The organism is Polynucleobacter sp. IMCC 30228 (assembly GCF_021395205.1).
In the GTDB taxonomy this organism is placed as follows: Bacteria; Pseudomonadota; Gammaproteobacteria; order Burkholderiales; family Burkholderiaceae; genus Polynucleobacter.
This window is the reverse complement of record NZ_JAJVCS010000006.1, coordinates 114,525-165,233: the sequence shown is the minus strand read 5'-3', so window position 1 is coordinate 165,233 and position 50,709 is coordinate 114,525. Positions and strand designations below refer to the sequence as shown.

Genomic DNA, 50,709 nt, shown 5'->3' with positions numbered 1-50,709 from the left:
CAACAGAGATTGAAAAAGAGCTTTGCATCTTTACCAAGAAAGCATTTGATCTCTATATGAATGGCTTATATGTTGAGGCACTAGTCATCTATGAGGATTTGGTGCTTAGGTTTAATGACGGCCTAGCCGCAGTGATGGTTGCTAAGTGTCGCAATAAGATTAACTGAGGGCAGTCTAAGCATCTGGTTTCAAGATAGAAAAAATTAATTTATTTTCTAGTTGCCTAACACTTCTCTCAATACACTGCATCGTGATCGCCAACATTGATCAGAACAATTTCATTTTCAGTAATAATCATTTCAATGGTGATGCGGTATTTCAAGTTGATGGAAATACTTTGTAACCCGTCTAGTCTTCCAGTCAAGCCATACAGGCGTAGTGAAGGATGATGTGGGTTGAGTTCTAATAACTCTAATGTTTTGGCGTATTGACTTTCTACATCGGGGCGACGCTTTAAGAACTTAGCCGCCCGCCTGTTGTACTGCTCAGTAAAGATTAACTGCCAAATCATTATGCAGATTTATTGATTTGCTTTAGGCGTTTAATATGCTGAGCCACTGTTTCTTTAACAAAGCGACCTTGTACTAAGTCACTTTTAGATTCAGCTAGTGCAGCTTCAAGCTCGCATTCGCGAAGATATTGATATTGCTGCTGACTCATCACCACATACTTTACTTGTCCACGCACCCAACGAATTAAAAGAATGTTGTTCCACTTAAAACCCTTATTAATTCAATGGGTTATAAGTGTCAAGGTGACTAGTTTAGTCAATCTGTTACTCAGCGGTTATGCCGGTAAGGCGAATAATTTCAGCCCATTTTTTATTTTCGTTAATCATATATAGGGCAAAGCTTTGCGGACTTTGACTTGGTGTGACTAAATTGCCAGCATCTTCATAGGTATTTTTAAGGGCTTTGATATTCAGGACTTTGGTGATTCCTTGAAATAATGTGTCGATCTTATCTCGAGGTGTTTTGACCGGAGCCCACATTCCAAACCATGATTCTTGAATTGTCAGTTCATTTTTCATAATCTCATTGAGGGTTGGAACTTCCGGTAATTGAACTAGTCGATTTTTACTCGTCACAGCTAGTGCACGGACTTTTCCACCCTTTACCAACGGAACAGCTGTTCCCGCTATAGGAAATGCAAACTGTGTATCACCTCGAATTAGAGATGTAGCAATTTCTACTGATCCTTTTAATGGGATATGTGTTACCTTTAAATTGTTCAGTGTGACGAAGGTGGCGCCTGCAATATGCGCTGAAGTTCCAATACCGCCTGATCCATAGTTCATGGAACCTGGGTTAGCTTTGGCAGCAGCGATCACATCCTCAGCTCGCTTGTAAGGCGAATCTGCAGCAACCATCATCACTGTTGGGAAAGAGTACATATTACTAATGGGTGCAAAATCCGCCAATGGATTAATTGAAATTTCTGGCTTAATGATTTTTTGAATTAATTGTATGTTTGATCCAAGCATAAGTGTATAGCCATCAGGCGCTGACTGGGCCGCATATTGAGTCGCAAGCACTCCGCCAGCCCCAACTTTATTCTCAACAATGATTGTTTGTTTGAAAGCTTCTCCTAGATAAGGCGCTGCTTGTCTCAACTGAATATCAGGACCACCACCTGCTGCGTAGGGGCAAACTATTTTGATCGAATTACTTGGAAAACCTGCTTCAGCATAAGATGTTAAAGGGTAAAGACCAATGCTGGGGATAGTAATGAGAAATTCTCGACGCTTCATATTGGCTCCTAGCTTTCTTTTTTCTAATTTGCAAATTTTATTTAGTCATATCAATTACTATTCTGCCCTTTGATTTTCCTGCCAAGGTGAGATCTAGGTGATGCGCTAACTTTTCTATGCCAATTATGCTGGCGATTTCTTTTAAATGGGTAGGGCGATATTCGTTGGCAATCTTCTTCCAGATTTTTTCTCTTATATTCATGGGAGAATTAGCATTAATGCCTATTAAACGTATTCCTCTAAGAATAAAGGGTACAACAGTAGTATCTAGTTCTGCTCCACCAGCATTTCCAAAGGCAGCAATTATTCCGCTTGTTTGCATGACACGAGTAAGCCAAGATAGGGTATATCCACCGACAGAATCGATCGCCCCAGCCCATTGGGCTTTTTCAAGGGGTTTAAATGAGCTCTCTGGCGAAATGCGGCCAATGACTTCTGAGGCACCAAGGTTTTTAAGATATGCCGTCTCGTTCGGCTTTCCACTCATGGCGGTAACTTGGTAACCTCTTTGAGACAACATATCGATGGCAATAGTAGCGACACCTCCTGTTGCGCCGGTTACTAGGATTGGACCGCCTTGGGTATTTAGACCATTTAGTTCCATTAAGTCTAAAGATAGCCCTGCCGTGTATCCAGCAACACCAATAGTGGCAGCATCAAGTAGAGTGAGGCCTGACGGCAACTTCATAACCCAATCTGCGTTCACTCGCGCGTATTCTGCATGACCACCATCATGATCAACCCCAATTCCGCAGCCATTTACTAATACTTCATCTCCTGGGCTAAAGCGTAAATCATGTGACTCGACAACGATTCCAGTTAGGTCAATGCCGCTAATTCTTGGCCATTCACGTACGATATTGTTAAGACCTTTTGAAGCGAGTGCATCCTTGTAGTTAATACTAGAAAATGCCACCTTGATAATCACATTGCCAGGACTCAAAGAATCCAATTGGATGGACTCAATTTTTCTAGTGACCACACCGTCAATGGAGTGAAGGCGAAAAGCTTTAAAAATGCCTTGCATATTATTGAGCTTTAATATTGGCTTGCTTGGTAACCTGTGACCACTTAATAGTCTCTGCTTTAATGTGGTCAGCAAATTCAGTTGGGGTGCTACCGATAATCTCGACCCCCTGTTTTTGGAGGTTATCACGTACTTCAGGATCCTTTAGAGCAGTTTGTATAGCATTATTTAGCCGCTCAATAATGGGATTTGGGGTTCCGGCAGGCGCCAAAATTCCCCACCAAGCATATGCTTCCATTGGATAACCAAATTCTTTCAAAGTGGGTACATTGGGCGTAAAACTAGACCTTGCCGGCATAGCAATTGCTATTGGCATTGCATTTCCAGCCTTGACTTGAGCCATTACTGGGCCGTAATTATCAAAGCTTAGCTGAACTTGACCCCCAATGAGGGCCGTCGTTGCCTCTGAACTTCCTTTGTAGGGGATATGCTGAAGATTGCTTTTTGAGTCGCTTTTAAAAAGCTCACCCGCCAAATGTGCGCTACTGCCATTTCCTGGTGATGAATAAGATAAGCCATTAGGAGTTAATTTCGATTGAGCGATTAAATCAGGAACATTTTTAATACTAGAATTACCAGGTACGAAGATATAAACAGGTACCTTAGTTATGAGGTTAACCGGTATTAAATCCTTTTGAGCATCGTATGGCAATTTATCAAACAAGGCCACATTCGTTGCTAAGTTGGCTGTTCCCATCAATAGGGTATAGCCATCTGCAGGAGCTTTGACGACTGAAAGGGTACCAGTTTGCGTAGAAGCTCCAGGTTTATTTTCAACAATGATAGGTTGGCCAAGTAATTGCCCTAATTTTTGGCTAATTGCTCTTGCTGCAGAATCAGTGCCACCACCAGCAGCATAAGGAACAATGATTTTAATAGGGCGATTGGGGTAGTTAGCTGTTTGTCCCCAAGTTGTAATGGGACTAACTAAGCCGAGTAAAAAGACGATAGTTGAATAAAATTTGATTTTCATAATTTTTCCAAAATAAGAGTATTAGTTCAGGGAAAGTCCAGCATGTTTAAACGTATTTCTGGCGATATTCAGTTGATGTATTTGGCTTGTTCCTTCGTAAAGGCGGAATAGACGAACATCTCGGTAAAATCTTTCAATCGGATTATCAGCAATATAGCCATAACCCCCCAACATCTGCACACATCGATCGGCAACTCTTCCACACATCTCAGAGGCAAAATATTTGCAAATGGAGGCCTCCATCGTGACATCTTCTCCTGCATCTCGTTTGCGAGCGGTTTCTAAAACAAGTGCTTTAGCGGCATAAATTTCGGTTTGACAATCTGCAATCATGGCTTGCACCAACTGAAAGGCGCCGATGGACTTACCAAATTGTGTTCTAAGGGATGTATATTTCACAATTTCATCTAACATTCGAATAGCAGGACCAATACAAAGTGCTGCCAAATGGATGCGTTGCTTATTCAATACTTTCATTGCGGTTTTAAAGCCTGCGCCTTCTACCCCAATAAGGTTGCTAGCAGGAATGCGGCAGTTTTCAAAATATACTTCTGAAACTGGGGATCCTGCTTGCCCCATTTTTTTGTATGGACTGCCAACAGTAAGGCCCGGTGTATTTTTTTCTACTAAAAAGGCAGAGACGCCATCAGCTTTAGGCTTATTTTGATCTGTTCTTGCCATGACCGTAAAAAGATCGGAAATAGGTGCATTAGTAATAAAGCATTTAATACCATTTAGGATGAAATCACCCCCATCTTTACGTGCCGAAGTTTTTAAAGAGGCTGCATCTGAACCCGCGTCAGGCTCGGTAATAGCGAAGCAGCCAGTAATTTCTCCGCTAGCTAATCTAGGCAAATATAATGCTTTTTGTGATTCTGATCCATCAGCAACTAATGCTTCCGACCCAATTCCTGTATTGGTCCCCACCCGCGCACGAAAGGCAACAGAGCATTGAGATAGTTCTATTGCAGCTAAGACTAGTTCTTCTGTAGTCATGCCAAATCCACCATAGGCCTCTGGGATTGAAAATCCAAATAGTCCAAACTCAGCCATATCGCTCACGATATCAGTGGGTACTTCATCGCGTAAGGCAACCTCTGCTTCTCGAGGAATAAGCTTATTTTTGCAATATTTTTTTAGTGAATCTAAAAAAGAAGAGAATTCGTTTGGGTTGCGAATCATAGTGCCTCCTTAATCAAAATAGTGAAATGCACTACGAAGCTTCATTACTAAATTCTCCATACCGTCGACTTACCCATTCTGCGATTAAACAAGGCCGCTCTTTACCTTCTTGTTCCATAGAAACATTCCAAATAATTTGTACGCCCCCTTTAAATGCCTCTAAAGACATTAAGGTGAAATGAGCGCGAACCCTTGCATTAACTAAAACTGGATCCGTAAATCTGACTTTGTTAGTTCCATAATTAATAGATAGGGTAACGCCATCGATGAGAACAGTATCTGTAAAAAAACGACTTAATAATGAGAGGGTTAAAAAACCATGAGCAATAGTGACTCCATAGGGAGAATCTTTTGCTGCTCTTACTGGGTCTACGTGTATCCATTGATCGTCTCCGCCAGCCTCAGCAAATAAATTAATACGCTCTTGAGTAATCGTCTGCCAATCGGAAGGAGGAAGTTGTTTACCAACCCAATTTTTTAATTCATTAAGAGAGTTAAGTTTAATTTTATGCATGCAATATTCCTTTTAGATAACCTTGTCAGCTTTTAGTTGGGAAATTTCTTCGTTGCTCAAACCAAGTTCAGAATAAAAAGAAATATTGTGCGCACCAGTTTTTGAGCCGCTATGGGGAATATATTCGGCAACCCCAGAAAAGCGCGGCACTATGCAAGGCGCTGGAATACTGCCCAGATCTTCATCGGGAAGTCGGATGATGGCTTTACGTTCTTTAAAGTGGGGATCATTTAATACATCATCAATCCCATAAACTTTGGTAAAGGGCACCTCATTCTTGTTAAGAACTACTGCTAAGTGTTCAAAAGTCTGAGAAGAACACCAGTTAGAAATAATTTGGTCTAATTCATCCAAGTTTTTTAGGCGCGACTGATTATTAGAAAATTTAGAATTGTTTGCTAATTCATCCACTCCCATTGCAGAGCAGAACCGCTTAAATATTGGTTCGGATGAGCCAACGACGCTAATCCAAACATCATCTGATGTTTTGTAAATATTAGAAGGCGCCGTATATGTCGCCCGTGATCCAGTGCGCGCTCGAATGTAATTTAATTGTTCATATTCAGCTGCGAGAGGGTCAAGTAGGCGCATCATTGCTTCGGTTGCTGACAGGTCGATTTCTCGACCGACTCTATTTTTCGACTGAGAGCTTTCAACTAAAGCGGCCGCAATAGAAAAGGCTCCAAATAGGCCAGAAACTACATCTCCTAATGGGTAATTCATGTGCTGAGGGGGGCCTTCTGCCATTCCCGTTAGGTTTGTAAAGCCGCTCATCGCCTCAAATATTCGAGCAAAACCTGGCCGTCTGGCATAGGGTCCAGTTTGGCCAAACCCAGTGAGACGAAGAATAATAAGTTGCGGATTAGCTTGATGTAAGGTTTTGATATCAAGCCCCCACTGATCGAGGGTGCCAGTTCTAAAATTTTCTACTAGAACATCAAAAAGGGGAAGCATCCTTAGAAAAATTTCTCGTCCCTTAGGTTTGCGCACATCCAAAGTAATGCCTTGTTTACCTCTATTAGTGACTTTCCAATATAAAGAATGATGATCCTTCATCGGGGCAAAAGTTCTTAAGGGATCATTGCTCGCAGGCAACTCTAATTTAGTGACTTCAGCGCCTAGGTCGGCACACAGCGTCGCTGCAAATGGGCCGGCAATAACGGTGGCCATATCCAGAATGCGAATACCAGATAAAGGGCCTTTATTACTACTATGTATTTGTGGCGTGTGCATATTGATTTAAGTGCATTTTAGTAAGCAATTCTATTGAATCAGAGAAAATTAGGGCTATCCGTGTGTTTCGCCTAGCGAAACAGTTGTTAGAATATATTGTGATCCCCAATGACCATAAAGAGGATCTAAGTTCTTGAAGAGGGGTAAAGAAATGATCGATCGTCAGTTTGCAATTAACCTTAGTAGGGGCCTAGAGGTGTTAAGGGCATTTAATCCGGCTGATCAATTATTAGGGAATCGAGAGTTATGTGAAAAAACTTCGCTCCCCAAGGCAACTGTTTCACGCTTAACTTATACGCTTGAAAAATTAGGATACTTACTGAAAGTAGATCGCTTGCAAAAGTATCGGCTTGGTCCGGGGGTTTTGATGCTGGGCTATCCCATGTTAGCTGGAATGGAAATTCGTCATTTGGCGCGCCCTCATATGGAGAAATTAGCATCTAAAACTAAGTGGACGGTTAATTTAGGGATGCTTGGGCGTCTTGAGGTTGTGTATATAGATGCAATGCGTCTTGATCGACGGAATTTTTTAAAGCCTGACATTGGTAGTAGTAGACCCCTTTTAACAACTTCGATAGGACGTGCGCTATTGCTCTCATCTTCTGAAAAAGATCAACTCGCTATTCTGAATAGATTAAAAATTACTTACCCAATACAGTACCGTAAAGATTTACATCACTTTCATCGAGATAAAATATTTTATGCAAATAATTCCTATTGCCTTAGTCTTGGGGACTGGGAGTCAAAAGTTTATGCTGTAGCTGTGCCGCTGAGGGTTGGAAGTAGCGATGATCCGGCTGTCGCTTTAAATTGCACATTAAGTGGCTCAAAGTTGACCGAACTAAAGATACATCAAACTATCATTCCTCACTTGTTAGAAGCAAAACATAATATTGAGAAAGATAGCGGAAGAATTTTTATCAGTAGGAAATATTAAGTTGATTACTAAATATTTATCTAAATAAGGACATAGCTATGAATGATGAATGTATCGATTTTAAAATGAAGGATGGTGTGGCGCTTATTTTTCTGAACCGACCAAATAAGCATAATGCATTGAATGACCAGATTAGGCATGAGCTTCTTATTGCCCTTGAGGCAATAACAATCGATGAAAAAATTCATGCCGTTATTTTGAGTGGTAATGGGACTAGTTTTTGTGCGGGCGGTGATATTGAGGTGATGGCTAAAAGACTAGAGTTACCGCCCGGGGAAATAGCCATGAAAGGCTGGAAGCGGCATCAAGAAATTCAGAGATTAATTACCCTAATTCACAATATGCCAAAGCCAATGATTGCAGCAGTAAATGGGCCAGCTTTTGGATTGGGGGCCGATTTAGCATTGGCATGCGATTTCATCATCGCTAGTGAAAATGCAGTATTTTGCTGGTCTTATATTGAGAGAGCTGTTATTCCAGATGGAGGTGGAATGTATTTTTTGCCTCGACGGGTAGGAATGAGTTTGGCTAAAGATCTAATTTTTTCAGGGAGAAGAATCAAATCTGAAGAGGCAATGAAAATCGGTATCGTAGATCGTTACTCAGCATCTAGTGATTTACTATTGAATGCTGAAAAATGGGCGAATTCATTCAAAGACACTGCTAAGCCCGCCTTTGTACTGGGTAAGCGTATCGTAAATCAAAGTTTTGAGTCGACACTTGATGAAATATTTTCCCTAAGTAACATGGCTCTAGGCATCTGTTTTTCTTCTGTCGAGCACCGTAAATCTGTAGAAAATTTTCTAAAAAAATAAGCAAAAATCACCAAGTGTGCAACAGATTTTGGGGTTACTTGGCGACGGGTTTGGTGTCCAACGTCAGCAACTATGAGACAAATAGGGGTTCATCTTTTAACCCAAGAAGAGCAGATGTACAACAAATTCAAATTCGGGCTTATCTAGGAAATTGGTATCGCTTCAAGTAGGTGTCATAATGGAGCTCTAATTAGGGGAAGCCATGGCCATCAAAGATCCGGCGTTAAGAATTGCAACAGTGGGGTTAGTTGTTAGCTCATTATTTTTAGTTAGTGAACCAGTATCAGCCCAATGGATTTTTGCTGCTAAGCATATAGAAGGTCGGATCAACCAACTAACTCAAGATGATCAAAATGGAAAGCCTACAGCTCAAATGGCTACGGTTGTTTTAAATGCCCCAGCAAGTAAAGTTTATGCAACAGCAATTAATCTAGCTAAGCAAAACCAAGCAATCACCATCGTTTCTCAAGATGCTTCAACTTTAAAACTGAAAGTGTCAGAAAATAATAAAAGCATTACCTTAAAAGTTGTTCCATTAAGTGACCAATCTGCTGAAATCATGATTTCAGCGAGTGCCCCCGCTGATGGAGATGCATCAAGCACCTCAACCGCAGCCGCATCGATACTAAAAATTTGTGCCCAAATGAATAAAAAATGTTCCTTAGGGGCAAATTAGCGTTTCAATTAGCTGGGCGCGCCATCTTAATCACTTCACCTTCAGCATTAGGGTTGCCAGGGGGGAATTAAAAACCCAAGGCGAACTAGTTTATGCATTATGCGTGACGCCAATTTATTTTTTCTACTTTAGATTACTTAAAATAATCTGCAATACTTGCAAAATTAATAATAAGACGAGAGGTGATAAATCAAGTGAACCTAGATTGGGTATTACTCGTCGAATAGGCCTAAGAAGTGGTTCAACTAAAAGAGATATAAGGTATTGGATTGGAGAGCCAGCACTGATCCAAGAGAGAATGACGCTTGCAAAAACTAGCCAAATGAGACCTGAAATGGTTAAGTCTAAAAGCTCAATCAAGGTAATAATCAGCGAAGATGCAGTCAAAGGTATTAGCCCAGATATCCAAGATAGGATAATTGTTTTGCCTAAAACTAGAACATAGGCAGCAAGAAAACTAGCAGTGTCGAATCGGCCTAGGCTAGGGATAATTCGGCGAATTGGCAGAATGATCCAATTGGTGAGAGGGAACAAGTAAGACCCAATGGATTTAATTTGACCAGCCCCAAGATTAGATCCAAGCCATTGGATATAGCATCGCAAAAGACAGGCTCCGGCGACAATGCTTACAAATACTTGAAGTAGTAGGTTTATGATTTGTATCAACATCTCCTCATTGTAGGGGGTGTTAGCCCTAGAGATCCCATTTAGTCCCAAGTTCAAGACCTAGTGCCCCATCAGCAAAGCAAACCCTCACTAGAATTGGTGGGGTTTGTCTTTTAAAGCGCTTCTAAAGTAATGGTTTATCCTCTCAAGGATGCCGTAATGTTGGTTTGCAATCAAAATTGATCCATCATTTGCAGCAAATTATGATTCACCCTCATGAGGAGATTTTTTTCACAAGCCGCCCACATTAAAAAGATGGTGAGCTGAAATTCGCTGCAATGTAGCGTGCAATTTAACACTATGATTTCTTTATGAAAAAAGTCGATCACACCCATATTCTTTTTAGCTTTGTTCTTATGGCCAGTGCCTTGTATTTCCTCCTTGGCTCTTCTCCTAGCCAAAGCGCGCCTATTTCTTTGATCCCTACAGTACAAATTGGTAATTTGATTTGGGATCAGACCGAGATGACTATTGGGGATGTCAAAGGTTTTGCATCTAGCTTTAATTTTGTCAGTGCTGCCGAGAAAAATGGAGGTGGCCTTTCTTATGAAGGGGGATTTGTAAAAAAACCTGGCTGGATCTGGAAAACGCCTTATGGGGTACCGGCAAAAGAAACTGAGCCCGCAGTACATCTCAATCAAAAGGAGGCTGACTCTATTTGCCGTTTCTATGGCAAGCGCTTGCCAACAGATGCAGAGTGGACTTCAGCGGCATTTTTAGAGCAGCGAGCTAACCCGCCAACTGGATATATCAAAGGGCAGCGCTATTCATATCCAGGAGGGGTGAATCCGACTACTTCTCATTGCTTAAGTGGCTGCGGTGATTATAGGGGCTTAGCTCCAGCGGGCGCACTCAATCGTGGCACAGGTCATGTTCAGGTTGGTACAACTAAACCCGGTGTTAATGGTTTATATGACATGGGCGGTAACGTCTGGGAGTGGACCGCTACTGAGCGTAATGGTGGATATATTACCCGCGGTGCCTCTTGGTGGTACGGGCCTGAGCGGCAACAAGAATCTGATGTCGAATCAAAGCCAAGTGATATAGCAGTGGTTTATATTGGCTTTCGGTGTGTTGCTGACGCCGTCCTAAAAAAATAGCGCATAGGATTTACTCGTCTTCAACGATTGCCCAAGTACTATCGCCTAATTTTTTTACAGCCATTGAATAAATCCACTTATTAGGGATTCCACAGCTCCAATCTTTAGGCCCACTCTGAATTAATAGATTCACAGAATTACGTTCATCATAATAAAGATGATAAGTTTTTCCATGAATTGGGTTAAAGCTAAACTTTGCACAATGCACCATTTCAGTTGCATCTAGTCTTGCCTGTAAAGCTCTGGCCTGCTTCATCAAAACTTCAGCCTGCTCCATAATGCGGTCATACTCTAACTTTGCATTTTGTCGTGCAACATTAACCGCTTTATCTTTCTCTTCAACCACTTTAATCGGTGCAAAAACTGGGGCACCAACTTCCATTGGGTATTCAATACCAGCATGTCTGGCTGGATCGGTATCTTCTATTCTCACCATAACTCCTATAAATTAATAACTAAGGACATTAATTAGTAAGTGTAAAACTTATTTAATAAATTGGCTGGTAGCTAGATTAAAGCCCATCCAACTGAGTTAATAATTCTTGGGCATGCTTTTTTATAGCCTTTTGATCGGGATCGCTAATCTTTTTTAAATTCGCCGTCATTAATCTAGTCCGAGGGTTTGCATCAAACTGTGCGCGATGCTTGATCAGAAAATTCCAATAGAGCGTTGTTATTGGACAAGCAGTTTCACCAAAACGAACCTCTGGTTTATATTTGCATGAACCACAATAATTACTCATTCGCTTAATGTATGCACCGCTCGCAATATAGGGCTTACTTGTAAATCTTCCCCCATTAGCAAATAAAGCCATGCCAACTGTATTAGGAAGCTCAACCCACTCAATGGCATCAACATAAATAGCTAAATACCAATTACTAACTTCACTTGGGAGTATTTCGGCTAGCAAAGCAAAGTTACCAGTAACCATTAAACGCTGAATATGGTGTGCATAGCCATACTCAAGTGTTTGTTTAATCGTATCTTTCATGCAGGCCATACTAGTTTTACCCGACCAATACCACTTCGGTAAAGGACGCTGATGGTTGTAATAATTAGCTTGGCTCATTTGTGGCATGTCAAGGTAATATATGCCTCGTACAAATTCTCTCCAACCCAAAATCTGTCTTATAAAACCTTCAACAGTAGATAAATCTAAGCCATATTTTTTCCAAGCAATTAATACGGTCGCAATAACCTCGTGCGGATTCAGTAACTTAAGATTCAGTGCGCTAGACAGCAGTGAATGCCAACCAAACGGGGTGTCAGTCCACATGGCATCTTGAAAAGTTCCAAAATTCTGCAAGCGATATTTAACAAAATAATTTAAGGCCTTTAGGGCCTGATCTCTTGTTACGGGCCAATAAAATTGATCTAAATTTCCAGGATGATCTTTATATTTCTTATTTACATAAGCCAAGACCTTCCGAGTGAGCGGATCTGGCTCAAATGTAGGTGGAGGATCAATTATTCCAGGGCCCTTTTTAGGATAGGGTTTACGATTATCTTGGTCAAAATTCCATTGCCCGCCCTCGGGATTGCCGTCAGCATCGACCAAGATGCCGTGAGTTTTACGCATCAAACGGTAGAAGTATTCGAGCCTTAATTCTTTTTTACCAGCAGTCCAGTTGACGAAATCTTGGCGTGAACAAAAGAAATGTTCATCCTCCCGCATCTCAAGTTCTAAGCTTAAGTCCTGTGCTAGCTCTGTTATAGCAACCTTTAAGCGCCACTCCCCTGGCAGAACGCAAACTAGGCGTGAAATTTTTTTATGAATAAGCTGCTGCCGCAAGACCTCCACAATGGGTAGCGTAGATTCCTTTATGTAGGTAAGGGGATATTGCCGCTCTTCTAGGGCCTGCGCAAAATGCCGCATGGCAGATAAAAATAATGCAATTTTAGCCTTATGTGACCAAACATACTGGGCCTCGTTTATCGATTCAATCATGATGATTTCATCATTTTTTGCGTTGAAGTCTTTGAGCGCCGACCCCTGAAGATCTAATTGATCGCCCAGAATTAAGATCAGCCTATTTAAATTTTTCATTTTTTCCAGAAATACATCAATTAACGCAAAATTTTGGCATCGTGCAAGTTTAAGACTTATTTACTAAACTAGTACGATATAGAAAAATGGCCTAAAACCCCCATAAACTGCTAAACCCTTCAATTCCTAATTAAAAAAATTCTAAATGATCGGGAAAATTCGTCAGAAAATGATTTTGCATTCATCACCCATTAATAAGCAGATATACGAATTAATTTGTCCAATTTGTGAGCGTCCTATTCCCGATTCACAAAAAGATGCCCATCATTTGGTTCCAAAATCTAAAGGTGGCAAAACGACTGAATACCTGCACCGTATTTGCCACCAACAAATTCATGCTCACTTTACAGAAACTGAATTAGCAAAAGAATTAAATAACGCCTCAAGCCTTAGGAACCAAGCTGAAATTAAAAAATTTATTAGTTGGGTCAAATCTAAACCTAATTACTTTTATGAAAAAACCCGTAAAAGCGCTCGTCTCAAAATAAACTAACTACTTTGTATTAGTTGTCGCTATTTTGCTTTAAATCTAAGAGTATTACTTGTTTTTTATATCGCCCAGATAAAGCTTTCTTAATAATTTTATAAATATCAAGATCAAATTCGGCATCCCCAAAAGCGGCTAATTCGTATAGCTCATCTTGATTAATAGCGACACCTAGGTAGCACCATTTATCAATTACGATCATTTCATTGCCCTCTTGAATTGCTATCGCTCCAGAATAAGGCCAGATTTGAACCTTATATAAATCCATAGCTGTTTTTAACTGTAGGTTATGTATTTCGATTGGTACGACACCTACACAAGCTCCGCTACATTGTTTTACTTGATATCCAAAACAAGACTTGCCTTCAATCTGCTTCTCTAGGCAAAGTAATGCCTCGCAAAGTCGATACTTTTTCGAAATTGCCTTTAAATAAGTATTTGCATCCCTCTTGCTATAAAACAAACCATATAAGTTTTCTTGCAGTCCTGGAGATAAATTATGGTGAGTTATTAGTGATGGCCTGAGTACTCCAATTGCATCCCTCTCTAAACTCCAAGCGCATAGGTCCTTAGAGCGACGTAACTTTATATTCATGCTAGGCATACGTTCTTTGATTAATCTTGACTCTAAAATTAGAGCGCTTAATTCTCCGCTAGTTTCAATCCAATCTATGTCTCTAACTTGGAGTGAAAGCTGCATTTCCTTACGTTGTGTTAAGGCGCTTTGAAAATGTCCCATTACCCTACTTCGCATAGCAATGCTTTTCCCAATATAAAGTGGATTCTTATTTTCGCCATAAAAAATATAGCAGCCTGGGCCATCTGGAATTGAGTCAATTAAAACTTGATCTATATTTGGTGGCAAACTAGCGTTACCTACTAATTGATTTAAGGCCTCAAGAAGGCGCTCTTTTCCAACTGCTTGCTCACATACTCGCCAAAACTGTAAAAGTAAATCCGCATCTCCCAATGCACGATGTCTAGCGCTCACGCTCAATTGATGTACGTTGATGATGGTATCCAAATTATGGCGCGGCTGATCAGGAAATAGTAGCCTTGAAAGCTTTACAGTGCATAAAACTTTAGGCTTAAATTCAATACCTATTCGCTTGAAAGAGGCTTTGATAAATCCATAGTCAAAACGGGCGTTATGTGCCACAAAGACTTTACCCTGTAACCCCTCTTTTATTTTTGTAGCAAGTTCCTCAAAAATAGGTTGATCTGCCACCATTAATGGTGATATACCGGTAAGACGTTGAATATGCTGAGGAATAAAAATTTGTGGGTTGACTAATGCCTCCCACGTGCTGATTTCTTCGTTAGCTAAGGTTTTGATCCCTATTTCTGTAATCCGATCACGCTCAAAATGAGATCCCGTAGTTTCAATATCAACAAAAGCAAGTTCAGGATAGTGACATTCCTTTTTTAACATACATAATCGTAATTTATTTGAATATAGGGTGCAGTTATTTAAGACTTGGACGTCAATTTCTTGGGATCTGATTCTTGTGTTTGATTGCTGATCGTATCTATGCCTAAACTAGGGGCGACCATCTTCTCTCCATTCCATACCTGGCCGCACCAGCACTCGCCCAGATCATTAATAATGCAAACACCCGATCCACAGCAGCGCTTATCAGGTGCTTTCATTGGAATGCGCTTTCACGTAGCTTTAACCATACTTTTGCTCGGCTAAAAATAGGTGAAGTAATTAAGCAGCTATCTAGATAATGATTCATGAATAAACTCTAAAAAAAAGAAATTAACGCTATTCTATGGTTTTTATTAAATCGGTGCCCATCGATGTGTTAATTTGCATCCATAGCTGAGCCAGCATTTGTATTTAACTTTAATCCATCTAAATGATCAGGTTATCTGTGAGTGGCAGCCTATATTGAGCGGATACTGGGCTGAAATTGGTAGCAAATTAGGGCGCTAATTGGATTAGTTTGCGTGCAATTCAACACCCTATATAAATCATTGTTCTACACGACAAAAAATGAGTGTGCGATTGTAAATTGGTGCAAAGTTCAAAGTCTTGGTGATTGCTGGATCAACCTCATTAAAATAATGTGTAATATATTACACAATTTATGCTATAGTACATTTATGAACTTACGCGAAATCGGTCTCAAAGTCGGGCAGCGTCGTACTGATCTGGGTTTATCCCAAGACCGGTTGGCAAAGCTTTGCGGTCTTTCAAGATCGACTATCCATCATCTGGAGAAGGGTAGTTTGAATGATTTGGGCGCAGCTAAGTTGCTATCTTTGCTATCGTTGCTGGGTTTGGATGTGATTACTCAAGAGCACAGTAAAAAACATCGTGGCTTAGATATGGCCAGTAAGACGGCTAGTGTTAGTTATAAGACTAAGTTGCAAAGCAGGAACTTATCTCATTCGTTGGCATGTGGAGAGTTACCCGAGAGCATCTACCCCCATGTAGCAACTTTATTGGATGAAGCGCCATTAGAAATTATTGTGGCTGCAGTTGAAGAGGCGGCAGCGATGAATCATGTGGCGCCTAAGTTCATCTGGAAAAATATTAATCGGTGGGCGCATGAGATGCATTCACCAAGATCGGCTTGGGCTTAATCTATGAGTAATTTTATAGAGAGCGAGCTTCCTGAAGGTGTGTGGAAAGATTTATTACCCCATGCGCTTTCGATTATTGAAGATATCAAGAATCACGGAACTCCTGATCCATTCTGGACTTTTGGCGGAGGCACAGTGTTGATGATTCGCTATCAGCATCGCCTTAGCAAAGATATTGATATCTTTATGCCAGACCCTCAGTATCTAGGGTTTGTTACTCCGCGCTTAAGCGATGTCGCTGCAGCGGTAAGTACGGACTATGTTGAAGATCAAAGCACTTTCGTTAAGTTAATTCGTCCAGAAGGGGAGATCGACTTTGTGGTATCCCCAAACTTAACTGAAGCGCCATTTGAAATATGGAATATTAGTGGGCAGCCTATTCGAGTAGAAACTGCTACAGAGATTGTGGCAAAGAAATTATGGCATCGAGGTGACAGGACTACTGCCCGTGATTTATTTGATCTGTCTTTAGTTATTGAGCGCGAGCCTGAAGCCTTAGTAAAATCGGCTAAGTTCTTGCGAAAGAATGCTGAGCAATTTATTAACCAAATTGCTAGCAGGGCGGCAGTGCTAAAAGCCCAGTTTTCTGAAATTGATGTACTGAATTACAGGCCAAGTTACGACGAGGCAGCACAGAGGGCAACGTCATTCTTGAGGTTACTTAAGTAATGGTTAAAGAGAATCTGCATTATTTCGAATTACTTCTGCACCAAGGTAGTAGTAAGTGTCATCCGCGTCGTAACGTGACATAACGTTGTTTAGTTTCTTCCAGATCGGCATGTCTATTTTTTAATGGATTTGGGGTTGATTTCCTAGCCAAAAAATAGCTCTAAAACAGGCTTTAAAGAGCTATTTGGAGGGATGATGTAAGCAATAAAAGCCCTGCAGAAGTGAGGCTTCGGTAATGCTGGTGGGTCGGGCGGGATTGGCTTTCACATAATTTTGCTACACAAAGTTAGTGTCCACCGCTTTTCGCTTTGCTCAAAGTCGATCCCACGACCAACGGATTAAAAGGAAATTGTTCCATATAAATCCATAATAAATTCAATGGGTTACAAGCGTCAAAATAGGGTGTGCAATGAAGTGTGTAATGGATTTATTGGCCGCATTGGTGACTAGTTAGGGATTCGAACTTTAAGAAAAATACGGGTTATTTAAGTTAGGGAACATACTAGTTGACCGTTCGTCTAGTAGAGACTAGATTTAGTCCTTCTGTTGGTATTTCAATTGGTAAAAGAAGGTCACCTTTATCTTGTCAGTAAACCTTGGTAGCGCTTTATCTTCGGCATGTCTCAAATACGGTAATCGAATAGCTTTAAGCGCTAATAAAGAAACTTTTAGCTACTCAAAGCTAAATGAGGCAGCGGAAGAATATGCTGCGCGATTAATTGAGCTGAGAATCAGGCCAAATGAACCGGTTCTCGTCATGGTCTCAAATCAGATGATGGATGTGGCAGCTATGTTAAGTGTATGGCTCGCGGGTGGAGTCATTATTCCAGTACATAGAAGCTCTCCTGATGAAGTATTAAAAAAATTACAAATTAAAACCAAGGCCCGTTTTCAAATTAATAAAAGTATTTTAGTTTTGGCAAAGGAGATCCCGCCAGAAAGAGAAATTCTCATAAATGCTGCCTTCGTCATATTTACTTCGGGATCAACGGGTGAGCCTAAGGGCGTAGTTATCTCTCACCAAGCCTTCTATAAAAAAATTCATGAAATAAATCAGCTATTAAATTTTAAGGCTGATGAGCGCACCTTACTTGTATTAAACATCAACTTTAGCTTTGGATTATGGGTTTGCCTCCTGGCTCTTTTTACAGGCGGAAGTCTGGTGATGCTAGAAAAATTTGATCCAATAATATTTTTAAATTCTTTATTAGAAGAAAAAATAACTCGAGTTGGGATGGTGCCAACAATGATGCGAAGTATATTTTCTCGACTTGACGTGCTAAATAAAATTAAGGTTATTAATAAAAATAAAGTCTTGAAGCAAATATTAATTGGTGGTGAGTCACTTGGAAAGTCATTAGCCATCTCCATTAGAGAAAATTTCTCTAATACTGATTTAATTGATATTTATGGATCTACTGAAACCGCTACCTGCGACTTTTTTCTTTTTCCAAACGATTTTATTCAATACCCAGGTTGTATTGGCCGTCCATCTGGAGAAGTCCATTTTCAAATAGTGAATCATAAAAATGAGTTAGTTAATTTTGGTGAGATAGGCGAGTTACAAATATCTAGCCCTTTTTTAATGAACGGCTACTTAGATGAACAGGATCTTACGAAAAAAGCATTTTTTGATAAGTGGTTCAAAACTGGTGATCTAGCGCGCGAAGTTGATAGATCAGTAGTGGAATTAATGGGGCGAAGTAAAGAAATTATTAGCCGCGGAGGAAATAAGATTACGCCTGGCGAGATCGAACAAATAATTTGTGCTCATCCAATGGTTGCAGCAGCAATGGCAGTAGGCGTTACAGATTCAATATTAGGCGAGCGTATTCATGCTTTATTAGTTCTTAAGGTGGGTGCAATACCAGAAGATTTGCACATGAATAATTTTTTGCAGCAAAAATTAGAAAAATATAAACATCCTGATGCTATATATGTTTTGTCCGAATTACCTTTGGGAAGAACGGGGAAAGCAGATAGGGGTGAGTTTAAGAATAAGATTTTGTCTGGGGCAATAGAGCCTATAGCGGTTTCTTAACCAATAATTTATAAAATGAAAAAATTTAATTCAATCTTGTATGAAACTACTGAACATATTGCGGAAATTACTTTAAACCGCCCAGATAGGCTGAATGCCTTAGATAAGGCCACGTTAATAGAGATTAATGATGCTATGGATTTGGCTGAAGCCGATAGTAAAGTCCGAGTAATTATTTTATGCGGAGCAGGGCGAGCATTTTCATCAGGTTTTGATCTTAAGGCCCAGATGGACGCTAAACCAGCAGGAGAAAAAGTTTGGCGAGAAATACTAGATCTGGACTTTAATACAACAATGCGGTTTTGGAATAGCCCAAAACCAACCGTAGCGGCCATCCATGGAGCATGTATGGCAGGCGCTTTTGAATTTGCCTTGTCTTGTGACATAGCTATTGCGTCTGAGAATGCTATTTTTGGAGAGCCAGAACTTAAATTTGGTGCTGGCATAGTAACTCTTCTATTACCTTGGGTGATTGGTCCCAAAAAAGCAAAAGACATTATTTTTACTGGTCAAGACAGAATAGATGCCTCGAGCGCACTACAAATGGGAATTATTAGTAGGGTAGTTAAAGACGGTATGCATCTTGAGGTCGCTAGACAAATTGCTAGATCAATTGCTTTGGTTGATCCTAATGTAGTAATGGGCACTAAAAAAGCAATCAATAGTACGTATGAAATTCAGGGAATTCAGAAGGCGCTAAAGGTAGCTTTAGATATTGATCATCAAATTGAATCAGTAGGATCCCCAGATAAAAAAGCATTTATGGATATCGCTAGAGAAAGAGGAATGCGTGAGGCAATAGCCTGGAGAGATGCGCGGTTTGCAGGTACGACTACTAATGAGTAAACCAATTTTAGTAATTATTATTGCAGAGCTCTTTGGCACCTCCCTGTGGTTTAGTGCAAATAGCGCTTCTGATAATTTAACTAAATTATGGATGTTAAGTACTGGCGATATTGGTTTACTGACAAATGCTGTGCAACTAGGTTTTATTGTTGGCACCTTATTTTTTTCTTTGAGTGGATGGGCTGATAAATTCCCCGCTAGTAAAATTTTTGCTTTCTGTAGTATTTTTGGAGCAATATTAAATGGCTGTTTTGCATTACTCAGCGAAGGTCTAATTTCAGCAATTATGTTTCGATTTTTTGTAGGTGTTTCTCTGGCGGGCATTTATCCACTGGGAATGAAATTAATTGTTAGTTGGGATCTCAATACGGCAGGTAAAAACTTAGGATTATTGGTAGGGATGCTAACGCTGGGCACAGCATTGCCTCATGGTATTAGAGCTGTAGGCGCTGACTTGTCTTGGCAGGCCGTGATATTAAGCTCATCGGTTTTAGCCCTTATTGCAGCGATTGCTATCGGAATATTGGGCGATGGCCCTTATTTAAAGAATGCCCCCAATAAACAGCGCATTCCCTTTTCAAATGTTATTCAGGCATTTCGTGTACCTGAATTTAGATCATCTGCTTTTGGTTATTTTGGCCATATGTGGGAGCTCTATTCATTTTGGACAATTATTCCATTACTGTTACTTACATTGCTTTCTACTGATGGCGCTGTAGCGCATGAAAATGTATCGTTTTTGGCATTTATAGTGATAGGTATTGGAGCTCTTGGTTGCATTATTGGCGGATGGCTGAGCCAATCTATCGGGAGCGGGCGCGTTGCTTGGATTGCCTTATTTACCTCGGGAGTAATTTGCTTGATTTATCCCTTTCTCAATGCAATTTCTCCCAATTGGAAAATTTTTATTTTATTAGTTTGGGGTTTTGCAGTTGTGGCGGATTCTCCTCAATTTTCAGCTATTTCTGCTAAGGCATGCCCGCAGGAGTTAGTTGGCACAGCCCTAACAATTCAAAATAGTATTGGATTTTTTATCACCATCATTTCTATATTCATAGTCACTTTCGCCTTTCCTTATTTAGGTGACAGGGTGGCATGGCTTTTATTGCCCGGACCCATATTTGGTTTATTTTTTATGAGGGGATTGGTTAAGGAAAAACAGAACCTTCAATTTTCTCAAGTCAAAGGAAATTAGCTGTGAATAAAATTATGCAAATTAAGCAGACAGCGGCAAAGCCAAATGATAAAAAATTATTATTAATTAATATTGGTACAGCAATATTTACTCAAAAAGGTTTCAGCATTACAAGTCTTGATGAGATTGTTGAAATTGCAGAGATACCAAAGGGTTCTTTTTATTATTATTTTAAAAGTAAAGATGAATTTGCAATTGAAGTAATTAAAAATTATGGAATTTATTTTTCAAAGAAATTACAGCGCATCTTAAGTAACGATAAAAAATCTCCATTAGAACGTCTCAAAGAATTTACCAAGGAGGCAGAGGCTGGTGTAAGGCGCTATGAATTTAAGCGTGGCTGCCTTATCGGCAATCTTGGGCAGGAAATGGCAACCTTAGAGGAGCGTTTTCGAATTGAGCTTTTAAATGTCATTGCAGACTGGCGTGATCAAGTTCGACAATGCATCGATTTAGCTAAAGAGCGACGAGAAATAAAAACAACAGTTGATGCTTCTGAATTGGCTAATTTTTTCTGGTGCGCCTGGGAGGGAGCAGTTTTATGCTCCAAATTAGAGTTATCAACCCAGCCTTTAAATATTGTGAGCAGATTATTTATTACCGAATTACTTCAACCAGTTTAAATTTATAAGGAAAAATATGTTTCGTGCAATTTATTTGACTAAGTCAGAAGACGGAAAAACAGAGGCTAATTTAAAAAACTTAGAGGTCTCTGATTTGCCAAATTTTGATCAGTCGAGCGTAACAGTCGCCATTAAATACTCAACTATTAACTATAAAGATGGCTTAGCGATTACCGGTAAGTCCCCGGTTGTAAGAAAGTTCCCGATAGTTCCTGGGATTGATTTTTGTGGCGCCGTAAGTGCTAGCGATGATCCAAATTGGAAAATTGGTGATGAGGTTATATTGAATGGCTGGGGTGTAGGTGAGTCCCACTGGGGCGGTCTCTCGCAAATGGCACGAGTATCAGGGGATTGGTTAATTAGAAAGCCAGCATCCCTCACCGCTAAAGACTGTATGTCTATTGGTACGGCTGGATATACGGCAATGCTTTGTATCATGGCCCTTGAAAAAAATGGCGTAAACCCTCAATCAGGCGAAATTTTAGTCACTGGTGCTAGTGGCGGAGTAGGATCTTTCGCTATTTCTTTGTTATCTAATTTGGGATATCAAGTAATTGCCTCGACAGGAAAAGAGGGTGAGCATGATTATCTTAAGCGCCTAGGTGCAAAGGACGTTATTCCGCGCACTTCTTTATCTGAACCTGGCAAACCTTTGCAAAAGGAACGGTGGGCTGGTGTGATTGATTCTGTTGGCTCATTCACATTAGCTAATGCATGCGCTAGTTCTATCTATGGCGGCGTAGTAGCCTCCTGTGGCTTAGCCCAAGGCATGGATTTACCTTTATCGGTGGCCCCCTTCATTTTGAGATCTGTCAGTCTAATTGGAGTGGACAGTGTTATGGCCAAACGCTCGATTAGAGATGCCGCATGGAAGCGCTTAGCTAGTGATACGCCACGGGCAGCTTTAAATTCCATTGCTCAATTAGTAAATTTAGAAAGCGCTATTGATGCAGGCAAAAAGATTTTAACTGGCGAAGTACGTGGGCGAATTGTAGTAGATGTGAATGTTTAATAATAATTTAACAAGGGAGATGAAGATGAAAAAATCAAAAATATTGGTAACAACAGCAATTGCAGCTGCAGTAATGGGTATGTCAACCGTTAGTAAAGCCCAAATTTCTGGCGATACGGTAAAGATTGGATTCATAACAGATATTTCCGGGCTATACGGTGATATTGACGGGCAGGGCGGTATCGAAGCTATCAAAATGGCTATAGCTGATTTTGGAGGCAGTGTTAATGGAAAGAAAATTGAATTATTAACAGCTGATCATCAAAATAAACCAGATATTGCTGCTAGTAAGGCGCGCGAGTGGGTTGACCAGCAGGGGGTAGATTTATTAATTGCTGGAACTAACTCAGCAGTAGCTTTAGCAATGAATAAAATTGCCTTAGAGAAAAAGAAGCCAATTATCGTCGTTTCCGCAGGTACATCACGTGTTACTAATGAAGACTGCACCCCCTATACCGTGCATTATTCCTATGACACAATCGCCCTATCAAAGGTAGCTGGTTCAGCTATTGTTAAGCAAGGCGGCGATACTTGGTTTTTCCTAACTGCAGATTATGCTTTTGGTGCCGCATTGCAAAATGATGCCTCAACCGTCATTAAAGCATCGGGCGGTAAAGTGCTTGGGGATGTTAAAGCTCCACTCAATACTCAAGATTTTTCTTCTTACTTATTGCAGGCACAGAATTCAAAAGCAAAAATTCTTGGCCTAGCTAATTCTGGCGGCGACACTATTAATTCAATTAAATCCGCCAATGAATTCGGGATTACCAAAACAATGCAATTGGCTGGTTTGCTCATGTTCATTACCGATATTCATGCTTTGGGACTTAATTTAACGCAAAATATGTATCTAGCTGATGCTTGGTATTGGGATTCAAATCCAGATTCTAGGGCTTGGGCTAAGCGATATTTTGAAATTATGAAAAAGGAGCCATCCTCCACTCAGGCCGCAGACTATTCAGCAACTACAACTTATCTTAAAGCCGTTAAAGCAATTGGTACAGATAATCCTGAAAAGGTGATGACCCAATTAAAAACAGCCAAAATTAATGATATGTTTGCAAAGGGTGGTTATATTCGTCCAGATGGCCGCATGGTACACGATATGTTTTTAATGCAAGTCAAGAAACCCTCTGAATCCAAATATCCTTGGGATTATTACAAGTTAGTAGCTACAGTTCCTGGTGATCAGGCCTTTGCAACTAAAGCCGAATCAAAATGTTCGCTGTGGAAATAATTAAATATTAATAAATTTTAGGACCTATTTGGACGTTTAACAAAAAAATACCAACTCTAGTGAACTGACTCCCAAAAGTTGGACAGTTTAATTAGCTTAGCACGAGGGATTGAGTTCTGTAATTAACAGGACTTAATCCCTTTAGTTTTTGCTTGATTCGATCATGGTTGTAGTAGTGGATATATTCGCATAACTCCTTTTTAAATGATGAGACGCTTTCAAACTTCTTGCGGTGGAAGAACTCCGTTTTCATAATCCCAAACCAGTTCTCCATGACGGCGTTATCTAGGCAATTGCCTTTGCTACACAAAGTTAGTGTCCACCGCTTTTCGCTTTGCTCAAAGTCGAACTCGCGGCCAACGGTACTTAGACACCAGGCTGGCGCTTTTTAATGAGCTCAGAAGCTGGGATCCGAACTATCTTGCCATCAACCATGGTTACGATTGCGGTGTTCGTTTGAATGGCTAGGTCAATCGCTGCTTGACCGGCGCGTTGCATAGCATAGTAGGATCCAGCGATATCGGGATCTGGTGAATTACGAATGTCGTTATTTGGAATAGTCATAGTTAACCTTGGTCAATTTGCTCCGGTGGAGTTTTGTCGCCATTTAACAATACCCATGATTTTACAACTTTTTGATATTTTGAGAGATTTTCTAATCCCGCCTTATATCGCCTTCGAATAACATCTTCAGGAATAATGTGACCTCCCTGTGCCACCCGCTCAGCTACGCGAGAGATGGCTAATTCAGGGGAGCTTAGTGCAATAAACCAGAGTTTGACGTCATAGCCCAAATCTCTCCATTCCTGAATACGTTGAGTGGTAATGAGCTCCAATAAAGTGGTCTCAAAAGCAAAGCTTTCTCCAGCTTTAGTATGTTCATCTAATTCGTTTAACATCAACCGAGCTGCTTTGAATAAAATGGATTCAGGGTCAAAGGGCGCTAGGCCAGCGGCAATGAGATCGGCATTGATAAAGCGTAATGTTAAGGCTTTGACTGATGGCGTTTATGAAATGCGCGAAAAGTTTGGACCAGGTTGGCGAATGTATTACGTGGTGAGGGGGAAAACGATTATTGTGATGCTGGGTGGCGGGGATAAGTCCAGTCAATCGAATGATATTAAAGTGGTAAAAAAATTAGCCAAGCTATTGGAGGATTAAATGAAAACCGTAAAAACAGAAAAGAAAATAAAAGTCAGTGGTTTAGCTGAATTTGACATGACTCGCCATCTGAAAAGTAAGCGTGCGATGACTGAGTATTTAAATCAAGTCATTAGTGATGGTGATGATGCCGAATTGGCAACTGCCTTGGGGCATATCGCTAGGGCAAAAGGCATGGCGGAGATTTCTAAATCTAGTGGCATTACTAGAGAGGCTCTGTATAAAGCACTCAAGCCGAATACAAAACCCCGTTTTGATACTGTATCCAAGGTTCTTGGCGCCTTAGGCATGAGAATCACAATCCATGCCTAATAGTTTGGAAAATAAAAAAACCCCGCAGAGCGAGGCTTAATATGTACGACTCGACACATTGTTAACACTTTATACCGGACACATACTTTACAGTTTTAGGCATAGGAGGGACCACTCTATGCCGTGGAATGAAAGTACTGGGCATATGTAACCATGTGATCGGTACCGGATGTAAAGCATGTGTCCGGTACGGACCATTTTTATTTGGTGGGTCGGGCGGGATTGGCTTCCACATAACTTTGCTACACAAAGTTAGTGTCCACCGCTTTTCGCTTTGCTCAAAGTCGAACCAAGGTTCTCATCCAACACAACATATCAAATAAAAATAGCCCCAGAAAGGGCCATTTTTATTTGGTGGGTCGGGCGGGATTCGAACCCACGACCAACGGATTAAAAGTCCGCTGCTCTACCGACTGAGCTACCGACCCAGAAAGAAAGAAATTATAGCAATTTGTTGCTGGACTTCTTGAAGATCGCTACCCACCCCAATGAATCAGGAGTTAACACGTCTTGCTACTGGTGGATTTTTGGCAAAGTAGTCTTTAATTCCCTTCAAAATGGCTTCCGCAATGCGATCCTGGTAGGCCTCATCATTCAGTCGGGCCTCTTCTTCTGGGTTACTGATGAAGGCAGTTTCTACCAAAATAGAGGGAATATCGGGCGCTTTTAAGACTGCAAAGCCGGCTTGCTCTACTTTGCCTTTATGCAGGGGGGCAAACCCACCGATTTGTTGCAGTATGGCCTGCGCTGCTTGCATAGAGTCTTTAATTTGTGCGGTTGTTGACATATCTAAGAGCAAATTGGCTACTTGAGCATCTTTAGTTTTGATATTGATGCCGCCCACTAAATCTGAGGCATTTTCTTTATTAGCCATCCAGCGGGCAGCAGTGCTTGAGGCTCCTTGTTGCGAGAGGGCAAATACCGAAGCGCCTTTTGCATGTGGTTGGATAAAGGCATCAGCATGAATTGAGACAAATAAATCGGCCTGTACTTGGCGTGCTTTCTGAACTCGTACGCCTAGTGGCACGAAATAATCGCCATCCCGAGTCAGGTAGGGGCGCATATAGGAAACATTTTCGATTTTATCTTTTAGGCGCTTAGCAATTGCGAGCACTACTTGTTTTTCTTTTGAGCCCCGCGCACCAATGGCGCCGGGATCTTCGCCGCCATGACCAGGATCAATAGCAATAGTAATTAAGCGTTTATAGCGGTTATTGGCCACTTCTTTATTTGTTAAAGCCGAACTTTTATTAGGCGGTAATTCTTTATTGGCAAATTCAGCAATTAAATCGGGCTGGGCATTTAATTGTTCGAGGGCTTTTTCTTTGCGGGCACTGTTTTTTACTAACTCCATTAATGGGTCGGGTGGGGTGGCCGAATAGAGATCAAACACCATGCGGTATTGGTATTCGGCAACTGGGTCAAGGGTAAAAATTTGTGGTTTGACAGGTTCTTTTAAGTCAAACACCAAGCGCACTACATTGGGTTGAAATTGGCCCACCCGAATTTGTGACACATAAGGGTCATTAGGCTTCACCTTGGCCACCAAATCCTTTAAGGTTGGATTCAGCTCTAGCCCTTGTACATCAACTACTAGGCGATCGGGATTCGTGAGCATCTGTTGGGTAATAGGCAACGGTGTATCAGACTCTAAGGTAATGCGAGTGTAATCTTCAGAGGGCCAAATTCGCACACCCATTATCTTGGCGCCGTAAGCGATTTCATTGACGCCCAGCAGAATTAAAAATCCTGCCTTTTGTAGCCCCCCTAAACCCAAAACTGCTTTAGCAGACCGTCTTAAGGTGCGACGCTTAATCTGATTAACTGCAGAAGTTTTAGTCATCGCGTTTAACTTAGGCTTTCAAGCTTTAAAAAGATGATTTGCCCTGTGGGTGAGTGAGCGGCGATATGAATCTCGCGTTCACATTCAATCGGCAACGCTGTAATGCTAATAGAGAGATCAAAGACCGGTAAGGTATCTTCGGCTTTTTCTGGCCATTCAACTAAACAAAGGCCTGGTGTGGCAAATAAATCAGCAAAGCCAGCCTCTTGCCACTCTAAGGGGGAGCGCATGCGAAATAAATCAAAATGATGCACAGCAATCGAGTGTTGCGCTACCGCGATCGAGTAGGGTTCGCACAAGGCATAACTAGGGCTTTTCACTTTTCCCAGATGCCCCATGGATTGAATGAGGCTGCGGGCAAAGCTGGTTTTGCCAGCGCCTAGCTCGCCGCTGAGAGCCAAATTGACCTGCCCATCTGGTGACTCCTTGAAATATTGAGCCAGCGCTTGCCCTAGGGACCTAGCTAGATCACCCGTTTCGCTTTCCTGCCTACAATGTTTACTTAATTGATTCAATGTGTACTTTGATATGAATATTGCTTGGTTGCGTGAACAGGCTACTCTTTTCGGCTTTGACCGTTTGCGCATTACCGACACCTATCTTGGCGAGGCTAGCGAACGCTTGCGTCAGTGGCTGGCCGAGGGTCGCCACGGACACATGGATTATATGAGCCGTCACGCACTTTTGCGAGCCGACCCAAAATTACTCTTACCGGGTACAGTGCGCGTCATTTGCGTCAGTTTGAACTATCTACCCGACGATCATGACATAGACCAAGAATGGCGGCAATTAGCCAATCCACGTGCTGGAGTCATTTCAATGTATGCCCGCGGTCGCGATTATCACAAAGTTTTACGTGGCCGTTTAAATGATTTTGCCAAAGCAATTGAAGGTCAAATCGGTCCCTTTGGGTATCGGGTCTTTACCGATTCAGCGCCTTTAATGGAAGTAGAACTGGCGCGTAAAGCGGGCTTGGGTTGGCGTGGAAAACATACCGTACTTTTAAATCGCGAATCGGGGTCCTTCTTTTTTCTCGGTGAAATCTTGGTTGATCTTGCTCTACCCGTTGACCCTGAGGAAGTGCAGCACTGTGGCACGTGCACGGCTTGCATTGATGTTTGCCCTACACAAGCAATTACAGCGCCTTATCAGCTTGATGCGCGTAAATGTATTTCCTATTTAACCATTGAAAATCCTGCAGCTATTCCGCTTGAATTTCGGCGACCGATGGGTAACCGTATCTACGGGTGTGATGATTGTCAATTAATTTGCCCATGGAATAAATTTGCTAAACGCTCCAGCGTGCCTGATTTTGTAGAGCGCCATGGCTTAGGCGAGCAAAGTTTATTGGCATTATGGGCTTGGACTGAAGCCGAGTTTGAGCAGCGGCATGAAGGCAGTGCAATTCGGCGCATTGGTTATAGTCGCTGGCGGCGTAATTTAGCTGTTGCCATGGGGAATGCGTTAGCTAATTCGGCATTAAATGAGATTGAACACGCTGAAATAAAAAGCGCACTAACGGTTGCCATGCCTATGGCCGATGATCTTGTGCGCGAGCATATTCAATGGGCATTACAGCCAGAATCTACAATCTAGCCATGACTGCTGCTGCGCCACCCCCACTTCCCCCCAAAGCCTTCCTGGCGCCGAATTCTGCAGAGCTAGATGGGAAAGGTCCTCAGCGTTACACCAGTCGCAAACATGCGTTCTGGAGCGGCTTTCGGCATGCTGCTGGTGCTCCGGCAATGGTACTGTTCGCCGGCATGGTGGGCTTTGGGGCAATGGCTAAAACCAATAATATTGATATGTGGTTCACGTCTTTAAGTAGCTTGTTGATGTTTGCCTTACCAGGGCAAGTGGTGTTGTTGGATATGGTACTTTCTGGTTCATCAGTAGTGGCAATTATCCTAGCTGTAACGTTGACATCTACTCGTTTCGTTACGATGACAGTTACTTTGTTTCCACAACTACATCCGCGTGATCGCAATCGCAAACTCTATGCTTCAGTGCATTTATTAGCAATGACCGCTTGGGCGGTATCGATGCGTGAGTTTCAGGCAATTGAGTCACACCATCGTCTCCACTATTATTTGGGCCTTGGCATTTTATGTTGGGCGATTAGTTTTCCGGCAACCATTTTGGGTTATTTGTTGGCTGGTTTAGTACCCAAGTGGATTGCCTTGGGACTTGTTTTTATTAACCCCTTATTTTTTCTATTAACGTTTACTGAGGTTAAAGCCACGATCAATCGCGTAGCAATTATTTTGGGGGGCGTCTTAGGACCCTGTTTTTATTTACTAGATCGCGACTCGAGCTTGCTCGTATCTGGAGTGGTTGCAGGTACGGTAGCCTACCTTATTGATCGCCAGTTTTTGCGTCGTCGTTTTAAAGATCAATCATCATGAACACTGCCCTACAGGGTTGGGGTATTTGGCTAGCGCTTTTCGGTGCTTGTATTGGCACTTATTTATGTCGCGCCATAGGCGTTTTACTCTCAGGGAAGATTAATCAAGATAGCCCGATTTTCGAGTGGCTTTCCGCGGTTACTTACGCAATGGTGGCAGCGCTTACAGTGCGGATGATTATTCTACCTTTTGGCTTATTGGCAACTGTTCCAATGTATCTGCGCATTGGTTTATGCGGTCTATGTTTAGCAATAATGCTATCAAATCCTCATAAGCAGTTAGTGCCAGCCTTATTAACTGGAACCTTGCTGATGATGACTTACGGATTAATTTTTTGAAAACTATTTATCAAAATATCCATCTGCCAAGTCATTTTTTTCAATGTAATATAAGGAACCTACTGGTTTTCATTTTGTAACGCCCTGGAGATTGGAAATGACTTTAAATAGAAGGTTAGTACTTAAATCGCTAGTTGCCATTTCAGGCACACTTTTTTCTTTACGTAATTGGGCTCAATCATGGCCAGATAAGGCGATCAAACTTGTACTTGGCTATACCACTGGCGGAGCCTCAGATGCGACTGCACGCATTATTGTTAGGCCTTTAGAGCAAAATTTAAAACAAACTGTTGTGATTGACCATAAGCCAGGTGCCGGCGCATCGATAGGCGCTGAATTTGTGGCCAGAAGTACGCCTGATGGTTACACTATTGGCCTCACCGATACTGGGCCCTTGTGTATCATGCCGCATTTGCGCAAAGTGGCATATGACCCCCTAACAGACTTCACCCCCTTATCTTATGTATGCTCTACTGGGCTGGTCTTAATTGTAAATCCAGCATTGGATGTTAAAAACGTACAAGAATTAATCACTTTAGCGAAGGCTAACCCAGGTAAGTTTAGTTATGCAAGTTCTGGCGTGGGATCTGTACATCATTTAGCTGGCGAACTTTTTAAAGCTAGAGCCGGGGTTTTTATTGTGCACATTCCCTATCGCGGTGCTGGCCCAGCGTTAACTGACTTGATTGGGGGGCAAATTCCTATTATGTTTGCCACAATCGGGCCTGCATTACCCATGATTGCTTCTGGGAAAGCTAGGGCATTGGGGGTGACATCTATTGTTCGGTCTAGCTCTTTGCCGACTGTTCCAACCATTGCTGAGCAAGGGCTAAAGGACTATGAAGCAGTTTTACGATTTTATATGGTTGGCCCAATCAAAATGCCGGCGCCTGTTACCACCTTGTATCAAACTAATTTTAAGCAGATCATGCTTGAGCCTAATGTGATTAACGAACTTAAAAAATTGGGAAATGATGACATTGTTCCTAAAACCCCAGCCGAAATTCAGTCGATGATTCAGTCAGACTATCGAAAATGGGGGGCAGTGATTAAAGAGGCGAAAATTACACTTGACAGTTAATGGTGTCGTGAAGAAAAAGTTCCCATGAAAAAATGGAATACGCTTGAGCTTAATTTAGCTCAACGCCTCGAGCGGGCGCGCACAATTACAAATAATAAGTACGTTTCACAAGAGGATATAGTTCGCCTGCTTGAGCTGGTCATTGAACCTGGCGATAAAATTTGCATTGAAGGTAACAATCAAAAACATGCAGATTTTTTGTCGCAATCTTTGGCGGCGGTAAACACTCAAATAATCCACGATTTGCATGTCGTGCAATCAAACATTGCCCTTCCTGCGCATTTAGATATTTTCGAAAAAAAAATTGCAAAAAAACTAGACTTTTGTTATTCAGGTGAGCAAGGTGTTCGCTTAGGAAAGTTAATTAAAGAGGGGCTAATTGAGGTTGGTGCGATTCATACCTATTTAGAACTGTATAGCCGTTACTTTGTTGATTTGACTCCTCGCGTATCTTTTATTGCCGCTCAAAGCGCAGATTCTCAGGGCAATCTATATACCGGACCAAATACTGAGGATACGCCGCCAATTGTTGAGGCCACAGCATTTAAAAATGGCATAGTAATCGCCCAAGTAAATGAGATAGTTGAAAATTTACCGCGTATTGACTTACCTAGCGATTGGGTTACTTTTATTGTCAAGGCGCCTAAGAATCACTATATCGAGCCAATCTTTACGAGAGATCCCGCATTAATTACTGAGGTGCAGATCTTGATGGCCATGATGGTGATTAAGGGAATTTATATTCCTTATGAGATTAATCGACTAAATCATGGTATTGGATTTGATACTGCAGCCATTGAGCTAATTTTGCCGACCTATGGCGAGTCGCTTGGATTAAAGGGTAAGGTCTGTGAATACATGAGTGTTAATCCGTGCCCCACCCTAATACCCGCAATAGAGTCGGGTTTTATTAAAAATATTCATTGTGCGGGGTCTGAGCTGGGGATGGAGGATTATGTTGCGGCTCGCCCTGATATTTTTTTTACTGGCCCAGATGGATCGCTTCGCTCGAATAGGGCTTTTTGCCAACTTGCTGGCCACTATGCCGATTTATTTATTGGTTCAACTTTACAAATTGACACTGAGGGAAATTCATCTACAGCAACTTTAAATCGAATTGCTGGATTTGGTGGTGCACCTAATTTTGGATCAGACTCCAGGGGTAGACGCCATGCTAGCAAAGCGTGGTTAAAAGCTGGTGAGGAAAGTATGCATCCAGGAAAATCAGTAATACCACGTGGGAGGAAGTTGGTAGTACAAATGGTAGAAACCTTTAAAGACAAGATGCAAGCTACTTTTGTAGATAAATTAGATGCTTGGCAATTAATGGAAGATTTTCAGTTAAGCATTCCGCCGATCATGATTTATGGGGACGATGTTACTCACTTAGTTACCGAGGAAGGTATTGCACACCTTCATCGATGTCGTAATTTGGCTGAAAGAGAACAGGCAATTAGAGGTGTGGCAGGATATACCCCTGTAGGACTAGCTAGAAATAAAAAAGTCGTAGAGGAATTGATTAGCAAAAAGATTATTCAGCGACCTATTGATTTAGGAGTTGATCCGCGCATGGCAACGCGCAATTTATTGGCAGCAAGGTCGATTAAGGATTTAGTTTTTTGGTCTGATGGTTTATATAAACCACCTAAACGCTTTAGGAATTGGTAACTATGGAAGCTTTTGAATTTAAGTTTGGCCCTTGGTCAAACCCTTCTCAATTAAGCAATAAAAAACCGACTATTGTCGGTGTAGTTGGGTCGGGTAATTTAGAGGTTTTGGTGGAGGAGGTTGATTTAAATGGGTGCACTCAATTTTCTTTAGAGACTTCGATTGATGGTTTTAAGAAAACATGGCAAGCAGTACTTTCAGACTTTGCCGAACAAGAGCAATTTGCAAATACCATCATTACAATTAATGATGGTGGAGCAACGCCAGCAGTAGTGCAGCTACGTCTTGCTCAGGCGGCACAGCAATGGAAAGAAACCACATGAGATTAGAAAATATTTCCGGTCTTTATGAATCTTCAGCACGTGAACGTATTTCATTAATATTAGATAGAGCTAGTTTTAAGGAGATTCTGCCTCCATCTAAGCGGATCTCTAGCCCACACTTAAAAACGCTGGGTATGCCTATTGCATTTGATGATGGCATCGTCATAGGGGTTGGTTTGTTGGAGGGGAAGAAGGTATTTTGCGCAGCTCAGGAGCCCGGTTTTATGGGCGGCTCAGTTGGAGAAGTGCATGGTGCAAAATTAACCGGTTTACTTGAGCGAGCTGCGATAGAAAAGCCGGCTGCCGTTATTTTAATTTTAGATACTGGCGGCGTCCGTCTACACGAAGCCAATGCCGGACTCATTGCCATATCTGAAATACAAAGAGCATTATTTAAGGCGCGCTCAATGGGCGTAGTTGTAATTGCAATTTCTGCTGGTTCAAATGGAATATATGGCGGCATTGGAATTGTGGCGCGATGCTGTGATTACGTTTTAATTACTGAACAGGGCCGCTTATCTGTTTCGGGCCCTGAGGTAATTGAGTCGCAAAAAGGGGTTGAAGAATTCGACGCCCGTGATAAGGCCTTAGTGTGGCGCACCATGGGGGGTAAACATAGATACTTGCAAAATGAAGCGCAAGCCTATACAAAAGATTTAATTGAAAATATACGCGCGACCATCGCAGCCTATTTCAGTAAGTCAGTTCCGCTTAGCCTTGAAGAATTATTAAGGCAGCATAAAAGCCTGGGCCTGAGATTAGAAAAATTTAGTGACTGTGCTGATGCCCTTGATATCTGGGCCAAAATGGGCATTCAGAATCCCGATCAAATTCCTAGTCTTGATGATGAATCTTTTATTGCCATTGCTAATCGAGTAAGAGATCATGACTAATGCTAATTCTGCTTGTGAGCAATTATTCCCTTTGGGCTTTAATTTAGCGACTGCAGGGGAAATGATTTATGGTGAAGCAAAAACAAGTAGGGGCGTCGTTGCTTTACTTGGCACAATTAATAGCGCACCAATTGGGGTCGATTTGGCTTTTGGATTAGCTGGGAAAGTGCTTGAAATTATTCAAAATCATCCCCAAAGACCAATCATTATTTTGGTTGATACACAAGGGCAAAATTTGTCACGGCGTGATGAGTTGCTTGGCAATGCAGGCTACTTAGCCCATCTTTCAATGTGCTTCGAGCTTGCGCGAATACGTGGTCACAAGCTAATTAGTATTGTTTATAAGGAAGCTGTAAGCGGTGGTTATCTTGCATTAGGAATGATTGCCGACAGATCTTTTGCCTTGGAGAACGCCCAAATTCGCGTGATGGCACTTTCTGCAATGTCACGCATTATGCAAATTCCATTAGAAAGACTAGAGGAGCTATGTACTAGCTCACCTATATTTGGACCTGGAGCTAACAACTACGTTGCACTTGGGGCATTAGATGCGGTTTTGGTAAATGATTTATCGTCACCAATTGAGGGGGCCTTAGGTCAAAATGAGCAGCTTGATCAGCGCGCAAAACTCGGCCTTGAAAGAGGTGGCAGAACATTAGCCTTTGAAGTAATAAATTCAGTTATTAATACCCATGTATGAAATTGCCTCCCTAGCGCCGTGGCGACATCGGCAGATTTGGATTCGACCAGAAGATGCTGGCGAAGTTTTTTTTGAGCGCGACGAATCTAGGGAAAAAGTTAACTATTTAGTATCTTGGATCAAGCAAAATAAGCCTTTAGTAGGTAGAGCTTTTGGGCAAGCTAATCTAGCCTCAACGGGCTTGAGACCAATTGGTTTGCTGCAACTTGGATCACCCAAGAGCAAGCAACGCCTTTATCTATTAGTTAAAAACACAGTTATCGATAAGGTTGAGCAACCCCTTTTATTAGCCTCAGTTCTAGCGTATTTGCCTCTCCAGCATTGTTTATGTGCCACCCATTTATTGGCTTTACTTCAAGGAGTTGAGGTTGAAATTAGGGTATATGGATCTGCATTCTGGAGTCATGCACAAAAATCGACATGCATGACAGAGGAGTCAGATTTAGATTTAATCATCCAAACACATGGTCGCAATAATATTGAAAAGACTTTTGCTGCGCTCAATAAATGCAGTAATTTATATGCCATTAGACTCGATGGCGAATTAGAGTTGCCCGATGGTAATACTGTTGCTTGGCGTGAACTATCGATCATGCCAGACAAAATATTAGTGAAGTCAGATCACGGACCTTCACTGCAAAACTGTAGTGAAATTTGGGCGCAATTAGCATGAGGCCATTAAGTCTCAAACAGGCCCTGCATGAATCTATTGGCCCACTAGTAAACGCGCAAACAACTATTAGAGATGCTTGTTTATGGGCTCTTTGGCATGAGTTAATTACCTTTCCTAAACCTGGTTTAGTTAGCCTTGAAGACCCTGGCAGCCATTCTGATATGTCGGCTAGCCACTTTTCAAGCAGCATTGTTGCCTTGCGCTTTTATTTTTATCAAATTGCCGAAGCGGGTTCTAGGGGGCTTAAATTTGAAGTATTACGTGAATTGGGAATCTCGGGCGAGCAAAGAATGCTGGCCGCCACCAGTGGCCGCAATACCCATAGGGGAGCTATTTTTAATTTAGGCTTATTGGCTGCCGCAGCTGGCTATCAATTAAAGAATAATATTCAATTGAAATCCCTTGGTGAAATTGTGACTGAGCTTTGGGGTGAGGAATTAATCAAACATCAGCGGAGCAGTGATAGCAATGGCTTCAAAATCTTTAAAAAACATGGTACGGGCGGAGCATTAAGTGAGGCGCAGAGTGGTTTTAGAACTGTCTATCAAATTGGTTTACCAGCCTACCAGAAGCTTTTATTTCAGACCCAAGATCCTGAATTAGCCCGCATCCACACTTTTTTTAAACTACTTTCAGTTACTGAAGACACGAATTTATTGCATCGGGGGGGATTAGATGGACTTTTATTTGCCCGGAATGAAGCCCTTTCTTTCTTAAGCGAAGGTGGCGTTTTAAATCCCGGGTGGCATCAACATGCTGTAGCTATTCATCACAAATTCATAGCACGAAAACTAAGTCCTGGAGGCTGCGCTGATTTATTAGGAGCCTGTCTTTTGATTAATTATCTTGATCTGACCCTTGATGTCTAATTTTGCGCCTAACTTTGCAATTGTCTGTTCAGGCCAAGGAAATTTAAGTGCAGACACCTTAGCATTTTCAAAGATACAGCACGACGGCGCAGAGGTAATAGAAATTTTTTCCTCAATTTTTAGTTCCAATCTTTATGCTGAAATTGGTAAGCTATCACAGCAAGGCTTTAATCCGCTATCGCAGCCACTCGCGGTGGCCTCGGCGATTGCTAATTGGCGTATTCTTAAAGAAGCTCTGCCAATTCCCAAGATGTTTGCTGGATATAGTGTCGGTGAGGTTTCTGCATGGGGATGCGCAACATCATTACCAATTGAGCAGATTGCCCAGATTGCCTACAACAGATCATCCTTGATGGATCAATATGCTCCGCCTAATTCTGGCATGCTCGCAGTTCGGGGAATAGATTTAGTAAAGCTTAATCAGCATTTAAATGGTGGTTTAATTTATGTGGCAATTATTAATGAAGATACCCATTTTGTGGTTGGTGGCAATAAAGATGAGTTAAAGAAGCTTGCTGAGGTGCTAACAGCTTCGGGCGTTTGGTCAAAATTATTGGATGTCTCTGTTCCTTCTCATACCCCCTTGATGGTAAAAGCCAGTAGTGAAATGAATATCTATTTACGAAACTCCTTTTCAACAACTGTCGTACCCTGCAATTCTCCAGTTTTACTGGGCATTAATGGCGCGCGTTGTACAGATTTTGTAGTGGGGATGCAATCTTTAGCCAGAGCAATTGCTGAACCCATTTATTGGCAACATGCTATGCAAACCTTATCCGATAGTGGCATCAAAGTAGTTTTAGAACTTGGCCCAGGCGGATCATTGGCGAAAATGATTACTGAAGTTCACCCGCATATTGCGGCAAGATCTATAGCTGATTTTAGGACCCCCAAAGGCGTTGTAGATTGGGTCTTACGGCAATTGGATGAAGGCTAAGAATTTATTTTCAGTGCCTTATCGCCTATTTAATTGAGGGCTTTACTAGCTATTTTTTAGTTGATAATCATTCTCATTTAAACTAAGCACTGGCGTTTTGCGGTGCAACCTTTGGGGAGGGGGCACCGCTTTTTTATCTGCACTCAATTACCCAGCTAAATCAAAGGTGGGCCGCCAGAATGCGTGCAATATGCACCGCCTCTCGTTGTACACCATCTTGAATTTGATGGCGACAACTCGTACCATCGGCAACGATCCATGCATTCGGTACTTGCCGAATCGCAGGTAACAAAGTAAGTTCTGCCATTTTTTTTGAAACGGTAATGTGTTCAACTTCATAACCAAAACTTCCAGCCATGCCGCAGCAAGAAGATTCAATCAGTTGGGGGTTGGCATTGGGAATTTGTTTTAATAGTTCTAATGTTGGCGTCAATTCAGCAAATGCCTTTTGATGACAATGTCCATGTACTAAGACGGGCTTTATGGCTGTCTGTAAATTAAAGTGACAACGACCTGCTTTTAATTCTGCAACTAAAAATGTTTCGAGTAACTGTGCTTGTTGACTTACGGTAATCGCTTGCTCGCCAAAACCCATGACTAAAGCCTCATCTTTAAGGGTGAATAGGCAGGAAGGCTCTAGGCCAACAATTGCAATGCCGCGCTCGGCATAGGGATGTAAATGCGTTAACAGGGCGCTTAGTTGTTCTTTTGCTTCATCCACCATGCCTGCAGCTAAATAAGTTCGTCCACAGCAAAATTGCTTGCCGCAACCTGCTTGCTTGGCCCGAGCTGCTTTAGTGGGTTGCGGAATATGAATGCGATAACCCGCGGTTTCAAGTAAACGAATTGCCGCTTGGAGATTTTCATTTTCAAAATACGCATTAAAGGTATCGGCAAATAAGACCACGCCTTTACCATCACCTTGAAGCAAGGCATCAGGTGAATGCGTATATTTCTTTTGCAGAATGGCTTGGTTTTTCCATAATGTTTTAGCGCTCCAGACTGGCAAGCTGCGGGCTGCAGAAATTCCTGTGAGCCATTGTTGCAGTTTGGCGATAAAAGGAATTTGATTACGTAAATTGAGTAGGGCTGGCAAGCCTGGTATTGCGCTGATGACGGGGGCATAGCGTGGTAAATAAGCAACCAGTAAATCGCGTACGGAATGACCGACCCGTTTTTTATAGCGCTGCAAAAATTCAATTTTCATTTTCGCCATATCAACCCCGGTGGGGCATTCGCGGCGGCAGGCTTTGCAACTCACGCATAAATCCATGACTTCTTTAACTGCATCACTGGCTAATGGGTCGCTTAAACTAATCTCATCTTGCTCCAATTGACCCGACATCGCTAAGCGCAAGGTGTTGGCGCGCCCGCGGGTCAAATGTTTTTCATCCCTAGTAACCCGATAACTTGGGCACATCACCTCGGCGTCAAACTTACGGCAATGACCATTGTTATTACACATTTCAATGGCTTTTGCTAAACCTAGAGCTGGATCGCCACCCGTGCCTGGAGCAGAGATTGCCTCGGTAACGGGATTATTTTGCACATTCCAGGCCGACCAATCGAGCGCAGGTTTTAGGGGAATGATGGCGTAGTTAGGTGGATATCGAAATAGAATCTGCTCATCCATTTTGGGCGGATCAATGATCTTGCCGGGATTAAATAAATGATGTGGATCAAAAGCAGTTTTGATGGCGCCTAAAGCGGCTGTTATTTTGGGACCAAATTGCCAAGAAATCCATTCTCCACGACACAAGCCATCGCCATGCTCACCGCTATACGCGCCTTTATAGCGCCGCACTAATTCTGCAGCCTCTTCGGCTACTGCGCGCATTTTTTGCGCTCCGTCACGGCGCATATCTAAAATTGGCCGCACGTGTAATGTGCCAACGGAGGCATGTGCATACCAAGTACCGCGTGAGCCATGTTTAGTAAAGACTTCAGTTAGGGCTTGGGTGTAATCCGCTAAGTGTTCTAGGGGTACTGCGCAATCCTCAATAAAGCTGACGGGTTTGCCATCACCCTTTAAGCTCATCATGATATTGAGACCGGCTTTACGCACTTCCCATAAATTCTTTTGCAAACCAAGATCGATCATTGGCACAACGGTATTGGCTAAACCGAGGTCACCCATTAAATCTTGCAGGCTTTTTAATTGCGCTAGCAAAGGCGCCTGACTTTCCCCTGAAAATTCAACCAACAAAATTGCTTCTGGGGTCTCGGCTTGGGAGTCGACTAAGGCAGTTTCGATTACTTGCTTGAAGCTAGGATTGCTGCGGGCTAAATCGATCATAGTGCGATCGACTAATTCCACTGCGCTGGGGCCTAACTTTACTAGGTGCTGCGCACTTTCCATCGCGCGATAAAAGCTCGTGAAGTTGATTACTCCCAGCACTTTATGTTGCGGCAAAGGGGCTAGCTTTAAGCGCAGGGACTTGAAATAGGCGAGGGTACCTTCGCTACCCACCAGCAAATGCGCTAAATTGACACTACCGTCATTGGTATAGGGCAATTCACTTTGGGGATGAAAAACATCGAGGTTGTAGCCTGCTACGCGGCGTAATACCTTGGGCCAATTGGCTTCTATTTCAGGCTGAAGTTGCTCAGCCAGACCTTTGACAAAGATGCCCAATTCTTTAGCGACACCTGAGCTTTGGGCATAAGGTCCAAATTGGCCAAGCTTGCCATTAGCCAACCAAGCTTCGATACCAATTACGTTATGCACCATATTGCCGTAGGCAATTGAGCGACTGCCGCAGGAATTATTTCCAGCCATGCCGCCAATCGTGGCTTGGGCACCGGTTGACACATCCACTGGAAACCACAAGCCACTCGTTTTGAGTTTGGCGTTGAGGTGGTCTAGCACCAAGCCCGGCTCGACCTCCACCTCTGCTCGCTTTAGATCTATTTCAAGGATATGGCGAAAGGCGTGGCTATTGTCGATTACCAGCGCAGCCCCTGTGGTTTGGCCGCATTGACTCGTTCCACCACCACGGGGCAAAACAGGAATAGCAAATTCTGCGGCTACTGCCAAGGCAGTTTTAAGGTCTTCAGCGTCTTCTGGAATAAAGACAGCCAGAGGAAATTGCTGGTAAATCGACGCATCGGTAGCGTATCGACCCCGATTGGCCATATCGGTCAATAAGGCGCCCTTGACGTTTTTACGTAGGCGGGCGGCAATTTCAGGGGGAAATGCAGGTTTTATCAGCATATGGCAAGATATGGGAGAATGCTGCAAAATACGGTATTTAGCAATTTATCAATAGTATTAATAATAATTTTATTTCGGAGACTTCATGTTGAAACTTGATTCACACCCTTCGGGCCACCATTTTCTCAATATTCCTGGGCCGAGCCCAGTACCACCCCGTATTTTGCGCGCAATTAGCTTTCAAGTCATTGACCATCGCGGCCCAGAATTTCAAGCTTTAGCTTTAAAGGTCTTAGAAGACGTTAAAAAAATCTTTAAAACTAAGCAACCCGTCATTATTTACGCTGCCTCTGGTACTGGCTCTTGGGAAAGTGCTTTAGTGAATATCTTAAATCCTGGCGACAAAATCTTAGGCTACGAAACGGGTCAGTTTGCGCATCTTTGGATGGTGTTAGCAAAAAAACTCGGCTTAAATGCCGAAATCATTTCTAAACCTGGCGATGCTGCTTGGCGTTGGGGAGTTGATGCCAACTTAATTGAAGAGCGTTTAAAGCAAGATACTAAACACGAAATTAAAGCAGTGTGCGTGGTTCATAACGAAACTGCCACTGGTATTACTTCCAACATTCCTGCAGTGCGCAAGGCCATTGATAACGCCAAGCATCCGGCCTTACTATTAGTCGATACCGTTTCGGGTTTAGGTTCTGCTGATTACCGTCACGACGAGTGGGGCGTTGATGTCACCATTGCGGGTTCACAAAAAGGCTTAATGCTGCCGCCAGGTTTAGGCTTTAATGCAATTTCGCAGAAAGCCATTGAAGCTAGCAAGAAAGCGACCATTCCTCGGGCCTATTGGGATTGGGCCGATATTATGGAATTTAATAAACAAGGCTTTTGGCCCACCACGCCTAATACCAATTTGCTTTATGGTTTGCATGAGGCCTTAGATATGATGATGACCGAGGGCTTGGATAATATTTTTGCGCGTCATCAACGCTTAGGTGAAGCTTGTCGGCGTGCTGTGGCAGCCTGGGGTCTTGAAAATCAATGCTTAGATGCAAGCGCTTATTCACCAGTAAACACTGCTATTTTGGCCCCGGAGGGTATGGATTCCGATGCCTTGCGCAAACATATTTTAGAGCGCTTTAATATGGCCTTAGGTACTGGTTTAGGTCGCGTTAAGGGTCGTGTATTTCGCATTGGTCACTTGGGCGATTGCAACGACTTAACTCTCATGGCAGCCTTAAGTGGCGTCGAAATGGGCCTACAAACAATGGGTTACAAACCCAAAGCCAGTGGCGTAGTGGCTGCGCAAGATTTCTTAAAATCCGCTGTTTAATCAGATCAAAAGCGCAGCTATTAACCCTATTTTTATTTGAAAACAAATTACCATGCTTGCTAAAAAGCCCTATCTCACTCAAGCTGATGTGCAGAAAATTTTGAATGCTGCAGATGCTTTTGCAGCGGCTGGTAATTTTGCGGTGACGATTGCCGTATGTGACGATGGGGGTCATCTCTTAGGCTTAATTCGTCGTGATGAATGCGCCCCTGTTTCAACCTATATAGCCGAAGAGAAAGCTCGTGCTGCCGCAATGGGCAAACGTGAAAGTCGCGTCTATGAAGAAATTATTAATAATGGACGCATTTCCTTCTTATCAGCGCCGCATATTGGCGGTATGTTAGAGGGTGGGATCAATATCGTCGTCGATGGGTTTACTATAGGGGCTGTAGGCGTATCTGGCGTTAAATCTGCTGAGGATGCTAGCATCGCCCAAGCCGGCATTGCCGCTCTTTCGTAAGCCGCTAATTTAAAAGGGCTTTTTTGTATTTTATAAGGTATTTTGATTAATTCTGCTCCTGAAGTAAATTCCCCTGCCAATTCCCCGCCCAATGGCGGATCTGAAGACTCTCCCAATGCCCCAGTGGCAGCCTTTACTGATTTTGCTTTAGATCCCCTCATACTGAAGGCGATTGCTGAGCAGGGCTATACAACCCCCACCCCAATTCAGGCAAAAGCTATACCAATTGTGTTGACTGGGCAAGATGTGATGGGCGCAGCACAAACAGGTACAGGTAAGACTGCTGCTTTTATTTTGCCGATCATTCAAAAATTATTACCCCTATCAAGTAGTAGTGCTTCCCCAGCACGTCACCCAATTCGGGCTTTGGTATTGACCCCCACGCGCGAACTCAGTGATCAGGTTGCAGAGAATGCCGCCAATTATTCACGCCATACCGATTTACGTACTGCGGTCGTTTTTGGGGGGGTTGATATGCAACCGCAGGTAGCAGCTTTACGTGCTGGTGTCGAAATTTTAATTGCCACCCCAGGGCGCTTACTCGATCACCTGGGTTCAAAGACCGCAAATTTATCGCAAGTAGAAATCCTCGTCTTAGATGAGGCCGACCGGATGTTGGATATGGGTTTCTTGCCGGACTTGCAGCGCATTATTAATTTGATTCCGGCTAAACGGCAAACTCTGCTATTCTCAGCAACCTTTTCACCAGAAATTAAAAAACTCGCCCAAAGTTATTTGCGCAATCCCGTGACAGTTGAAGTAGCGCGCCAAAACGCTGCCGCTGATACGGTGAAGCAGGTGGCTCACTTAGTGGCATCTGAAAATAAGCAAGCAGCTATTGTGAGCATTATTCATGAGCGCACTCAAGCGGGCTTTCCGCGGCAATATTTAATTTTTACTAATAGTCGTTTAGGTTGCGCAAGATTGGCTCGCGCCTTAGAGCGCGATGGCATTAAAACCGGTGCTTTGCACGGTGACAAAAGTCAAGGTGAACGCACCTTAACTTTAGATGCTTTTAAATCTGGTGTCATTGAAGCTTTAGTCGCGACCGATGTGGCAGCTCGAGGCTTAGATATTCCGGATATGCCTTGTGTTATTAATCATGAGTTACCCTTCAGTGCCGAAGACTTTATTCATCGCATAGGTCGCACCGGACGAGCTGGCAGCAAAGGCGATGCGATTGCCTTAGTCGACTCTAGTGAGAAGCGTTTGCTTGATGATATTGAGAAGCTATTAAAACGGAAGTTGGATATCGCGCCCTTACCAGTGTCTGACTTTGCTCCAGCTAAGGCCCTGACTAGAGGGCGAAGCACCAAGTCGGTACCGCCGCCAAAGCAACCCGTCGACCCTTTCTTCTATCAGCCCTATCAAGCCTCGCCTAAAGCGAGTAGTGAGGCTGCTGCTGAACCGATGAATGAGGCTGGAATTACCCCTGCTAAGCCGCTCGTTGGCGCACTCTTGGGTGGCAGTAGAAAAAAATCTCACTAATCTAAACAAGCAATTCAGCGCTTTAGATTTTCTGCTCCCGCCAAGCGTGGGTGGCAGCGTGTAACCATTCGGCAATTGTGAGATGGTGGTGATTGGATAAATTAGCAAGGCCTAAATGATTTGCTGCTGCTTGCAGTGCTTGCAAAGTGAGTTGCGGATTTTCTGTGGCGATGGCAGTAGCCAGGGTTTGCTTGCTGAGCTTTTCCCCCCGCTGATCGAGCACTAAGGGTAAGTGCAGATAGTGTGGGGTAGGATATCCTAAAACGCCTTGTAAATAGACTTGTCGAGCCGTATTGCTGGCTAAATCGGCACCCCGCACGATATGCGTGATATTTTGGGCAGCATCATCTACCACTACGGCCATTTGGTAGTTAAAAAAGCCATCTGCACGCCGTAAAACAAAATCCCCTACGCTTTGCTTGAGCTCCTCTGCTTGAAGCGCAAGACGCCAAGCTACTGGGCTGGCCAAATTAAAGAATTCCGAGTTGGCTAGCGAGTGGGGAATCTGGATTGGGCGACAAATACGTGGATAAATGAGCTCTTCATGCCGTTCAGAATGGCTACCCTGGGCTGCTAAGGCACTCATAATCTGCTGTCGCGAGCAGGTGCAGGTATAGGCCAAACCCGCTTGAAAGAGCTGCAGCAAAGCAGTTTCATAGTATGAAGTGCGTTGAGATTGGTAGATGAGCTCTTCGTCCCATTGCAGGCCACAGGCACTGAGTTGATGCAGAATAGTTGTCGTTGCCCTTGGTAATGATCGTGGCCCATCGACATCTTCAATTCTGAGCAACCATTTTCCTTGGTGGGCGCGAGCGTCAAGCCAGCTTCCTAGAGCCGTAGCAAGGGAGCCTAAATGCAAAGGCCCAGTGGGTGAAGGCGCAAAGCGCCCCCGATAGCTAGAGCCAAAAAATGTGGCAGGTTGAAGTGTAGACACAGCTAAAATCATCTCATGACCGCGCCCCAATTTGTTCATTTACGCCTTCACTCCGAATTTTCAATTACGGATGGCGTGGTGCGGATTGAAGAGGTAGTAGCTGCAGCCCAAAAAGATCAAATGGGCGCAATTGCCTTAACCGACCTGAGTAATTTATTTGGCTTAGTCAAATTTTATAGTAAAGCCCGCGCCGAAGGAATTAAGCCGATTGCCGGTAGTGATGTGTGGATTAGTAATGCCCAGGAACCCGAACAAGCCTATCGGCTTTTATTGTTGGTGCAGAATCATGCGGGTTATCTCAATTTATGCCAACTCCTAACGCGTGCTTCCTTAGATAATCAAGCGCGTGGGCGGGCTGAAATTCAGCCGGAATGGTTTTTAGAACCTGCTGCAAAAGCGTCTGATCGAGCGGCAGGTAAAACCCTAGCTAGTGGTTTAATTGCCCTGTCAGGCGCACACCTTGGGGATGTGGGTCAAGCGCTTTTAAATGGCCAAGAAGCCATAGCTCAAGCAGCTGCTAAACGTTGGCAAGCTATTTTTCCTGATGCTTATTACATTGAAGTTCAGCGCGCCGGTCATGCCCAAGATGAGCAGCATCTGCAACTTGCTTGCCAGCTTGCTAGTGCAATGGCTTTGCCGGTCGCGGCAACGCATCCCGTGCAATATATGAAAAAAGACGATTTCACGGCACACGAAGCGCGCGTTTGTATTGCGGAAGGTGAGTTACTAGGTAACCCGCGGCGCCAGAAAAAATTTACTACCGAGCAGTATTTTTTAACCCAAGCTGAAATGGCTACTCGTTTTGCCGATTTACCTAGCGCTTTAGCGAATACGGTAGAAATTGCTAAGCGCTGTAATCTGTCATTGGTATTGGGGCAACCGCGCTTACCTGAGTTTCCTACCCCGCCAGGAATTACCTTGGGTGATTATTTATTGCAACAAGCTGAAGTGGGTTTGGTACGCCATCTCGAGCGCAATTTTCCTCTGCCTGAAGAGCGTGCAGCGCATGAGCAGCGCTATCGTGAACGCTTAATTTTCGAAGTCAAAACCATTGAGCAAATGGGTTTTCCAGGCTATTTTTTAATTGTGGCTGATTTCATTAATTGGGCGAAAAATAATGGTGTGCCAGTTGGTCCAGGGCGTGGCTCAGGCGCCGGATCTTTGGTAGCTTATTCATTAGGTATTACTGATCTTGACCCCTTGCGATACAACTTACTTTTTGAACGGTTCTTAAATCCAGAACGGGTTTCCATGCCCGACTTTGATATTGATTTTTGTCAACATGGGCGTGACCGAGTCATTCAATATGTAAAAGATAAGTATGGTGCCGATGCCGTTAGCCAAATTGTGACCTTTGGCACGATGGCTGCGCGGGCAGCAATTCGTGATGTTGGGCGCGTGCTCGAGCAAGGCTATACCTTTGTCGACGGCATTGCGAAGTTAGTACCCAATAAACCAGGCCAGGTTGTCACGATTGAAATGGCTAAAAAAGAAGAAAAGCAATTAGCCGAGCGCGAAAAAAATGAAGATGAAGTTAAACAATTATTGGCTTTAGCTCAGCAATTAGAGGGCATCACCCGCAATGTGGGGATGCATGCTGGCGGCGTTTTAATTGCGCCAGGTAAGTTAACTGATTTTTGTCCGTTATATACACAAGACTCTAAAGACCAAGATAGCAATTCGGTCATTAGTCAGTTTGATAAAGACGATGTCGAGGCAATTGGCTTAGTGAAGTTTGACTTTTTAGGCTTAACTACCCTCACCATTCTGGCTGCTGCTGAACGCTGGATTCGTGCACTGCATGCTGACCGCAAGCACTGGAGTATTGGTGAAATAGTACTTGACGATCCTGCACCCTTTGATATTTTGAAAAAAGCCAATACCGTTGCAGTCTTCCAATTGGAAAGTCGCGGCATGCAAAGTATGCTGCGCGAAGCTAAGCCCGATCGCTTTGAGGATATTATCGCCCTCGTTGCTTTATATCGTCCAGGGCCAATGGACCTGATTCCCGATTACATTAGTCGTAAGCATGGTAAACAAAAAGTCGAATATCCCGACCCTCGGATTGAGCCAGTATTACGCGAAACTTACGGCATTATGGTTTACCAAGAGCAGGTGATGCAAATGGCGCAAACCATTGGCGGATATTCTTTGGGTGGCGCCGACTTACTGCGTCGGGCGATGGGTAAGAAAAAGCCTGAGGAAATGGCACAGCACCGTAAAATTTTTAGCGATGGTGCAAAGCAGGGCGGCATTAGTGAGAGTAAAGCGCACGAAATTTATGATTTGATGGAGCGTTTTGCTGGCTACGGATTTAATAAATCCCATGCGGCAGCCTATGCCTTATTAGCTTATCAAACTGCTTGGCTTAAAGCGTATTATCCCGCTGAATTTATGGCTGCCAACTTATCGTTAGCGATGGACGATACAGACAAAGTCAAAATTTTGTATGACGATTGCTTGCAGAATCGAATTACTGTTTTGCCACCGAACATCAATACCGGAACGTATGAATTTACCCCTCTGCGCTTGGCTGAAGACGCTATTGACTTACCACTGCATCAAATTCGCTATGGCCTAGGGGCTGTGCGGGGTACGGGCGAAGCAGCTATTGCAGCTTTAGTGAAGGTGCGGGAAAACGGTGGCCCCTTTAAAGACCTGTTTGATTTTTGTGCTCGCATTGATCGGCGCCAAGTAAATCGGCGCGCGATTGAAGCTTTATTGCGCGCGGGCGCTTTTGATGTTTTATATCCTGTAGAGCAAAACTCGGGAGCAAAACGGTACGATATTCGGGCCACCCTTTTAGCATCATTAGCACGGGCAATTGAGGCGGCTGAACAGGCTGAGGCATCGATTCATCAGGTGAGCCTATTCGATTCGGTAGATGATGGTGATCGCCATTTACCAGAGTTAGTGCGTGAGCCAGTATGGCCTGAAAAGAAACGCCTCCAAGAAGAAAAAACTGCCTTGGGCTTATGTCTCACTGGTCATCTTTTTGATGCCTATCGGCTCGAGGTTGAGCACTTTGTGCGGCAACCTTTGCGTAAAATTACCGAAGGTAAGGATCAATTGGTGGCTGGCATTATTACTTCGGCGCGAATGCTAACTGGGCAACGTGGCCGCATGATGATTGCGACGATTGATGATGGGACCGCAGCGCTTGAGGTCACTTTATACAGCGAAGTGTATGAACCCAATCGACCTTGGCTCAAGGAGGATGAGTTACTTATTGCCAAAGTCAATGTGATGCCAGATAAATTTTCTGGCGGAATGCGGATTGTCGCGGAGCAAGTAATGGATATTGCTGGCGCCCGTTTACGCTTTGCCCGTAATGTTCATGTTTGCATTGATGCGGGCCTCGACTTAAAAATGTTACGCAGCCAAATGGACCCCTACTTAATTGCTAATCGGGTGAAACCCAGCAATGATATGGTGCGTGGCTTACCCTTGACTGCAGCAGTTACTGCACAAGGGGGTGCATGCTTAATGCAATTTCCTGATGAATTGCGTTTATATCCCGATGATGCATGTTTGCATAGCTTGCATCAGTTATTTGCTGCTAAGCAAGCCAATGCAGTAGTTGTACAGTATCAGTAACTTGCTTCGATTGCACTAATGACTTCACTTGGCTCCAAGAGGTCGAGACATTCGCTGCGGCTATCGGCGCGATCATCGCAACCTGCTTTACGGCAGGGCACACACTCTCCAGGCCCTTGCAAAATAGTCACGTTTGCCACAGTTTGACTGCGGGCCCGTAGCGCATAGGGCGTCGTACCGATAAAACCATTCGGCCATGGACCAAAATTACTCGGTGGGGTAGGCCCAAAAAGAGCAATCGTAGTGGTACCGCAGGCTGCGGCTAAATGGGTAATTGACGTATCAATACCAACATACAGTTTTGCTTGCCGCAATAAACTACCCATTTGGGGAATCGATAAAGCACCTTTGGTATCGACTACATGAGCTCGTATGCTGGGATCTAACAGAGATATTAAAGCCTCATTTAATTCTAAATCTTGGGGTGCAGATGATGCGCTTAATACGACTTGCCAACCTTGCTTTACTAAATAGACCACTAAAATTTGCCAATACGTTAGAGGCCAACGTTTGTAGGCCATTAGTGGACCGGTATGCAGTATCGCTAATTTATTAGTGCGCAGTCCTTCAGTAATTTGCGCTACAAATGCTGGGTTGAGATCTGCTGGTGAGGGTGGAATAACTGCAATAGGATTGGCAAACAAAGTGGCATTACTTACAAAGGGCTCTAGTAAGCGCATTTTTTCAATGACGACATGCTGATGAAAATAATCAACCTCAATGTTTTGCAGACTAATCCATTTTTTCCACGCATTTTTTAAACCGGTTGATTTTTGGGTGATCTCGCCTTGCGGATGGTTGGCTACGACACCGACGCGTCGTGGAGCTGCTATCAGACTATAGAAATAAGCGCGATCGCTGGGCTGGGTCACTAAGGCTAAATCATAGCGTTGAAAGAGACGCTTAAAGAGGCTGAGATATTCCCTAAAATTAGGCCGATCAGCGGCTTCAATCCATTCTTGAATGTCTGCATTTCCTTTGAGCATATCCAATTTGCCGCGATATCCAAGAAAGTGAAATTCTGCTTTTGGCCATAATTCGCGTGCTTGTCGAATGAGGGGGGTGGTGACCAAAACATCTCCAATTTGGCGGGTAGCGATGAACAGCACGCGTTTGGGTGGTTTCAAATCAACGACCGCTTTCGCCATAATTTGCGCGCGCACATGCGCGGCATTTTCGGCAGCATTGGCTTGATCATGAATCCGATGAAATAAATGCAGCACCTCAGTTGACCATGAGCCAGATTTACGGATCACCCCATTTTTTTGTAAACGAAAGACAAAATCAGCATCCTCGTGACCCCAACCCGTCATGCTTTCATCAAAACCCTGAATGGCTAACGCATCGCTCCGCCAGCAGGCCATATTGCAACCCTTGATGCGGCGCCAGACAAATTGGCGGTAATGTCGCCAAGTGCCATCGGCGAATTTCAGATGCAAAGGTAAATACTTGTTAATTCCGTGGCATAAGCGGTAGACAAAGCTATGCGCTAAAAATTGGGAAAAATCCCATTGCGGCCACTGCAAAATGCGTTGGGTTAATTGATCGTTAACCAAGATGCGACTACCAGTCACTAAATATCCTGCTTGAGCAAGCTGACGATGGCGAGCGACAAAATCGGGTTGCACAATGCAATCGCCGTCGAGAAAAATAAAATAGTCGCCACTGGCAGCCTGAATTGCTTGATTTAGTATTTGGGTTTTGCGAAAGCCAATATCAGCTTGCCACAGATGCGTAATGGCCACTGGAAATTGTTTTTTTGCCGCATCAATAATTGCTCGTGTGCTGCCTTCCGAACCATCATCAGCAATAATAATTTCAAAATCAAGATCGGTTTGCGTGCGCAAAGAATCGAGGCAAAGCGCCAAGGCTTTAGGCCAGTTATAGGTTGCCAATAAAATGGAGATCATGCCTGCGGTGTTTCCTTGGCAACTGCTTGTTGTTGATTGAGGCGCCATAATTTGATATAGCGGTAGTAGGTGCCTTGCATATTCGAAATGGCTAGACTAAAGCCTTGCGAGCCATCGAGAAAACCAGCTTGCAAAATATAAGTACGGATGAAAGTCCATGCGCCATGTGTGATTGCTTTAAGTGGAGAACTTTTTTTACCTCGGGCAAAAGCCTGTTCAGCTGCAGCGGTGGCATAGCGCTGCATTTTTTGTTGCACCTGTGCTGCATTCATAAAGCTGTAGTGCAGCATCGGCTGCTTCAATTTGCCAATAGGTTTGCCATGGGTTGCGCTGCTCATTAACTGCTCATGGACTAGGTCATTTGAAAAGCGCGCAGTACCGCGTAAAAATAAGCGATTGACATAGTCTGGAGTCCAGCCCGAATGACGCATAAAGCGACCACAATACCAAGACGAGCGCGGAATGGCGAAACAGGTTTGGCCAAGGGGGTGCTCGATAGCCTGCTGAATTTCAGCTCGCAGTTCTGGGGTGAGGCGCTCATCGGCATCAAGGGATAAAACCCACTCGCTATTCGCAAGGTCAAGAGCCCGGTTTTTTTGGGGGCCAAAGCCTGGCCAATCGGCGGGTTGGGCGATGGTTGCACCAAACTCTGTGGCAATTTTTAGGGTCTGATCTACGCTATTTGTATCGACTACCACGATCTGCGTGGCTAAATCTCCAAGGGAGTTTAGGCAGTCGGCCAAATTGGCTTCTTCATTGCGAGTTATGAGTATGACTGATAAGGTGGGCATAATTCATTATATGAATGCTGAAGACCGTGTAGCCCTGACCCGTTTAGTTCAATATTTACGGCCCCATGCAGCCCTTATTGTAGGGGCGATTCTCTCTATGGCCTTGGTTGCAGGGTCAGAAACTGCCATTCCAGCTCTGATGAAGCCCTTATTGGACCGGGGCTTTACAGGACAGTTGAACGACAAATTATGGCAAGTTCCGGCCTTTTT

The 50,709-nt window shown here is 43.2% G+C and carries 51 protein-coding genes, 1 tRNA gene and 1 pseudogene (1 of these 53 cut by a window edge); 31 read left to right on the top strand and 22 right to left on the bottom strand.

From position 1 onward, the window contains the following. Positions 1–235: 235 nt before the first annotated feature. The 8 genes from LZT21_RS11570 to LZT21_RS11535 all read right to left on the bottom strand — a co-directional run bounded on the left by LZT21_RS11570 (position 236) and on the right by LZT21_RS11535 (position 6,679). Positions 236–511, bottom strand: a complete 276-nt coding sequence (locus LZT21_RS11570; RefSeq protein WP_233990931.1) for a hypothetical protein — start codon at positions 509–511, stop codon at positions 236–238. Next, on the bottom strand, positions 511–660 hold the full coding sequence (locus tag LZT21_RS11565) for a hypothetical protein (protein ID WP_233935669.1): 150 nt from the start codon (positions 658–660) through the stop codon (positions 511–513). Before LZT21_RS11565 ends, LZT21_RS11570 begins: the two co-directional genes overlap by 1 nt. Before the next feature lie 115 nt (positions 661–775). Next, positions 776–1,750 carry a tripartite tricarboxylate transporter substrate binding protein gene (locus LZT21_RS11560; RefSeq protein WP_233990929.1) on the bottom strand — a complete coding sequence of 325 codons (975 nt, stop codon included), beginning with the start codon at positions 1,748–1,750 and terminating at the stop codon, positions 776–778. Positions 1,751–1,787: 37 nt separating this feature from the next. Continuing rightward, the gene (locus LZT21_RS11555) at positions 1,788–2,777 is read right to left on the bottom strand and encodes an acryloyl-CoA reductase (protein ID WP_233925188.1); all 990 of its coding nucleotides are present in this window, start codon (positions 2,775–2,777) and stop codon (positions 1,788–1,790) included. 1 nt (position 2,778) lies between these two features. Beyond that, a complete protein-coding gene (locus LZT21_RS11550) occupies positions 2,779–3,750 on the bottom strand; it encodes a tripartite tricarboxylate transporter substrate binding protein (RefSeq protein ID WP_233925187.1) in 972 nt (323 codons plus the stop codon). Positions 3,751–3,771: 21 nt separating this feature from the next. Beyond that, complete coding sequence (locus LZT21_RS11545) at positions 3,772–4,932, bottom strand: acyl-CoA dehydrogenase family protein (RefSeq protein WP_233925186.1); 1,161 nt, start codon at positions 4,930–4,932, stop codon at positions 3,772–3,774. Between the two features lie 31 nt (positions 4,933–4,963). Further along, entirely contained in the window at positions 4,964–5,446 is a 483-nt protein-coding gene (locus tag LZT21_RS11540; protein WP_233925185.1) for a MaoC family dehydratase, read from the bottom strand. Between the two features lie 12 nt (positions 5,447–5,458). Then, a complete protein-coding gene (locus LZT21_RS11535; protein ID WP_233990927.1) occupies positions 5,459–6,679 on the bottom strand; it encodes a CaiB/BaiF CoA-transferase family protein in 1,221 nt (406 codons plus the stop codon). Between the two features lie 151 nt (positions 6,680–6,830). On the opposite strand from LZT21_RS11535, the gene LZT21_RS11530 reads away from it, so the two are divergent. The 3 genes from LZT21_RS11530 to LZT21_RS11520 all read left to right on the top strand — a co-directional run bounded on the left by LZT21_RS11530 (position 6,831) and on the right by LZT21_RS11520 (position 9,107). Continuing rightward, positions 6,831–7,616 (top strand): IclR family transcriptional regulator, encoded by a 786-nt coding sequence (locus tag LZT21_RS11530; RefSeq protein WP_233925183.1) that lies wholly within the window; start codon positions 6,831–6,833, stop codon positions 7,614–7,616. 38 nt (positions 7,617–7,654) lie between these two features. Further along, positions 7,655–8,431 carry an enoyl-CoA hydratase/isomerase family protein gene (locus LZT21_RS11525; RefSeq protein ID WP_233990925.1) on the top strand — a complete coding sequence of 259 codons (777 nt, stop codon included), beginning with the start codon at positions 7,655–7,657 and terminating at the stop codon, positions 8,429–8,431. A gap of 202 nt (positions 8,432–8,633) precedes the next feature. Next, positions 8,634–9,107 (top strand): hypothetical protein, encoded by a 474-nt coding sequence (locus LZT21_RS11520; RefSeq protein ID WP_233990924.1) that lies wholly within the window; start codon positions 8,634–8,636, stop codon positions 9,105–9,107. Between the two features lie 123 nt (positions 9,108–9,230). On the opposite strand, the gene LZT21_RS11945 is transcribed toward LZT21_RS11520, so the two are convergent. Continuing rightward, positions 9,231–9,776, bottom strand: a complete 546-nt coding sequence (locus LZT21_RS11945) for a YggT family protein (RefSeq protein WP_370634825.1) — start codon at positions 9,774–9,776, stop codon at positions 9,231–9,233. A 308-nt stretch (positions 9,777–10,084) separates the two neighbouring features. Here LZT21_RS11945 and LZT21_RS11515 point away from each other — a divergent pair, with 308 nt between their 5' ends. Beyond that, positions 10,085–10,873 (top strand): formylglycine-generating enzyme family protein, encoded by a 789-nt coding sequence (locus LZT21_RS11515; protein ID WP_233990923.1) that lies wholly within the window; start codon positions 10,085–10,087, stop codon positions 10,871–10,873. A gap of 10 nt (positions 10,874–10,883) precedes the next feature. Here the strand turns inward: LZT21_RS11515 and LZT21_RS11510 are convergent, their stop codons facing one another. Both LZT21_RS11510 and LZT21_RS11505 read right to left on the bottom strand, forming a co-directional pair. Beyond that, complete coding sequence (locus LZT21_RS11510; protein ID WP_233925175.1) at positions 10,884–11,309, bottom strand: DUF2452 domain-containing protein; 426 nt, start codon at positions 11,307–11,309, stop codon at positions 10,884–10,886. Positions 11,310–11,385: 76 nt separating this feature from the next. Beyond that, positions 11,386–12,921, bottom strand: a complete 1,536-nt coding sequence (locus tag LZT21_RS11505) for a cryptochrome/photolyase family protein (RefSeq protein ID WP_233990921.1) — start codon at positions 12,919–12,921, stop codon at positions 11,386–11,388. 145 nt (positions 12,922–13,066) lie between these two features. Between LZT21_RS11505 and LZT21_RS11500 the strand changes: the two genes are divergently transcribed. Further along, a complete protein-coding gene (locus LZT21_RS11500) occupies positions 13,067–13,414 on the top strand; it encodes an HNH endonuclease (RefSeq protein ID WP_233925172.1) in 348 nt (115 codons plus the stop codon). Between the two features lie 10 nt (positions 13,415–13,424). Here LZT21_RS11500 and LZT21_RS11495 read toward each other — a convergent pair whose 3' ends face one another. Continuing rightward, entirely contained in the window at positions 13,425–14,840 is a 1,416-nt protein-coding gene (locus LZT21_RS11495; protein ID WP_233990919.1) for an exonuclease domain-containing protein, read from the bottom strand. Between the two features lie 677 nt (positions 14,841–15,517). Between LZT21_RS11495 and LZT21_RS11490 the strand changes: the two genes are divergently transcribed. From LZT21_RS11490 to LZT21_RS11455, 8 genes are all read left to right on the top strand, one after another. Beyond that, a complete protein-coding gene (locus LZT21_RS11490) occupies positions 15,518–16,000 on the top strand; it encodes a helix-turn-helix transcriptional regulator (RefSeq protein WP_233925170.1) in 483 nt (160 codons plus the stop codon). A gap of 3 nt (positions 16,001–16,003) precedes the next feature. After that, on the top strand, positions 16,004–16,669 hold the full coding sequence (locus LZT21_RS11485) for a nucleotidyl transferase AbiEii/AbiGii toxin family protein (protein ID WP_233990917.1): 666 nt from the start codon (positions 16,004–16,006) through the stop codon (positions 16,667–16,669). Between the two features lie 583 nt (positions 16,670–17,252). Beyond that, the gene (locus tag LZT21_RS11480) at positions 17,253–18,710 is read left to right on the top strand and encodes a class I adenylate-forming enzyme family protein (RefSeq protein WP_233990915.1); all 1,458 of its coding nucleotides are present in this window, start codon (positions 17,253–17,255) and stop codon (positions 18,708–18,710) included. Between the two features lie 15 nt (positions 18,711–18,725). Continuing rightward, positions 18,726–19,556, top strand: coding sequence for an enoyl-CoA hydratase/isomerase family protein (locus LZT21_RS11475; protein ID WP_233990913.1), 831 nt, complete (start codon positions 18,726–18,728; stop codon positions 19,554–19,556). Then, on the top strand, positions 19,549–20,751 hold the full coding sequence (locus LZT21_RS11470; protein ID WP_233990912.1) for an MFS transporter: 1,203 nt from the start codon (positions 19,549–19,551) through the stop codon (positions 20,749–20,751). The genes LZT21_RS11475 and LZT21_RS11470 overlap by 8 nt, the downstream gene beginning before the upstream one ends. Positions 20,752–20,753: 2 nt before the next feature. Then, a complete protein-coding gene (locus tag LZT21_RS11465) occupies positions 20,754–21,374 on the top strand; it encodes a TetR/AcrR family transcriptional regulator (RefSeq protein ID WP_233990910.1) in 621 nt (206 codons plus the stop codon). 16 nt (positions 21,375–21,390) lie between these two features. Further along, positions 21,391–22,386, top strand: a complete 996-nt coding sequence (locus tag LZT21_RS11460; RefSeq protein WP_233925455.1) for an MDR family oxidoreductase — start codon at positions 21,391–21,393, stop codon at positions 22,384–22,386. Positions 22,387–22,405: 19 nt separating this feature from the next. Next, positions 22,406–23,623 (top strand): ABC transporter substrate-binding protein, encoded by a 1,218-nt coding sequence (locus LZT21_RS11455; protein ID WP_233990908.1) that lies wholly within the window; start codon positions 22,406–22,408, stop codon positions 23,621–23,623. Between the two features lie 91 nt (positions 23,624–23,714). Here the strand turns inward: LZT21_RS11455 and LZT21_RS11450 are convergent. The 3 genes and pseudogenes from LZT21_RS11450 to LZT21_RS11440 form a co-directional block, all read right to left on the bottom strand. After that, positions 23,715–23,927: pseudogene (locus LZT21_RS11450) on the bottom strand (IS3 family transposase); the annotation flags it as partial. A 62-nt stretch (positions 23,928–23,989) separates the two neighbouring features. Then, entirely contained in the window at positions 23,990–24,187 is a 198-nt protein-coding gene (locus LZT21_RS11445) for a hypothetical protein (protein WP_233925161.1), read from the bottom strand. 2 nt (positions 24,188–24,189) lie between these two features. After that, entirely contained in the window at positions 24,190–24,522 is a 333-nt protein-coding gene (locus LZT21_RS11440; RefSeq protein ID WP_233990907.1) for a zeta toxin family protein, read from the bottom strand. Between the two features lie 22 nt (positions 24,523–24,544). Here LZT21_RS11440 and LZT21_RS11435 point away from each other — a divergent pair, with 22 nt between their 5' ends. After that, entirely contained in the window at positions 24,545–24,784 is a 240-nt protein-coding gene (locus tag LZT21_RS11435) for a type II toxin-antitoxin system RelE/ParE family toxin (protein WP_233937607.1), read from the top strand. Continuing rightward, positions 24,785–25,096: an addiction module antidote protein gene (locus LZT21_RS11430; protein ID WP_233990903.1), complete on the top strand. Its 312-nt coding sequence runs from the start codon at positions 24,785–24,787 to the stop codon at positions 25,094–25,096. 352 nt (positions 25,097–25,448) lie between these two features. On the opposite strand, the gene LZT21_RS11425 is transcribed toward LZT21_RS11430, so the two are convergent. From LZT21_RS11425 to tsaE, 3 genes are all read right to left on the bottom strand, one after another. Then, a tRNA-Lys gene (locus LZT21_RS11425) sits at positions 25,449–25,524 on the bottom strand. A 65-nt stretch (positions 25,525–25,589) separates the two neighbouring features. Next, on the bottom strand, positions 25,590–26,939 hold the full coding sequence (locus tag LZT21_RS11420; RefSeq protein ID WP_233990901.1) for an N-acetylmuramoyl-L-alanine amidase: 1,350 nt from the start codon (positions 26,937–26,939) through the stop codon (positions 25,590–25,592). Between the two features lie 5 nt (positions 26,940–26,944). Further along, complete coding sequence (tsaE, locus tag LZT21_RS11415) at positions 26,945–27,454, bottom strand: tRNA (adenosine(37)-N6)-threonylcarbamoyltransferase complex ATPase subunit type 1 TsaE (RefSeq protein WP_233990899.1); 510 nt, start codon at positions 27,452–27,454, stop codon at positions 26,945–26,947. Positions 27,455–27,467: 13 nt separating this feature from the next. On the opposite strand from tsaE, the gene queG reads away from it, so the two are divergent. The 11 genes from queG (at position 27,468) to LZT21_RS11360 (ending at position 36,826) form a co-directional block, all read left to right on the top strand. Continuing rightward, positions 27,468–28,535: a tRNA epoxyqueuosine(34) reductase QueG gene (queG, locus tag LZT21_RS11410; protein WP_233990898.1), complete on the top strand. Its 1,068-nt coding sequence runs from the start codon at positions 27,468–27,470 to the stop codon at positions 28,533–28,535. A gap of 2 nt (positions 28,536–28,537) precedes the next feature. Then, positions 28,538–29,344, top strand: coding sequence for an AzlC family ABC transporter permease (locus tag LZT21_RS11405; RefSeq protein ID WP_233990895.1), 807 nt, complete (start codon positions 28,538–28,540; stop codon positions 29,342–29,344). Then, the gene (locus LZT21_RS11400; RefSeq protein ID WP_233937529.1) at positions 29,341–29,682 is read left to right on the top strand and encodes an AzlD domain-containing protein; all 342 of its coding nucleotides are present in this window, start codon (positions 29,341–29,343) and stop codon (positions 29,680–29,682) included. The genes LZT21_RS11405 and LZT21_RS11400 overlap by 4 nt, the downstream gene beginning before the upstream one ends. A gap of 97 nt (positions 29,683–29,779) precedes the next feature. Continuing rightward, entirely contained in the window at positions 29,780–30,763 is a 984-nt protein-coding gene (locus LZT21_RS11395) for a tripartite tricarboxylate transporter substrate binding protein (protein WP_233937530.1), read from the top strand. Between the two features lie 24 nt (positions 30,764–30,787). Then, positions 30,788–32,431, top strand: a complete 1,644-nt coding sequence (mdcA, locus tag LZT21_RS11390) for a malonate decarboxylase subunit alpha (protein WP_233990894.1) — start codon at positions 30,788–30,790, stop codon at positions 32,429–32,431. Between the two features lie 2 nt (positions 32,432–32,433). Beyond that, complete coding sequence (mdcC, locus tag LZT21_RS11385) at positions 32,434–32,754, top strand: malonate decarboxylase acyl carrier protein (RefSeq protein WP_233937532.1); 321 nt, start codon at positions 32,434–32,436, stop codon at positions 32,752–32,754. Then, complete coding sequence (locus LZT21_RS11380; RefSeq protein WP_233990892.1) at positions 32,751–33,647, top strand: biotin-independent malonate decarboxylase subunit beta; 897 nt, start codon at positions 32,751–32,753, stop codon at positions 33,645–33,647. Before mdcC ends, LZT21_RS11380 begins: the two co-directional genes overlap by 4 nt. Continuing rightward, entirely contained in the window at positions 33,640–34,347 is a 708-nt protein-coding gene (locus LZT21_RS11375; protein WP_233937534.1) for a biotin-independent malonate decarboxylase subunit gamma, read from the top strand. The genes LZT21_RS11380 and LZT21_RS11375 overlap by 8 nt, the downstream gene beginning before the upstream one ends. Beyond that, positions 34,340–35,020 carry a malonate decarboxylase holo-[acyl-carrier-protein] synthase gene (gene mdcG / locus LZT21_RS11370; RefSeq protein WP_233990890.1) on the top strand — a complete coding sequence of 227 codons (681 nt, stop codon included), beginning with the start codon at positions 34,340–34,342 and terminating at the stop codon, positions 35,018–35,020. The genes LZT21_RS11375 and mdcG overlap by 8 nt, the downstream gene beginning before the upstream one ends. Beyond that, the gene (locus tag LZT21_RS11365; RefSeq protein WP_233990889.1) at positions 35,017–35,889 is read left to right on the top strand and encodes a triphosphoribosyl-dephospho-CoA synthase; all 873 of its coding nucleotides are present in this window, start codon (positions 35,017–35,019) and stop codon (positions 35,887–35,889) included. Before mdcG ends, LZT21_RS11365 begins: the two co-directional genes overlap by 4 nt. Further along, the gene (locus LZT21_RS11360) at positions 35,882–36,826 is read left to right on the top strand and encodes an acyltransferase domain-containing protein (RefSeq protein WP_233990887.1); all 945 of its coding nucleotides are present in this window, start codon (positions 35,882–35,884) and stop codon (positions 36,824–36,826) included. The genes LZT21_RS11365 and LZT21_RS11360 overlap by 8 nt, the downstream gene beginning before the upstream one ends. A gap of 160 nt (positions 36,827–36,986) precedes the next feature. On the opposite strand, the gene LZT21_RS11355 is transcribed toward LZT21_RS11360, so the two are convergent. Continuing rightward, positions 36,987–40,040, bottom strand: a complete 3,054-nt coding sequence (locus LZT21_RS11355; protein WP_233990885.1) for an FAD-binding and (Fe-S)-binding domain-containing protein — start codon at positions 40,038–40,040, stop codon at positions 36,987–36,989. A gap of 85 nt (positions 40,041–40,125) precedes the next feature. On the opposite strand from LZT21_RS11355, the gene LZT21_RS11350 reads away from it, so the two are divergent. From LZT21_RS11350 to LZT21_RS11340, 3 genes are read left to right on the top strand one after another with little or no spacing between them, the layout of a single operon-like run. Beyond that, positions 40,126–41,319, top strand: a complete 1,194-nt coding sequence (locus tag LZT21_RS11350) for an alanine--glyoxylate aminotransferase family protein (RefSeq protein ID WP_233990884.1) — start codon at positions 40,126–40,128, stop codon at positions 41,317–41,319. Between the two features lie 52 nt (positions 41,320–41,371). Further along, the gene (locus LZT21_RS11345) at positions 41,372–41,779 is read left to right on the top strand and encodes a heme-binding protein (RefSeq protein ID WP_233924836.1); all 408 of its coding nucleotides are present in this window, start codon (positions 41,372–41,374) and stop codon (positions 41,777–41,779) included. Between the two features lie 45 nt (positions 41,780–41,824). Beyond that, complete coding sequence (locus LZT21_RS11340) at positions 41,825–43,267, top strand: DEAD/DEAH box helicase (RefSeq protein ID WP_370634827.1); 1,443 nt, start codon at positions 41,825–41,827, stop codon at positions 43,265–43,267. A 22-nt stretch (positions 43,268–43,289) separates the two neighbouring features. Here LZT21_RS11340 and gluQRS read toward each other — a convergent pair whose 3' ends face one another. After that, on the bottom strand, positions 43,290–44,201 hold the full coding sequence (gene gluQRS / locus LZT21_RS11335; protein WP_233990882.1) for a tRNA glutamyl-Q(34) synthetase GluQRS: 912 nt from the start codon (positions 44,199–44,201) through the stop codon (positions 43,290–43,292). A gap of 15 nt (positions 44,202–44,216) precedes the next feature. Between gluQRS and dnaE the strand changes: the two genes are divergently transcribed. After that, a complete protein-coding gene (gene dnaE, locus LZT21_RS11330; protein WP_233924796.1) occupies positions 44,217–47,798 on the top strand; it encodes a DNA polymerase III subunit alpha in 3,582 nt (1,193 codons plus the stop codon). Here the strand turns inward: dnaE and LZT21_RS11325 are convergent. Together LZT21_RS11325 and LZT21_RS11320 are read right to left on the bottom strand one after the other, a co-directional pair. Next, complete coding sequence (locus tag LZT21_RS11325) at positions 47,792–49,708, bottom strand: glycosyltransferase family 9 protein (RefSeq protein ID WP_233990881.1); 1,917 nt, start codon at positions 49,706–49,708, stop codon at positions 47,792–47,794. The genes dnaE and LZT21_RS11325 overlap by 7 nt on opposite strands. Continuing rightward, entirely contained in the window at positions 49,705–50,499 is a 795-nt protein-coding gene (locus LZT21_RS11320) for a glycosyltransferase family 2 protein (RefSeq protein WP_233937544.1), read from the bottom strand. Before LZT21_RS11320 ends, LZT21_RS11325 begins: the two co-directional genes overlap by 4 nt. 10 nt (positions 50,500–50,509) lie before the next feature. On the opposite strand from LZT21_RS11320, the gene msbA reads away from it, so the two are divergent. Beyond that, positions 50,510–50,709 carry the start of a lipid A export permease/ATP-binding protein MsbA gene (gene msbA, locus LZT21_RS11315; RefSeq protein ID WP_233937545.1) on the top strand. The gene runs 1,564 nt beyond the window's last position, so only the first 200 of its 1,764 coding nucleotides appear in the window; it begins with the start codon at positions 50,510–50,512; the stop codon falls past the right edge of the window.

Bases quoted from the DNA above. Each gene is read 5' to 3' on its own strand.
- LZT21_RS11530 (WP_233925183.1), top strand. From the start codon at position 6,831: ATGATCGATCGTCAGTTTGCAATTAACCTTAGTAGGGGCCTAGAGGTG.
- mdcA (WP_233990894.1), top strand. From the start codon at position 30,788: ATGAAAAAATGGAATACGCTTGAGCTTAATTTAGCTCAACGCCTCGAG.
- LZT21_RS11405 (WP_233990895.1), top strand. From the start codon at position 28,538: ATGACTGCTGCTGCGCCACCCCCACTTCCCCCCAAAGCCTTCCTGGCG.
- LZT21_RS11565 (WP_233935669.1), bottom strand. From the start codon at position 660: ATGAGTCAGCAGCAATATCAATATCTTCGCGAATGCGAGCTTGAAGCT.
- LZT21_RS11360 (WP_233990887.1), top strand. From the start codon at position 35,882: ATGTCTAATTTTGCGCCTAACTTTGCAATTGTCTGTTCAGGCCAAGGA.
- LZT21_RS11430 (WP_233990903.1), top strand. From the start codon at position 24,785: ATGAAAACCGTAAAAACAGAAAAGAAAATAAAAGTCAGTGGTTTAGCT.
- LZT21_RS11400 (WP_233937529.1), top strand. From the start codon at position 29,341: ATGAACACTGCCCTACAGGGTTGGGGTATTTGGCTAGCGCTTTTCGGT.
- LZT21_RS11435 (WP_233937607.1), top strand. From the start codon at position 24,545: ATGGATTCAGGGTCAAAGGGCGCTAGGCCAGCGGCAATGAGATCGGCA.
- LZT21_RS11440 (WP_233990907.1), bottom strand. From the start codon at position 24,522: ATGTTAAACGAATTAGATGAACATACTAAAGCTGGAGAAAGCTTTGCT.
- LZT21_RS11470 (WP_233990912.1), top strand. From the start codon at position 19,549: ATGAGTAAACCAATTTTAGTAATTATTATTGCAGAGCTCTTTGGCACC.
- LZT21_RS11540 (WP_233925185.1), bottom strand. From the start codon at position 5,446: ATGCATAAAATTAAACTTAACTCTCTTAATGAATTAAAAAATTGGGTT.
- LZT21_RS11510 (WP_233925175.1), bottom strand. From the start codon at position 11,309: ATGGTGAGAATAGAAGATACCGATCCAGCCAGACATGCTGGTATTGAA.
- LZT21_RS11535 (WP_233990927.1), bottom strand. From the start codon at position 6,679: ATGCACACGCCACAAATACATAGTAGTAATAAAGGCCCTTTATCTGGT.
- LZT21_RS11355 (WP_233990885.1), bottom strand. From the start codon at position 40,040: ATGCTGATAAAACCTGCATTTCCCCCTGAAATTGCCGCCCGCCTACGT.
- LZT21_RS11485 (WP_233990917.1), top strand. From the start codon at position 16,004: ATGAGTAATTTTATAGAGAGCGAGCTTCCTGAAGGTGTGTGGAAAGAT.
- LZT21_RS11420 (WP_233990901.1), bottom strand. From the start codon at position 26,939: ATGACTAAAACTTCTGCAGTTAATCAGATTAAGCGTCGCACCTTAAGA.
- LZT21_RS11500 (WP_233925172.1), top strand. From the start codon at position 13,067: ATGATCGGGAAAATTCGTCAGAAAATGATTTTGCATTCATCACCCATT.
- LZT21_RS11395 (WP_233937530.1), top strand. From the start codon at position 29,780: ATGACTTTAAATAGAAGGTTAGTACTTAAATCGCTAGTTGCCATTTCA.
- LZT21_RS11455 (WP_233990908.1), top strand. From the start codon at position 22,406: ATGAAGATGAAAAAATCAAAAATATTGGTAACAACAGCAATTGCAGCT.
- LZT21_RS11560 (WP_233990929.1), bottom strand. From the start codon at position 1,750: ATGAAGCGTCGAGAATTTCTCATTACTATCCCCAGCATTGGTCTTTAC.
- LZT21_RS11320 (WP_233937544.1), bottom strand. From the start codon at position 50,499: ATGCCCACCTTATCAGTCATACTCATAACTCGCAATGAAGAAGCCAAT.
- LZT21_RS11345 (WP_233924836.1), top strand. From the start codon at position 41,372: ATGCTTGCTAAAAAGCCCTATCTCACTCAAGCTGATGTGCAGAAAATT.
- mdcC (WP_233937532.1), top strand. From the start codon at position 32,434: ATGGAAGCTTTTGAATTTAAGTTTGGCCCTTGGTCAAACCCTTCTCAA.
- LZT21_RS11375 (WP_233937534.1), top strand. From the start codon at position 33,640: ATGACTAATGCTAATTCTGCTTGTGAGCAATTATTCCCTTTGGGCTTT.
- LZT21_RS11475 (WP_233990913.1), top strand. From the start codon at position 18,726: ATGAAAAAATTTAATTCAATCTTGTATGAAACTACTGAACATATTGCG.
- LZT21_RS11460 (WP_233925455.1), top strand. From the start codon at position 21,391: ATGTTTCGTGCAATTTATTTGACTAAGTCAGAAGACGGAAAAACAGAG.
- LZT21_RS11525 (WP_233990925.1), top strand. From the start codon at position 7,655: ATGAATGATGAATGTATCGATTTTAAAATGAAGGATGGTGTGGCGCTT.
- LZT21_RS11945 (WP_370634825.1), bottom strand. From the start codon at position 9,776: ATGTTGATACAAATCATAAACCTACTACTTCAAGTATTTGTAAGCATT.
- LZT21_RS11365 (WP_233990889.1), top strand. From the start codon at position 35,017: ATGAGGCCATTAAGTCTCAAACAGGCCCTGCATGAATCTATTGGCCCA.
- LZT21_RS11380 (WP_233990892.1), top strand. From the start codon at position 32,751: ATGAGATTAGAAAATATTTCCGGTCTTTATGAATCTTCAGCACGTGAA.
- LZT21_RS11325 (WP_233990881.1), bottom strand. From the start codon at position 49,708: ATGATCTCCATTTTATTGGCAACCTATAACTGGCCTAAAGCCTTGGCG.
- LZT21_RS11505 (WP_233990921.1), bottom strand. From the start codon at position 12,921: ATGAAAAATTTAAATAGGCTGATCTTAATTCTGGGCGATCAATTAGAT.
- LZT21_RS11570 (WP_233990931.1), bottom strand. From the start codon at position 511: ATGATTTGGCAGTTAATCTTTACTGAGCAGTACAACAGGCGGGCGGCT.
- queG (WP_233990898.1), top strand. From the start codon at position 27,468: ATGAATATTGCTTGGTTGCGTGAACAGGCTACTCTTTTCGGCTTTGAC.
- mdcG (WP_233990890.1), top strand. From the start codon at position 34,340: ATGTATGAAATTGCCTCCCTAGCGCCGTGGCGACATCGGCAGATTTGG.
- LZT21_RS11350 (WP_233990884.1), top strand. From the start codon at position 40,126: ATGTTGAAACTTGATTCACACCCTTCGGGCCACCATTTTCTCAATATT.
- LZT21_RS11445 (WP_233925161.1), bottom strand. From the start codon at position 24,187: ATGACTATTCCAAATAACGACATTCGTAATTCACCAGATCCCGATATC.
- LZT21_RS11490 (WP_233925170.1), top strand. From the start codon at position 15,518: ATGAACTTACGCGAAATCGGTCTCAAAGTCGGGCAGCGTCGTACTGAT.
- dnaE (WP_233924796.1), top strand. From the start codon at position 44,217: ATGACCGCGCCCCAATTTGTTCATTTACGCCTTCACTCCGAATTTTCA.
- LZT21_RS11555 (WP_233925188.1), bottom strand. From the start codon at position 2,777: ATGCAAGGCATTTTTAAAGCTTTTCGCCTTCACTCCATTGACGGTGTG.
- LZT21_RS11495 (WP_233990919.1), bottom strand. From the start codon at position 14,840: ATGTTAAAAAAGGAATGTCACTATCCTGAACTTGCTTTTGTTGATATT.
- LZT21_RS11515 (WP_233990923.1), top strand. From the start codon at position 10,085: ATGAAAAAAGTCGATCACACCCATATTCTTTTTAGCTTTGTTCTTATG.
- LZT21_RS11550 (WP_233925187.1), bottom strand. From the start codon at position 3,750: ATGAAAATCAAATTTTATTCAACTATCGTCTTTTTACTCGGCTTAGTT.
- LZT21_RS11545 (WP_233925186.1), bottom strand. From the start codon at position 4,932: ATGATTCGCAACCCAAACGAATTCTCTTCTTTTTTAGATTCACTAAAA.
- LZT21_RS11520 (WP_233990924.1), top strand. From the start codon at position 8,634: ATGGCCATCAAAGATCCGGCGTTAAGAATTGCAACAGTGGGGTTAGTT.